Here is a 54,399-nt window from a genome sequence, read left to right as displayed (position 1 = left end):
TTTGGCGGACCCGCTCGCGGGACAGGCCGAACAGCTTGCCGATCTGGTCCAGCGTGCGCGGCTGGCCGTCGTCCAGGCCGAAGCGCAACCGGATCACCTGGTGCTCACGCTCGTCCAGGGTGGCCAGCACGCTGCGGATGTCGGTGTGCAGCAGCTCGGCGATCACCGCATTCTCGGCCGACATCGCTTCGGCATCCTCGATGAAATCGCCCAGCGGGGCTTCTTCCTCGGAGCCCACCGGCATGTCGAGGCTTACCGGGTCGCGGCTGTGCTCGAGCAGGTCGTTGATCTTTTCGACCGGGATGCCGGACTCGGCGGCCAGTTCTTCGTCGGTGGCCTCGCGTCCCAGGTTCTGGTGCATCTCGCGCTTGATCCGCGCCAGCTTGTTGACCTGCTCGACCAGGTGAACGGGCAGCCGGATGGTGCGGCTCTGGTCGGCCATGCCGCGGGTGATGGCCTGACGGATCCACCACGTCGCGTAGGTCGAGAACTTGAATCCCTTTGTGTAGTCGAACTTTTCCATCGCGCGGATCAGTCCCAGGTTGCCCTCCTGGATGAGGTCCAGCAGCGGCATACCGCGACCCGTGTATCGCTTGGCCAGTGACACCACCAGGCGCAGGTTCGCTTCCAGCAGATGACGGCGCGCCGCCTGACCATCGCGAACCACGGCCTGCAGATCGCGTTTGCGGTTCTCCCCGAGGCGCTTACGCGTTGCGAGCAGGTGTTCGGCATAAAGCCCGGCTTCGATGCGCTTGGCGAGTTCGACTTCGCCGGCCGCATTGAGAAGTGCCGTCTTACCGATTCCGTTCAGATAAACGCGCACTAGGTCCGCTGCGGGGCTTTGAGCATCCAGATCGCCGTCAAACCTGCTCGTGCTGGCGTTCGCCATAGCGACCTCCCCTTCGGCTTTGTTCTGTCATGCAGTCAACGACAGATCAGCTCTGAGAGTTCCCAGCGATTCCGTATCTCACACGTCTTGACGTGCAGAAATGTGCCGCAGACCTGAGAATGTCCTGAGAAGTCCGTCGACGGCACCTACGGGAGAAACGACGGTCAGCCGTGATCCATTCCGTCGCCAAACCCCGTCGGCCACTCCTGCTGCGGGTGTCGCGGCGGCTCGAGCGCGCGATGTTCGGCCCGCGGGAACAGGGGAATGTGCTGCCGGGCGTCGTCGAACCGGCGCGGCTCCTCGGCGCTGCGCGGGGGGCGGTCATTGGCGATCAGCACGGCCATCCACGGCAAGGGAATTGACAGCGCCACGATCGCCAGCGAGATCAGCCCGTTGTGCCACGCGCCGTAGGCCAGCGCGGCCAGGATGAGCGCCGGAATCCGGAAAGCCATCAAGGTCAGGTATTTACGGACCCGCGCACGGTGCTGCTCCTCATAGGAGGTTGCGGCGGCGGTGATGAGCACAGGGCGGCCGTTGTTGCCGTCAAAGTCATCGAACCCCGAGTCGGAGCCGTGCTTCATTTCTCCACTGTCCCACAACTCACCGATTTCCGGCTCGGCCGGTTTCGGGGCCTGCCGGCGGTGCACAATGTCAGGTATGCAGACCCAAACGATCGAACGCACCGAGACCGACGAACGCGTCGACGACGGGACCGGCAGCGACACCCCGAAGTATTTCCACTACGTCAAGAAGAACAAGATCGCCGAGAGCGCGGTGATGGGCAACCACGTTGTGGCGCTGTGCGGCGAGGTGTTTCCCGTCACCAAGGCGGCCAAGCCGGGCTCACCGGTCTGCCCGGACTGCAAGCAGATCTACGACCGGATGAAGAAGGACTGATCAGCCCGGCGGCGGCTCCGCCGCCGCGACGTCGCGTTGCGCGGTGATGGGATTCCTGGTCACGGGGTTCGACAGCGTGTCCGCAGCCTTCGCCAGCGTGGGCGAGCGCGACAGCAGCCATCGGCGTAGCCGGTGCGCATGCGTGCGGGGCGCGGGAAATTCCTCCTGGATGGCAGCATTGAGTTCGGCGCCGATCATGATCGCAAAACCCCCGAAGAACGAGAACAGCAGGAATGCGATCGGCGTGGACAGCGCGCCGTAGGTGTAGCCCGTACTGGTGATCCACTGCAGGTAGAGCCGCAGGCCCAGGGTGGCGATCACGAAGACCGCGGTGGCCAGCGCCGCGCCGAAGATCAGCCGATGCGTCGGCAGCGGCTCCGGCAATGACACGCGGTACAAGATCACGACCCCGAACAATAAGACGAGGATCAAGGCCGGGTAGTAGCCGTAGCGCAGCACGTTGGCCAGGCTGACCGGAATGTGCTCACCCACTTTGCGCGGTCCCAGGACCACCAGCGGCGCCGTCGCCACCACGCACACCAGCCCCACCACGTAGAGGAACAGCGCGAACAGGCGCTGGCGCACCGGATGCCGCAGCGGCGTCTGGTCGTGCGCCTCGACCACGGAATCGACGAACGACGAGATGGCCGACGACCCCGCCCACAACGAGATGATGAACCCCAGCGACACCACCTCGCCGCGCGCGTGGTTGGCGATGTCACGCACGGTCGGCTCGATGATCTCGTTGACCACGCTGCGGGAGAACACGCTATGTGCCGTCGAGATCAGCTGGCGCAGGATGCTGGGCAGCATGTCCGGGCCGAACAGCGGAGCCACATAGGCCAGGGTGCCCAGCATTCCAAGCAGCAACGGCGGCAGTGATAACGCCGACCAGAAACCAGCCTGAGCCGACTCGGAGAAAATCGAGTCGTCCCAACTCTTAGAAAGCGTCCTCAGGGTGATTCGCCGAATGTGGTGGCGCGACGGTTTTGCGACCTGCTCGCTCATACCCGTCCAGCATTACCGAAGATCGCTCGCACCGCCCACATTGGCGATGGGCGAGTTCGGTGCGGGCTAGCTTTTGCTGATCTCCAGCACGGCGTCCAGCTCGGTCAGCTTCGCCTCGTGCTCGTTGGCGTGGTGCTGGCAGAAGAGAAGCTCCAGTCCTGAAGGCAGCTTGGCGCGCACCCGAGCCGCAGCACCGCAGCGGTCGCAGCGGTCGGCTCTGGTCAGTTCGGGACTCGTCAGAGTTGCATTCATGGCTTCTCCGTTCTCGTACATTCACTTTCTCAGACGTATGGCGTTTTCGCCTTGTTCCCCGATCGTTATGGGGTGTGTCGTTTCTCACGACCTGGTCAGGTTTGTTTGGGCGCTATCTAGGGTGTCGGGTTGTGACCTTCGTCCCTGATGTCCTGGTGCACCTGTGCGGAACCGAGCAATGGGCGCGGGGCCGCCAGGAAGGCGGCCTCCACCCGGACACCGCGAGCGGCGGCGACTTCATCCATCTGTCGACGCCCGAACAGGTGCACCTGCCGGCCAACCGCCTCTACCGGGGCCGCGACGACCTGGTTCTGTTGCACATCGACCCCGCCCGGCTCGACGCGCCGGTGCGGTGGGAGCCAGGAGTGCCAACAGACCCGGAGTCGATGTTGTTCCCGCATCTGTACGGCCCGTTGCCGGTGGCCGCTGTGGTCCGGGTCACCGCCTATCCGCCGACCGACGACGGCACCTTCGCGCCGCTCGCCGGCGACTCCGCCGGGCGGTCGACGTAGGCGTCGGCCTCGATCTCCACCAACAGCTCGGGCGCGATCAGCGCCGAGACTTCGACCATGGTGGCCGCGGGGCGTATCGCACCGAAGACCTGTTCGTGCACGGCTCCCACCTCGCGCCAGCGCGAGATGTCCGTGACGTAGATGCGGGTGCGCACCACGTCGGTGAGCGCGGCGCCCGCTTGATGCAATGCAATCTCGATGCGGCGCAAGGCATTTCGTGCCTGGGCGGCAATGTCACCGGCGGGCCCGATGCCGGTTGTTCCGGCCACCGCCACGTGCGGGCCCACGCGCACCGCGCGCGAATAACCCACCGCCGACTCGAAGGCGGAGTCGGACGAGATCACTTTGCGGTTGGTTGACATGCGCCTCACCGTACGACGGCGGAGCCGTCGGCGCAGCCGAATTCAACGGTGGCGGCGGTTGTTTGGCTACCGGCGCTCGTTGGGTGCCGAAACAGCTTGCACGCCAACGATTCTAGAGCGAACTGCTGGATGGTTTGGCCGCGGTGGGCGCGCGCGGCGCACCGGCATGTCAGTGCTCGAGGACCAGCTTGCCTACTTGCTCGCACTTGGCGAGCTTGGTCAGCGCATCGGGGTAGGCGTCGAAGGGGAACACTTCGTCCACGATCACCGGCAGACCCCTGGCGATGTGATCGGTCACCTGGACGAACTCGAGGTGGGATCCCGTCGTCACGCCGATCAGCTCCTGATGCTTGAAGAACAGCCGAGGCAGCAACAGCGGCACCTCGACCCCGCCGGTCGCGCCGCAGGTGACGAAGCGACCGCCACTGTCGAGTGCCCGGAGTGCCGGTTCCCAGGTCGCGGCGCCGACGCTGTCGATGACGACCTCCACCTTGACTGGATATGGCCCGGCGGAATCGAACGCCTCAACCGCGCCGAGCTCCTTAGCGCGATTCCGCTTCGCCTCGTCCCGCGACGTCGCGTACACCTCGGCGCCCAGGTAGTTAGCGATCAACAGCGATGCGACAGCCACGCCCCCGCCGCCACCGACGACGAGCACCTTCGTGCCGGCCTGCACGCGGCCCTTGCGCAACATCCGCCACGCTGTCACGTGACACACCGGATACGCCGCGCACTCGACCCAGGACAGGTGCTTCGGCTTGCGAACCGGATGCCACGCGGGCACAACGACACAGTCGGCATGACCCCCCCACCGGTGCTCGCCGAGCAGGTGCGTCCCAGGGTCGACGATGCTGTCGATGCCGCGGGTGAGGATCGCCTGGTGAGAGGTGATGCCCGCCTCCATCACGACTTCGTCGCCCGGCTGCCAGTCGCTCACGCCGGGACCGACCATGTCGATCACTCCGGCGACGTCGGAGCCCGATACATGCGGGAACGATCGCGGCTTGGGCATTCCCCGCGTCAGCCAGAGGTCAATGTGGTTGAGGGCGGATGCCCGGACCTCAATGCGGACCTCGCCGGGACCTGGCTCCGGAGTCGGGACCTCGCCCCAGCGGTACTCGCCCGGCGATTCGTCGAGGATCCATCCACGCATGGATCAGTACGGTACCGACGTTTGTCGCGCGGGGGAGCGGGTTGGGCCGCTGCCACCGCTAGCCGTTTTTGGAATCCCCTGCTGGATGCTCTGCGAAAAGACCGTCGCTCAGTCCAGGTAGTCGCGCAGCACCTGCGAGCGGCTGGGGTGGCGCAGCTTCGACATAGTCTTGGACTCGATCTGGCGAATGCGCTCGCGGGTCACGCCGTAAACCTGGCCGATTTCATCCAGGGTGCGGGGCTGGCCGTCGGTGAGACCGAAGCGCAGCCGTACTACGCCCGCCTCGCGCTCCGACAGCGTCTCCAGCACCGACTGCAACTGGTCTTGGAGCAGCGTGAACGAGACCGCGTCGACGGCCACCACGGCCTCGCTGTCCTCGATGAAATCGCCCAGCTGACTGTCGCCCTCGTCGCCGATGGTCTGGTCCAACGAGATCGGCTCGCGGGCGTATTGCTGGATCTCCAGCACTTTTTCTGGCGTGATGTCCATTTCTTTGGCGAGCTCTTCGGGCGTGGGCTCGCGGCCCAGGTCCTGCAGCAGCTCGCGCTGGATACGGCCCAGCTTGTTGATCACCTCGACCATGTGCACCGGGATGCGGATGGTGCGGGCCTGGTCGGCCATGGCGCGGGTGATGGCCTGACGGATCCACCAGGTCGCGTAGGTGGAGAACTTGTAACCCTTGGTGTAGTCGAACTTCTCGACGGCGCGGATCAGACCCAGGTTGCCCTCCTGGATGAGGTCCAAAAACGCCATGCCTCGGCCGGTGTAGCGCTTGGCCAGCGACACCACCAGCCGCAGGTTGGCTTCCAGCAGATGGTTCTTCGCGCGGTCGCCGTCGCGGCAGATCCACACCATGTCGCGACGCTGCGCGGCGGGCAGTTTGTCGCCGCGCTCGGTCATCTCGGTCATCAGCTGCGTCGCGTACAGCCCGGCCTCGATCCGCTTGGCCAGCTCAACCTCTTCCTCGGCGTTGAGCAGCGCGACCTTGCCGATCTGCTTGAGATAGGCGCGAACCGAGTCGGCCGAGGCCGTCAGCTCGGCGTCCTTGCGGGCCTGCCGCAACGCCTCGGACTCGTCCTCGTCCCAGACGAAATCGCCGGAGGCCTTGTCCTTTTCGCTGGGCTCGGCGATCTCCTCGTCATCCTCCGCGGCGGGCTCGCCGGCCTTGGCGGGCTTCGTGGCCGCCTCGCCCTCGCCCTCGGCGGCGTCGGTCTCGCTCACCTCGGCGTCTTGGCCGTCGGGCGCTACGTCGTCCTCGAGGTCCTCGAGGTTCAGGTCGGTGTCGATATCGAGGTCTTCGCCGGGCTCGACCTCCAGGTCGGGTTCGTTGTCGAGATCCTCGACGGCGCCGTCGGAATCGAGGGCGTCGGGATCCGCCGGCGCGGCCTTGGCCGCCTTGCTTCCGCGCGGCGACGGCGCCTTAGCGGCGGCACGGGTCTTCTTGGGGTCGTCGGCCGCATCGGTTTTGGACGTGGTGGACGGCGATGCTGCTTTGGCGGCCCGCTTGGCCGGCGCCGATCCGTTGGCAGCCTTGGCAGCCGGTCGCTTGGCGGGGGACGACGGAGACTTCGTGGCGGTGCGTTTCACCGGCCCGTCTGTCGCCGGGCTTGCTTTCGTCGCTGCCACTTACACCCCTTCGTTTGGGCTCACTTTCGGTGGGTATTGGGCATGGTTAACCGAAAGTGTCTGCTATGTCGATGTCGGCGTTGGTATCAGCGTGAGTAGTCGCACGCTATGGGTTGGGCGTTCGCCGAGCACCATTGTAACGACAGTGCGCGGCACTACGGCCCTGCCGGCCAAAATCAGTGAGTCACGTCCGAGGTGGCGGCCATGGCCGCGCCGACGATCCCGGCGGTGTTGAGCAGCGCCGCGGCAACCACCGGGGTGCGGTTGGTCAGCAGCGGCACCCATTTTTCAGCCTTGCGGCTGATGCCACCGCCCGCGATGAACAGGTCCGGCCACACCGCATTCTCGATGCTCACCAGCACTTTGGTGACCTGCTTGGCCCACTTCTCGTAAGACCAGCCGTTCTTTTCCTTCACCGAGGACGCTGCCCGCTGTTCGGCCTCCTTGCCGCCGACTTCGAGATGGCCGAACTCGGTGTTGGGGATCAGCGACCCGTTATGAATCACCGCGGAGCCGATCCCGGTGCCGAACGTCAACAACACCACGAGGCCGGACTGGCCTTTGCCCGCACCGTAATGCTCCTCGGCCAGCCCGGCCGCGTCGGCGTCGTTGAGGACGATGACGTCCTGACCGTTCAGCTCGGCGCTGATGATGTCGCGCGCGTTGCTGCCGATCCACGCCTTGTCCACGTTGGCCGCCGTCTGCACGATGCCGTGCGTGACGACGCCGGGATAGGTCACCCCCAGCGGGCCGGTCCACCCGAACGCGTTGACCACCTCGGCGATCGTCTTGGCCACCGCCGGGGGCGTCGCGGGCTGCGGGGTCAGCAGCTTGACCCGCTCGCCGATCAACTGCCCGGTGTCCATGTCGACGATGCCGCCTTTGATGCCGCTGCCGCCGACGTCGATGCCGAATCCGCGACGCTGTGGCCCGCCGTCGCCGGCAGCTGTGCCGGGCGTATCCGTGATCGAGTCGGTGCTGGTCATCGAATCTCCTCGGCGTGACTGGGCTGTCCGCTCACCTTAACGCCGCAACGGCGCGGCCCGCGGCGTCCGCGCGAGCAGGGCGACTGTGATCCGATAGACCGGTGACCCCTTCCGATGACGAGCTCGTGCAGCTGCGCTCCGTCGCCGAAACATTGGCCGCGGAGGCCGCCGCGTTCGTGAGGTGTCGGCGGGCAGAGGTTTTCGGCACCGACGCTGTCAGCGATGACAGCGGCGCCGTGCGATCGAAGAGCACCCCGACCGATCCGGTGACCGTCGTCGACACGGAAACGGAACGGCTGTTGCGCGATCGGCTGGCCGAAATACGGCCTGGGGAGCCCATTCTCGGCGAGGAGGGCGGCGGGCCTGCCGATCCGGCGGGCACGCCGGCCGGATCGGTCACCTGGGTGCTCGATCCCATCGACGGCACAGTGAATTTCGTCTACGGCATCCCCGCCTACGCCGTGTCGGTCGGCGCACAGGTCGACGGCGAGTCGGTGGCCGGGGCGGTCGCCGACGTCGTGGGGAACCGGGTGTACTCGGCGGCGGTGGGCCTGGGTGCGCACGTCACCGACGATGAGGGGACGCAGCCGCTGCAGTGCGCGGCCGTCGACGATCTGTCAATGGCGTTGCTGGGCACCGGGTTCGGCTATTCGCGGCAGCGCCGCGCGGCGCAGGCCGCGCTGCTGGCGCGCATGCTCCCGGTGGTCCGCGATGTTCGTCGCATCGGTTCGGCGGCGCTGGATCTGTGCATGGTCGCCTCGGGCCGGCTCGACGCCTACTACGAGCACGGCCTGCAGGTGTGGGATCGCGCCGCGGGTGCGCTGATCGCCGCGGAGGCGGGGGCTCGGGTGGTTCTGCCCGCGCCCGGCGTAGCCGGGGCCGGCCTGGCGCTGGCCGCCGCGCCCGGAATCGCCGACGAACTGCTGGCCGTCCTGGAGCGCTTGGACGGCATGGATCCGATTCTCGATTGACCGTCCGCGCGTCAGCAGCTGCTGGCGTGAATCTTGGCCAGCAGCGTGGGATCTGAGGGCTCGGTGGCGCCGGGGCGCAGGGTGGCGAGCACGGCGTCGATGTCGTCGTTGTGGGCCAATGCGGAGAAGTCGGTGCCCAGGGAGAGGTCGACCGAGTCGTCGGCGCGGTTGTCGTTGAACAGTTCGGTGCACGGCGCCACCAGCCACACGGCGGCCGCGGTGGCCTGTCCGGCGGTGCCGAAACGAATTTGGCCCTGGCAGGTCAGTCTGGTGCCCGCATAGAGCGGGTCGTTGGCGGCGGTCGGTTGGGCGAAGCCGAGGTCTTTCATGGCGCCCGCGACGTCGCCGGCCTGGCCGCCGCGGCCGCTGGCGTTGAGGACGCGAACTTTGGTGTCCGCGAGTTTGGCAGGCGTGACGTCCATCATCGCGCTGCGCGAAACCTGTTCACCGAGTTGCGCCGGTGCCGAGCCGGCCGACTGCGGTGGCGGGTTGCACACCGCGGCCTCGTGCACCTTGGCGGGTCGCGTCAGCGCGATCGTCCAGATCACGGCGGTGGCCACCGCGAGGACGATCGCCGCGACTACGGCGGGCCGGGGGTTGCGGCGCCGGAAGGGCCGGCCGTGCTTGTCAAACGCTGTACCCTCGGTGATTTGCGTGACCACAGCTGCACTCTAGCCGCACGCTAAACCCGCTGTTCAGGGACGAGCGCAAGGGTAAAAATAGGGGTGTGACGTAAATCACACCTTAATGGATCGCGATACGGGCACGAATCATTTGGTGGATGCGTTCGACGCTGGTACAAAGCGATGCTTGGATAACGAGGGCATGTGAGGGGATAGGGCAATGCCTACCGACTATGACGCTCCACGGCGCACCGAGACCGACGACGTTTCGGAGGACTCGCTGGAGGAGCTCAAAGCGCGACGGAACGAGGCGGCGTCGGCCGTCGTCGATGTCGACGAATCTGAATCCGCTGAGAACTTCGAACTTCCGGGCGCCGATCTGTCGGGGGAAGAGCTGTCGGTGCGCGTGATCCCGAAGCAGGCCGACGAGTTCACCTGCTCGAGCTGCTTCCTGGTGCAACACCGCAGCCGGCTGGCCAGCGAGAAGAACGGCGTGATGATCTGTACCGACTGCGCGGCCTGATCGCTGCACTCACCGTGTCAGGGCCGACAGCACCCGCTCGGGGCGACGGCAGCTCACCAACCAGTACGGCGTCGGATCGTCCGGATCGTCGAGTACCGCCAGGATCATCGGCCCCACCCATGCCCTGTGTAGGACGTACGCCGCCGGGTCCAGCTGGCGGCCCAACGCGGCGGACTTGGCCGAGGGCGCTATCTCGGCGGATCGGGAGATCACGGTGACGGGCAGATGCGCCGCGCCGGCCCACAGCTGCACTTCGCCCGGCGCCGCGGGGTCTTCGGTTACCCGGATCTCGACGCGGCCCAGCCACAGCAACGCCGCGGCCGCCACAGCGAATAGCGTCGCGTACGGCCACCAGACCGATTGGCGGGTGACGCCCATGTTGAATTCGAAAGCGACGATGCCCGCCAGCGCGAAGGCCGGTGGCCACCACCACCACGGAACCCACAATCGTTCGCGATACCGCACGTTGTGCGGCGCGACGCGCGTCTCTGACACGCAGTCAAGGGTAGTCTTTGGCCCCGTGTCGACCAGTCTGGCCATCGTCCGTCTTGACCGCGAGCTCCCGCTGCCCGTCCGCGCCCACGAGGGCGACGCGGGCATCGATCTCTACAGCGCCGAAGACGTCAAGCTGGAACCCGGGCGACGCGCCCTGGTGCGCACGGGGGTCGCGGTGGCCATCCCGTTCGGGATGGTCGGCTTGGTGCACCCGCGGTCGGGATTGGCTGCGCGAGTTGGGCTTTCGATCGTCAACAGCCCGGGCACCATCGACGCGGGCTATCGAGGCGAGATCAAGGTCGCGCTGATCAACTTGGACCCGACCGAGCCGATCGTGGTGCACCGCGGCGACCGCATCGCCCAGTTGTTGGTGCAGCGGGTCGAGTTGGTGGAGCTGGTCGAGGTGTCGTCGTTCAACGAGGCCGGGCTGGCCGAAACATCCCGTGGCGATGGTGGTCACGGTTCCTCCGGCGGACATGCGAGTTTGTGATGCGCCGGCGTCGATGCAGTGGGGCCCCTCCTGCTTGCGGGGGACAAGGCGATGAGAAGGAGCGGCGCTGATGGCTGCATTCGGTAAGCGCACACCCAAAGACGACGACGCCTCCGGCGCCGACACATCGGCGGCGGAGAAGGTCGTGGCCGGCGAGGCCGACGAACCGTCCCCCGAAGACCTCGAGGGCCCGTTCGACATCGAGGACTTCGACGATCCGGCGGTCGCCGAGCTGGCCCGGCTCGACCTGGGCTCGGTGCTGATCCCGATGCCGGAGGCCGGCCAGCTGCAGGTCGAGCTGACCGAAACCGGTGTGCCGAGTGCGGTCTGGGTCGTCACGCAGAACGGTCGTTTCACGATCGCCGCCTACGCCGCGCCCAAGACTGGTGGCCTGTGGCGTGAAGTGGCCGGCGAGCTGGCCGAATCGCTGCGCAACGACTCGGCCCAAGTCAGCATCAAGGACGGGCCGTGGGGCCGCGAAGTGGTGGGCACCGCCGCCGGCGTGGTGCGCTTTATCGGCGTGGACGGCTACCGCTGGATGATCCGCTGCGTCATCAACGGCTCCCAGGAGACGATGGAAGCCCTGGAGCAGGAGGCGCGAGCGGCCTTGGCGGACACCGTGGTTCGGCGCGGTGATACGCCGCTGCCGGTGCGGACACCTTTGGCGGTGCAGCTGCCCGAGCCGATGGCGCAGCAGCTGCGCGAAGCTGCCGCTGCGCAACAGGCCGCACGGCAGGACGACGCCCAACCGGTGCAAGGGCAGCAGGCACCATCCAACGAGCCGGCCGCGCGCCGCAGCGTCGACGGGTCGGCTATGCAGCAGCTGCGCACCACCACCGGCGGCTGACCGGCTACAGGTCGGCCAGCGCGCCCAGACAGGCCGCGCCCAGGGCGGTGGGATCCAGCCCGATCTGGTCCAGCGTCACCGTCCGCAGCGCCGCGCGCGGCGCCGCGGCGGCCCAGTCGAGGCCGGCCTGCAACGGGTGGATCGGATCGTCGACCGCGGCGGCCACCCCCAGCGGCACGGCCAGCCCCGCCAGCTCGTCGCAGCTCGGCGCGACATAGGCGGCCGCCTCTTCCATGACGTCGGGCAGATGGGGCCACTGCGCGCCCCACGACCGGCTCAGCTCGTCGGCCAGCCACGGTGGGCTGGACGCCCGCATCTGGGTCGTGGTCGCCGCCAACCCGTCGGCCCGCAACTGCGACGCCGAATACCGCGCCGCAAGGGCCGCGGGCGCCGTTCCGGGCGCGCCGGCCCAGGCCGGCAGCGCGGCCAGCACCGCGACCGACCGGTCGGGATGGGCCAGCGCCCAGGCAGCCGCCACCGCGGCGCCGATCGAGACCCCGCCCACAGCGATCGGCTCCGCGCGCGCGGCGTCATCCAGCGCCGCCAGGTAGCCCTCGATCAACCGGTCGGGCCGCGGCGGAGGGGTTACCAACAGCGCGCCGATCCCGGATAAGGGACCGGAAAAGGCCCGGTGAACGTAGTCGTCGTCGGAACCGGTGCCGGGCAGCAACACCGTCGTGACACCGCGCAGATCGACCACCACCTTTTGATAGTGCCCCGCCGTTGACCCGCCCTCCAACACGACGTTTGAGTCAGTTGGCGCTGGGGAACCAAGAGGTCTACGGTGTCCGTTGGCATAGATGGAAGCATCGAGGCTTAGCAGCATTTGTCAGGAGTGGCCATGGGGGCCCAGGGGTATCTGCGCCGGCTCACCCGTCGGTTGACGGAGGATCCGGAACGACTCGACTCGGAGGAACTCTCCGACGAGGTCACCAGCACGGGCGCGCAACGCGCGATCGACTGTGAGCGTGGCCAGGAGGTCACGATGGTGGGGACGCTGCGTAGCGTCGAGTGCAACGGCAGGGCCTGCGCCGGCGGAATACGCGCCGAATTGTTCGACGGCAGCGACACCGTCACGCTGGTATGGCTGGGGCAGCGCCGCATACCGGGCATCGACTCGGGCCGCACCCTGCGAGTGCGTGGGCGCCTCGGCAAGCTGGAGAATGGAACGAAGGCGATCTACAACCCCCACTACGAAATTCAGCGGTGACCGACCCCGACGATCTGGGGGCAACCCCGCGCGAGTCGCCCGCGCTGGACCAAATGACCGCTAACCGCATCAACCCGGAACGTCTGCTGGCTCAGGCCGGCGGGATCAGCGGTGTCATCTATTCGTCGCTGCCGGTGGTGGTGTTCGTCATCGCCTCGAGCGTGTCGGGCTTGGTTCCCGCGGTTGTGGCCGCGCTGGGGGCGGCCGCGTTGATCTTGATGTGGCGGCTCATTCGCCGTGAATCCGCACAGCCGGCCTTGTCCGGCTTCTTCGGCGTGGCGCTGTGCGCGCTGATCGCCTACGTGCTGGGGGAGTCCAAGGGCTACTTCCTGCTGGGCATCTGGATGTCGTTGGTGTGGGCGGTGGTCACCGCGGCGTCGGTGCTGATCCGCCGCCCAATGGTCGGCTACGCGTGGAGCTGGGCGACGGGGCGGGGCGATCGCTGGCGCGCCGTGCCACGGGCCGTCTATGCGTTCGACATCGCATCGGTGGGCTGGGCGCTGGTGTTCGCCGCCCGGTTCATCGTTCAGGGTCTGCTCTACGACGCCGATCGGACCGGCTGGCTGGCGGTGGCGCGGATCGCGATGGGCTGGCCGCTGACCGTGCTGGCGGCGTTGGCGACCTACGCCGCGATCAAGTCGGCGCAGCGGGCCCTCGCCGCTGCCGATGTTCCCGCGGTCGAAATCAAACCCGGCGCCTGACTACTCGCCGGCCGGGCTGTGGCTGCCCAGCAGCAGCTTCTGCAGGTCTTCCTCCGCCTCGGCGACGGCCACGAACAGCAGCTCGTCACCGCCCTCCAGCGGCTCGTCCTCCTCGGGAACGATCACCCGGGGGCCGCGCAGGATCGTCACCAGCGAGGTGTCGCGCGGCAGCTGCAGTTTGCGCACGGGCTTGCCGCCCCACGGGGTGTCGTCGGGCAGTGTGATCTCGACGAGGTTGGCCTGACCCCTGCGGAATTCCATCAGCCGCACCAGATCACCGACGGCGACGGCCTCTTCGATGAGCGAGGCCAGCATGCGCGGCGTCGACACCGCCACGTCGACCCCCCAGGCGTCGGTGAACAACCATTCGTTGCGGGGATCGTTGACGCGGGCCACCACCCGCGGTACGGCGAACTCGGTTTTGGCCAGCAGGCTCAGCACCACGTTGGCCTTGTCATCTCCGGTCGCGGCGACCACCACGTCGAACTCCTGCAGGTGCACCGACTCCAGCAGGCTCAGTTCGCACGCGTCGCCCAGCCGCCAGTGCGCGGCAGGGATGGCGTCGACGTCGACGTGATCGGGATTACGTTCGATCAGCGTCACATCGTGGCCGTTGCCGATGAGTTCGCGGGTGACCGAGCGACCGACCGCGCCGGCGCCGGCAACAGCTACCTTCATGTGCGCCGCTCCTCAAGCCGCTTGTTCGGAATCATCACAAGTCTTCGCTGGGTGGCAGCGCGGCGATGGCCACCGCCTCGGCGGCGCGGCCTGAGATCGCGGCGACATACACCTGGTCGCCGGACTGAATAACCGATTTGGGTTCCGGCAACACGCCGGCCCCGAAACGGATCAGGAATGCGACCCGGGCGCCGGTGGCCTGCTCGAGATCGGTGACGCGATGCCCGATCCAGTCCTCGTGCAAGACGACCTCGGACACGGCGACGGTGCCGGTCGGATCGCGCCACTTGGCCGTCTCTGACTCGCGCAGCAACGCGTTGAGCAGGCGGTCGGTGGTCCACGGCACGGTCGCGATGGTGGGAATGCCCAGACGTTCGTAGACCTCGGCGCGCTTGGCGTCATAGATGCGCGCCACGACCCGCTTGACGCCGAACGTCTCCCGGGCCAGCCGCGCCGAGATGATGTTGGAGTTGTCGCCGGATGACACCGCGGCGAACGCGTCCGCTTCCTCGATGCGTGCCCTCAGCAGTACATCGCGGTCGAATCCCTGCCCCAGTACCCGCTCGCCGGCGTATTCCGGGCTGAGCCGGTTGAAGGCGGTGCTGTCACGGTCGATGACGGCGACGTCGTGACCGATGCGCGACAGTCCGTCGGCGACCGAGGAACCGACCCGCCCGCAGCCCATCACCACTACTCGCAACTTGAGGTCCTCTCGACCGCGTCCTGCGCCCTTCACCGGCGACCCATGCCGGCCAGCCGTTTCGGTCGGCAAACATTCTCCTACGAACGCTACCGCCAAACCCGTCTGGGCTTACTCTTGGCTCTCGTGTCCAAACTTTCAACCGCCACCCGTCGGTTGCTTATCGGTCGGCCGTTTCGCAGCGACCGGCTGAGTCACACGCTGCTGCCCAAGCGGATCGCCTTGCCGGTGTTCGCCTCCGACGCGCTGTCCTCGGTTGCGTATGCGCCCGAGGAGGTCTTCTTGATGCTCTCGGTGGCCGGGGTGACGGCCTACGCGCTGACGCCGTGGATCGGGCTGGCGGTGGCCGCAGTGATGCTGGTGGTGGTGGCCAGCTACCGGCAGAACGTTCATGCCTACCCGTCCGGCGGCGGCGACTACGAGGTGGTCACCACCAACCTCGGCGACACCGCCGGGCTGGTGGTCGCCAGCGCGCTGATGGTGGATTACGTTCTGACCGTTGCGGTCTCGACGGCGTCCGCGATGGCGAACATCGGCTCGGCGATTCCGATCGTGGCTCAGCACAAGGTGTTCTTCTGCGTGGTGTCCATCCTGCTGGTGATGGCGCTGAACCTGCGTGGCGTGCGCGAGTCCGGGTTGGCGTTCGCCATCCCGACGTACGCGTTCATCATCGGTGTACTGGTGATGATCGGCTGGGGGCTTTTCCGGATCTTCGTGCTGGGCAATCCGCTACGCGCCGAGTCCGCCGGGTTCCAGATGCACTCCGCCCACGGCCAGATCGTCGGTTTCGCACTGGCGTTCCTGGTGGCGCGGTCGTTCTCCTCGGGATGTGCGGCACTGACCGGTGTCGAGGCGATCAGCAACGGGGTGCCGGCATTTCAGAAACCCAAGTCGCGCAACGCCGCCACCACCCTGCTGATGCTGGGCGGTATCGCGGTGACGCTGCTGATGGGCATCATCGTGCTGGCCCAGCAGATCGGCGTCCAGCTCGTCGAGGATCCCGCTACGCAATTGGGTGGCGCGCCCAAGGATTACTACCAGAAGACGCTGGTAACCCAGCTGGCGCAAGCGGTGTTCGGCAGCTTCCACATCGGGTTCCTGTTGATCGCCACGGTGACCGCTCTCATCCTGGTGCTAGCGGCCAACACCGCGTTCAACGGGTTCCCGGTGCTCGGCTCGATCCTGGCGCAGCACAGCTACCTGCCGCGCCAATTGCACACCCGCGGAGACCGATTGGCGTTCTCCAACGGAATCCTGTTCCTGTCCGGGGCGGCGCTGCTGGCGATCATCGCGTTTCGCGGTGAGGTCACCGCGTTGATTCAGTTGTACATCGTCGGTGTTTTCATCTCGTTCACGCTGAGCCAGATCGGCATGGTGCGGCACTGGACCCGGTTGTTGCGCACCGAAACCGAGCCGCGGGCGCGGCGCAAGATGATGCGCTCGCGGGTGGTCAACACGGTCGGCTTGCTGTCCACCGGCACGGTGTTGCTGGTGGTCCTGGTGACCAAGTTCGCGGCCGGAGCGTGGATCGCCCTGTTCGCGATGAGCCTGCTGTTCGGGATCATGAAGATGATTCACCGGCACTACAACACGGTGAACCGGGAATTGGCGGAGCAGGCCGCCGCCCAGGACGACGTGGTGCTGCCCAGCCGTAATCACGCGGTGGTGCTGGTATCGAAGCTGCACCTGCCGACGCTGCGTGCGCTGGCCTACGCGAGGGCCACCCGGCCCGATGTGCTCGAGGCCGTGACGGTCAGCGTCGACGACGCGGAAACCCGCGAGCTGGTGCACAAGTGGGAAGAAAGCGATATCAGCGTCCCGCTCAAGGTCATCGCCTCGCCGTATCGAGAAGTCACCCGTCCCGTATTGGAATACGTCAAGCGGGCCAGGGAAGAGTCGTCGCGCACCGTGGTGACGGTGTTCATTCCGGAGTATGTGGTGGGCCACTGGTGGGAGCAGGTCTTGCACAACCAGAGCGCCCTTCGGCTCAAGGGCCGCCTGCTGTTCATGCCGGGCGTCATGGTGACTTCGGTTCCGTGGCAGTTGAGTTCGTCGGAGCGGCGTAGAACCCTGCAGCCGCACGTGGCGCCCGGTGACGCTCGTCGGGGAATCTTCGATTGACCCGCGAATCCACACGCGCGCCGCGCGCGGCGCCGCCCCCGATGGGGGACCTCACTTTGACCACCGATGCCCCGGCCAACGGCGGCAGTTGCGTCGCGCACCACGAAGGCCGGGTGGTGTTTGTCCGCTATGCCCTGCCCGGTGAGCGGGTTCGCGTCCGGGTGACCGCGGATCGCGGATCTTATTGGCACGCAGAGGTTGTCGAGGTGATCGACCCGGCGGCCGGCCGCGTCACCTCGCTGTGCCCCATCGCCGGCGTCGACGGCGCCGGCTGTTGCGACCTGGCGTTCGCCGCCCCCGAGGTGGCCCGCCGGCTCAAAGCCGAAGTCGTGGCCAATCAGCTCGAGCGCCTCGGCGGGCATGCGTGGAGCGGAGAGGCCGAGCCGCTCGCGGATTCCGCGCCGACGGGGTGGCGCACCCGCGTCCGGCTCGGCGTGGGCCCCGACCGCCGCGCGGGCTTCCACCGGTACCACAGCGAGGAATTGGTGACCGACTTGCGCTGTGCCCAGCTGCCGGCGGGCATGCTCGGCGGCATCGCCGACATCGGGTGGCCGCCGGGTGCCCAGCTGCACGTGGCCGTCGACGACGACGGCGTACGCCACGTGGTGCGCACCCTGCGGCAGGGCAGGCAGACCGCGACCAAGGTGGTGGAGGGTCGCTACGAGGCGGTGCAGCGTGTGGCCGGGCGAAGCTGGCAGGTGCCGGTGACCGCCTTTTGGCAGGCGCACCGCGACGCGGCAGACGTGTACAGCCAGCTGGTCGCCGACTGGGCGCAGCTCGGCACCGGGATGCGCGCGTGGGATCTGTACGGCGGCGCAGGCGTTTTCGCGGCGGTACTCGGCGATGCCGTCGGGCACTCCGGACGCGTGCTCAGTGTCGACACCTCGCGCGCGTCGACCCGGGCCGCCCGGGCCACCCTGACCAATCTGACTCAGGTGCACATCGTCACCGACTCGGTGCGCCGCGCGCTGATGGCGCAGCGGGGGCGCGCCGACGTGGCGGTGCTGGATCCGCCGCGGGCGGGCGCCGGGCGCGAGGTCATCGATCTGCTGGCCGCCGCCGAGGTCCCGCGGGTGGTGCACATCGGTTGTGAGGCCGCATCTTTCGCGCGTGACATCGGGATCTACCGCGGCCATGGCTACGCCGTCAAGAAGATCAGGGTGTTCGACGCGTTCCCGCTGACCCATCACACCGAATGCGTCGCGCTGCTGACGCGTTAGTTACGTTGTGGCGACGGTCCTCCCGGTTGCTCCGCCGCAATGCCGCCCGGGTGTGTCCTACGACCGGCTAGACTGCGTCGCGGTGTGCCGGGAAGTCTGGTCGGCGGTGTCGTTGTCGACCGATCGAAAGGCGCGCGTGCTTACCCTCCGAGAACGGGCCGTGATGGTCGAGTCGCGTCGATTGTGTGCGCGGTATGTGCTCACCGGTACCGGATTGCTGCCATCGTGAACGAGACGTTTCGTTACGCGCTGCTCGTATTGTTCTCTAGCGCAGTCGGTTTGGCTGCGGTGCTGGCGAATCGGCTAACCGAGCGGGTCAAGGTCCCCGTGCCGCTGCTGGTGCTGGTCGGAGCCGCCGTCGCGGTGCACGCCGTGCCCGCGGTGCAGCCGCCTTCCGAGCGGATCGTCGAACGGGTGATCACCATCGCGTTGGTCCTGGTGCTGTTCGACGGCGGCATGCACATCGGGCCGTCGCGCTTTCGCGCCGCAGCCGTCCCGATCCTGTCGGTGGGTGTCGTGGGCACCGCCCTCACCGCGGCGGGGGCGGCACTGGTGCTGCACTACGTGTGCGGAATCGGCTGGTTTCCCGCGGTGCTGGTGGCCACGGCCGTGGCTCCGACCGACCCGGCCGTAGTCTTCTCTGTTCTGGGCAAACGCGAAATCAGGGGGCGAAGCGGCACCATCCTGGAGGGCGAGTCCGGTGCCAATGATCCGGTCGGCATCGCCTTGATGTCCAGCCTGATTGCCGCCGGTGGTCTCAGTGCGGCCGGATTCGCCAGCGTGGGAACACAATTCGTTCTTCAGATGGCGGTCGGCTTGGCCGTCGGGGTGCTCGGCGGACGTGTCCTGCTCGTCTTCATGCGCCGTGTCGCGTTGCCCAGCGAAGGTCTCTACTCGCTACGAACGCTGGCGTCCTGTCTGATGTTGTACGGCATCGCCACGCTCGCGCACGGCTCCGGATTCCTGGCCGTGTTCGTAGCCGGCATCGTGATCGGTGACGCTCGCGCGCCGTACAAGCCGGAGATCAAGCGATTCCACGCCGCCGTGGCCGGTCTGGCGGAAATCGTCGCGTTTGCGGTTCTGGGTTTGACCGTCGACCTCAATGTCCTTGGCCATCCCGATGTATGGGTCACCGGGCTCGTCCTCGCCGTGGCCCTGACGGTGCTGATTCGGCCGTTGGCGGTGGGCTCCTGCCTGGTTGGAGTCCGATTGCGGCGAAACGAACGCAGCTTCGTTCTTTTCGCCGGGCTCAAGGGTGCAGTGCCGATTCTGCTGGGCGAGTTCCTGCGCGCCGCTCACCTCGCCGACGCCGAACGCCTGTACGGCATCGTGATCATCGTCGTCGTCTTCTCAGTGCTGGTGCAGGGCAGCTCGGTGCCCGGTGTGGCCAGGCTGTTGCACCTGCCCATGCGCACTGTGGAGACTCGGCCATGGCAGATAGGTGTGCGACTCGCCGACGAACCGCAAGGTGTCCATCGCTTCAGCGTCGCGGCCGGTTCTGTCGCCGAGGGTTGCACGGTCGAGGGTCTCAGCGACCGCGTCGGTGACATCTGGGTGAGCATCGTGGTCCGCACCACGGGCCTCGTGCCGGTGCGGGGCGGCACCGAACTCGAGGCCGGCGACGAGGTCGTCATCCTGGCAGATCCCGAACTGCACGACACCCTGGCCGAACTGTTCGGCCCCGCGCAGCGGCGGTGAACGCCCGCGACTTCGTCAGTAGTGTTCTCGCAGGCGCTGCGTAGACTGACTGGATGCTGGAACAGATCCGCGGGCCCGCTGATCTGCAGCACCTTTCCCACCATGAACTTCGCGAACTGGCCGCCGAGATTCGCGAGTTTTTGATTCACAAGGTTGCTGCGACTGGGGGGCACCTGGGCCCCAATCTGGGCGTGGTGGAGCTGACGCTCGCCCTGCACCGGGTGTTCGATTCACCCCACGATCCGATCATCTTCGACACCGGCCATCAGGCCTACGTCCACAAGATGCTGACGGGCCGTTCGCTTGAGTTCGAGAGCCTGCGCAAGAAGGGTGGGCTGTCCGGATATCCGTCGCGCGCCGAGAGCGAGCACGACTGGGTCGAGTCCAGCCACGCCAGCGCGTCGCTGTCCTATGCCGACGGGCTGGCCAAGGCTTTCGAACTGAGTGGGCACCGCAATCGCCACGTGGTCGCGGTGGTCGGCGACGGCGCGCTCACCGGCGGCATGTGCTGGGAGGCGCTGAACAACATCGCCGCCTCGGTCCGCCCGGTCATCATCGTGGTCAACGACAACGGCCGCAGTTATGCCCCGACGATCGGCGGTGTCGCCGACCATCTCGCCTCGCTGCGGCTGCAGCCGGCCTACGAGCAGGCCATGGAGAAGGGCCGCGACGCGCTGCGCGCGCTTCCGCTCGTCGGCAAGATCGCCTACCGCTTCATGCACAGCGTCAAGGCCGGCATCAAGGATTCGTTGTCGCCGCAGCTGATGTTCACTGATCTGGGTCTGAAGTACGTGGGGCCGGTCGACGGGCACGACGAACGCGCGGTGGAGGCCGCGCTGCGGCACGCCCGGGGCTTCGGCCGCCCGGTGATCGTGCACGTGGTGACCCGCAAGGGGATGGGCTTCGCCCCGGCCGAGGACGACGAAGCCGAACAGATGCATTCCTGCGGCGTCATCGACCCGGTGACCGGGCAGGCGACCAAGGTCGCCGGGCCCGGCTGGACGGCGACGTTCTCCGACGCCCTCATCGGCTACGCCAGGAGGCGCCGCGACATCGTGGCCATCACCGCCGCCATGCCCGGCCCGACCGGGCTGACACCGTTCGGGCAGCAGTTCCCGGACCGCTTGTTCGACGTCGGCATCGCCGAGCAACACGCGATGACGTCGGCCGCCGGACTTGCCATGGGCGGCATGCATCCGGTGGTGGCCATCTATTCGACATTCCTCAACCGGGCCTTCGACCAGATCATGATGGACGTGGCGCTGCACAAGCTGCCGGTCACCATGGTGCTCGACCGGGCCGGCATCACCGGTTCGGACGGCGCCAGCCACAACGGCATGTGGGACATGTCGATCCTGGGCATCGTGCCCGGCATGCGGGTGGCCGCGCCCCGGGACGCCACCCGATTGCGCGAGGAACTCGGTGAGGCGCTCGACGTCGACGACGGCCCCACGGCGCTGCGCTTCCCCAAAGGCGATGTGGGCGAGGACATCCCGGCGATCGAGCGCCGCGGATCGGGCATCGCGGGTGTCGACGTGCTCGCGGTCCCGGCCGGCGGGTGCAACCACGACGTGCTGCTGATCGGTGTCGGCGCCTTCACGCCGATGGCGCTGGCGGTGGCCAAACGGCTACAGGACCAGGGGATCGGCGTCACGGTCATCGACCCGCGTTGGGTGCTGCCGGTCTCGGAGAGCGTCCTGGAATTGGCGGCCCAGCACAAGCTCGTCGTCACGTGCGAGGACAACGGGGTCAACGGCGGGGTGGGCTCGGCGGTGTCGGCCGCTCTGCGCCGGGCCGACATCGACGTCCCATGCCGCGACGTCGGACTGCCGCAGCGGTTCTACGAGCACGCCTCCCGCGGGGAGCTGCTGTCGGAGCTGGCGCTGACCGACCAGGACGTGGCCCGTCGCATCACCGGCTGGGTAGCAGCGCTGGGCAGCGGCGTCACCGAAGCGGAGATCCGCGAGCACCTCGACTAGCCAGCGGGGTCGGCGTCCGGCGCCTGAAGCGCCCGGGCCAATGCGGGGTCCACCAACTCCCGCTGCCACGGTCGGGCCTGCCCGGCGCGCAGGAACGTCTCGACGGCGTCGAACGGGTCGGGGGCGGCCGACCAGTCCCAGCACAGCCGTCGCACCAGGTCCGGCGAGACCAAATTCTCGGTGGGAACATTGACCCGCTCGGAGACCTCAGACAGCGCCGAGCGGGCGGCCTCCAGCCGGGCGGCGGCCTCCGGTTTGCGCCTGCTCCACCGCGCCGGTGGCGGTGGGCCGTTCGGCGGCTCGCTTTCGGCGGGTGGGTTCTTGGTTCGCCGGGCCTCGTCCAGCGCCGCCAACCAAACTGCGGCGCTGCGCCGCTGGTTGCGCCCACCGAACACGGGCAAAGCGACCAGCTCCTCGACGGTTGTCGGGTTGGTCAGCGCGGCATCGATGATGGCCGAGTCGGGCAGGATGCGGCGCGGCGCGATGTCGCGGCGCTGCGCGATCCGGTCGCGCGTCAACCACAGTTCGCGGACCGCGGCCAGGCCACGCTGATCGCGCACGCGATGGATGCCCGACGTTCGCCGCCACCGGTCCCGTCGCACCGCGGCGCCGGGATCATTGAGACCCGCGTCGCGCAGATAGTCGAATTCTTGTGCGGCCCAACCGGTTTTGCCCTGCTCGGCCAAGACCTCCGCCATCGCCGCGCGCAGTTCGATCAGCAGCTCGACATCCAGGGCGGCGTAGTTGAGCCATTCGGCGGGCAGGGGACGCTTGGACCAGTCGGCTGCGCCGTGGCCCTTGGCCAGCCCAAAGCCCAGCAGCCGCTCGACCATGGTGGCCAGGTTCACCCGTTCGAACCCGGCCAGCCGACCGGCCAATTCGGTGTCATACAGCGCCGGCGGCCGCATTCCCACCTCCGCCAAACACGGCAGGTCCTGATCGGCGGAGTGCAGGATCCATTCGTCGCTGCTCAGCACCTCGGCAACCGGCCGCAGGGCCTGCAACGGGTCGGCGCCGTGGCTCACCGGATCGATCAGCACCGTCCCGGAACCGGCCCGCCGGATCTGGATCAGGTAGGCACGGTTGGAGTAGCGAAAACCCGAGGCCCGCTCGGCGTCCACCGCGAAGGGGCCGTGCCCGCGGTCCAGTCGTTGCGCGGCGGCCTCGATCTCGCGGACGCTCACCGAGATGGGCGGGACGCCTTCGGCCGGATGTGACAGGGGGGTGGGGACGGCGTCGGCGTCCACGTCGCCGGGCGCGCTGCTGCCCGGCCCGTCGGCCGACGGTTCGGCCATGCTAGGCGCGTGACCGCGAGCTCAGGTCGGTTACTCCTGCGGGTGGCAGGCCCGCCGCGTGTTCCAATACCTCGCAGAACGCCTCGACATGCCCACCGACCACGGGCGACGTCGCGGTCCATGACGCGCGCAGCTCGAGCTGGTGGGCGCGCGGCGGCCCGGAGATGTCTCCGTAGCGCACCGATGTAGTGGCGGTGACGGTGCCGCCCAGGGCGACGACTTGTTCCATACGTGACTCCAGTGCCTCGACTAGCCAGCTCCACGCTACTTCGGGCAGCAGCGGGTCGACCGCCTCACTGGGGTCAAGGTCGGCCTGGATGTAGGCGACCATGCGGATGGTGCCGTCCCACGCGTCGGCCCCTTCGGGGTCGTACAGCAGGATCAACCGTCCGAAGGCATCGCCGTCGGACCGTTCGGGAATGATGTCGCGATCGGGATGTTTGACCTCGGCGCCCAGGGCGTAGCTGTGGGGAGCCAAGCGTTGCGGCGGCCGGATGGGACCCAACTCGATCTCCGACCGCACGACGACGGCGTTCATCGCCTCCACCGCCTCGCGGAATGGGGCCGGTTCGGATGAGGTCACTTGGCGCCGCTCCTGTTCATCCCGACCGTTCTGCGTCGTCACGGCACGGGTCACAGGGATCGACGGTAGACCTACTGCCCGACACGCCGCGACAGGCGCGCCGGGTTTCAAACCCGCCGCGACCAACCCGTTACCAGCCCTCCACCAAAGCTATATGTGCAGCTCAGGCGGCGGTCAGCGGGTGAAACGGGCTGGACGTTTCTCGCGGTGCGCGGCCAGGCCTTCCTGCACGTCGGGGCCGCTGAAGCTGAGGAATTCCAGTCCCACCGAGGTCTCGAAGGTGGGGCCCATCATGCGATACCAGTGGTTGAGGCTGCGCTTGGTCCACTGGATCGCGTTCTGCGCGCCCTGCGCCAGGTTCTCGGCGATGCGGGTGGCGGTGGACAGCACATCGTCATCGTCGACGCAGACCGACACCAGCCCGATCCGCTCGGCTTCCTCGCCCAGCAGCGTCTCGCAGGTCAGCAGGTAGTACTTGGCCTTGGCCATGCCGACCAGCAGCGGCCAGCAGATCGCCGCGTGGTCGCCGGCCGCCACGCCGAGCTTGGTGTGCCCATCGATGAGCTTCGCGGTCCGGCCCGCCACCGAGATGTCCGCGAGCAGGGCCACCACCAGGCCGGCGCCCACCGCCGGCCCGCGGATCGCCGACACGACGGGCGTGTCGCTGTTGATCATGTTGTGCACCAGGTCGCGGGCTTCGCGCATGATGCGGAGCCGGCCCTCGTAGTCGTTGATGGTCTCGTCGATCAGGTCGAAGCTGCCGCCGGAGGAAAAGGCCTTGCCTTCACCGCGCACCAGGACGGCGCGCACGGCGGGATCGCGGTCGATCACCGGCCAGATGTCGGCGAGGTCGCGGTGCAGCTGCGGCCCCACCGAATTCAGCCCGGGGGAGTCGAGGACCAGCGTCAGCACGCCGTTCTCGCCGAGCTCGCAGCGCAGGCTGGGAAATCCGTCGTAACTCGCTGGGGGCTGACTCACTGGCATCACCGAGCTCCTGACGTTCAAACGGTTGCGGTCGTTGATAGTACGCAGCGACTTCCGGTGTTCTGCGGTCATGGCAGCATTGAGGCTGATGAGTACTCGCCGCGACCTTCCCGAGTCGCCGTACCTCGCGGCCGTGACCGGCCGCAAACCCAACCGGGTGCCGGTGTGGTTCATGCGGCAGGCCGGCCGTTCGCTGCCGGAATACCGGGCGCTGCGGGCTCAGACCGACATGCTGTCGGCCTGCTTCGATGCCGAGTTGGTCTGCGAGATCACCCTGCAGCCGGTGCGCCGCCACGACGTGGACGCGGCGATCTTGTTCTCCGACATCGTGGTGCCGCTGCTCGGTGCGGGCATCGACCTGGACATCGTCGCCGGGGTGGGGCCGGTGATCGAGTCGCCGGTGCGGACCGCCGCCGATGTGGCCGCGATCAAACCCCTTGAGCCGCAACGTGTTCAGCCGATTTCCGATGCGGTGTCGCTGCTGGTGTCAGCGCTCCGCGGCGTTTCGCTGATCGGTTTCGCGGGCGCGCCGTTCACCCTGGCGTCTTACCTCATCGAGGGCGGACCCAGCCGCCACCACGCGCGCACGAAGGCGATGATGCTGGCCGAGCCCGACAGCTGGCATTCGTTGATGGAGAAGCTCACCGACGTCACCGTCGGTTTCTTGCGGGTGCAGCTGGATGCCGGGGTGGACGCCATCCAGGTGTTCGACTCGTGGGCCGGGGCGTTGTCCCTGGCGAATTACCGCACCTACGTGCAGCCGCACAGCGCCCGGGTGTTCGCCGCGCTGGCCGACTACGGCGTGCCGATGACCCACTTCGGGGTCGGCACGGCCGAGCTGCTGGGCGCCATGTCGTCGGTCGGTGCGAACGTGGTGGGCGTGGATTGGCGAACGTCGCTGGCCGACGCGGCCACCCGCGTGCAACCTGGCACGGCGTTGCAAGGCAACCTCGATCCGGTGGTGGTGTTGGCGGGCTGGCCGGTGGTGGAACGCGCGGCGCGCGCGGTCGTGGACGACGGCCGGCGCGCCATCGACGCCGGCGCCGCGGGTCACGTTTTCAACCTGGGCCACGGCGTGTTGCCCGAAACCGATCCCGGTGTGCTGACCGACCTGGTGTCGCTGGTCCACTCCCTATGACTTCTCCCTCGTATTGTGTTGTGGGGGGCGGTGTTTCGGGCCTGACGGCGGCCTATCGACTGCGCGCGGCCGCCGGCGACGGCGTGGCGATCACGCTGTTCGACCCGGGTGACCGGCTCGGCGGCGTGCTGCGCACTGAGCCGGTCGGCGGACAGCCGATGGATCTGGGTGCCGAGGCTTTCGTGCTGCGCCGCCCCGAAATGCCGGCGCTGCTGGCGGAGCTGAATCTGACTGAGCGCCAGCGGGTTTCGACCGGCGCACGCCCACTGATCTACAGCCGCCAGGAGTTACGTCCGCTGCCGACGGGCACCGTCGTCGGGATCCCGTCGTCGGCGGCGTCGGTGGCGGGACTGGTCGACGAGGCCACGGTGGCCCGCATCGAGGCCGAACCCCGCCGCCCGCTGGCGTGGCGGGCGGGCAGCGACCCCTTGGTGGCCGACCTGGTGGGCGAGCGGTTCGGCGACCAGGTGGTGTCGCGGTCGGTGGATCCGCTGCTCAGCGGGGTCTATGCGGGTTCGGCGGCCACTATCGGGCTGCGCGCGGCCGCCCCGACCGTGGCGGCGGCGCTGGATCGCGGCGCCACCAGCCTGACGGACGCCGTGGGTCAGGCGCTGCCGCCGGCCATCGGCGCGCCGGTGTTCGGGTCGCTCGAGGGCGGCTACCGGGTGCTGATCGATGAGCTGGTCGCACGCGGGCGCCCGCGCTGGGTGCGCGCCGCGGTGTCGCGGCTCGAGCGCGCCGACGCCGGCTGGTCGGTGATCGACGACACCGGCGCTCGGTGGCCCGTCGATGCGGTGATCCTGGCGGTGCCTGCGGGGGAGTGTCGCCGGCTGCTGGCCGAGGTCGCCCTGCCCAGCGCCGCCGCCGCCGAGCGCATCAGCAGCGCATCGTCGGTCGTGATGGCGCTGGCCGTGCCGGGCGATACCGCGTTCCCGGAGTGTTCGGGTGTGCTGGTGGCCACCGGTGAGCGGTTACGGGCCAAGGCCATCACGCTGTCGTCGCGCAAGTGGGGTGCCGCCGGCGACGCGCAGCTGCTGCGGCTGTCGTTCGGTCGGTTCGGCGATCGCGTGGCGGCCGACACGTCCGACGACGAGCTGCTGACCTGGGCGTTGGGCGACCTGACCACAGTGTTCGGGTTGACCATCGACCCCGTCGACGTCCGCATCCAGCGCTGGATCGACGCGATGCCGCAGTATGGCCCGGGCCATGCCGACCTGGTCGCCGAGGTGCGCGCGGGCCTGCCCCCGACGCTCGCGGTGGCCGGCAGCTACCTCGACGGCATCGGCGTGCCGGCCTGCGTGGGTGCGGCCGGGCGCGCGGTCGAGCGTGTGATCAGGGCCATCGGAGACTTGGACGCGCGGGTGGCACGATAGGTTCCATGGCCAAGCTCGACTACGACTCGCTCAACTCGCAGATCCGCTACCTGATGTTCTCGGTGTTCTCCGTTGAGCCGGGTGAGCTCGGTGACCAGCGGGACGACGTCATCGATGAAGCGTCGACGTTCTTCAAGCAGCAGGAGGAGCGCGGCGTCGTGGTGCGCGGGCTGTACGACGTCGCGGGCCTGCGCGCCGACGCCGACTTCATGATCTGGACCCACGCCGAACGCGTCGAGGCGCTGCAGGCCACGTACGCCGATTTCCGGCGCACCACGGCGCTGGGGCGGGTCAGTTCGCCGGTGTGGAGCAGTGTGGCGTTGCATCGGCCGGCCGAGTTCAACAAGAGCCACATCCCGGCATTCCTGGCCGGCGAGGAGCCCGGCGCCTACATCTGCGTGTATCCCTTTGTGCGGTCCTACGAGTGGTACCTATTGCCCGACGAGGAACGCCGCCGCATGCTCGCCGAACACGGCATGGCCGCCCGCGAGTACAAGGACGTCCGCGCCAACACGGTCCCGGCGTTCGCGCTCGGCGACTACGAATGGTTGCTGGCCTTTGAGGCCCCCGAACTGCACCGCATCGTCGACCTGATGCGCGAACTGCGTGCCACCGATGCCCGCCGGCACACCCGCGAGGAGACGCCGTTCTTCACCGGCCCCCGGGTTGCCGTCGAGCAGCTGGTGAATGCCCTGCCATGACAACGCCTTTCGATCCGACCGATTCCACCCGATTCGAGGAGATGTACCGCGACCCGCGGACGTCGCACGGTCTGCCGGCCGCCACTCCGTGGGACATCGGCGGGCCGCAGCCGGTGGTCCAGCAGCTCGTCGCGGTGGGCGCGATCAAGGGTGAGGTGCTCGACCCGGGCACCGGTCCGGGCCATCACGCGATCTATTACGCGTCCAAGGGATATTCGGCGACCGGCATCGACGGCTCGGCGGGAGCCATCGAGCGGGCCCGGCAGAACGCCCAAAAGGCCGGGGTGTCAGTCAATTTCGAGCTGGCCGACGCGACGAAGCTGGACGGATTCGACGGCCGGTTCGACACGGTGGTCGACTGCGCCTTCTACCACACCTTCAGCACCGAGGCCGAGCTGCGCCGGTCCTATGTGCAGGCGTTGCACCGCGCCACCAAGCCGGGCGCGCGGCTGTACATGTTCGAGTTCGGCGAACACAACGTCAACGGCTTCAAGATGTTGAGGTCGTTGTCGGAGAACGACTTTCGCGACGTGCTTCCCGACGGCGGCTGGGAGATCACCTATCTGGGCACGACCACCTACCGGGTCAACGTCAGCGTCGAGTCCATCGAGGCGATGGCCAAGCGCAACCCGGACATGGCCGATCAGGCGGAGAAATTGCTGGAGCGCTTCCGGGTGATCGAGCCGTGGCTCGAGGGGGCCCGGGCACACGCCCCGTTCTGGGAAGTGCACGCCACCCGGGTGGACTGACTCGTGGGCTGACCGCGGCCGACGACCCAGTTGTCCGCCGCTTTGCACGTCACGACACGTAAACGTCCGCGACGACACGCCGACACCCGTCGCGGTGGCTTATGTCTGGCGGATCCTCGCGGCGGGCAGGGGCGTCTTTAGTGCGTGGAAGACGTGTTCAGAGGCAGCGAGGCTGTGCGCCGGGGAAGCCTGAGCCCATATCAATTGCGAACGCAGTTCCGTGCGATCTATCCCGACATCTATCTGTCGGGCGACGCCGCACCGCCGTTGCGAACGCGATGTGGTGCGGCATGGCTGTGGTCGGGCCGGCGCGCCGTGATCGCTGGACTGGCAGCCGCGAAGCTGCACGGCTCGAATTGGATCGACGACGACGAACCCATCGAGGTGATCTGGCGTAACCCGCATGCTCCGGCGGGCGTAATCACCCGCAATCAACGAATTGAGCCGGACGAAATCACCCGTATCGCGGGACTGCCGGTGACCACGTTGGCGAGAACGGCCTACGACCTGGCCAGGCAGCTCCCCAGGGGAGAGGCGGTCGCGCGGCTCGACGCGTTGATGCGCGCGACACCGTTTGACGTCGAGCAGGTGTCGCTGCTGGCGGAGCGGTATCCGCGGGTGCGGGGGCTGCGACGCCTACGCACGGCACTCCCGCTCGTCGATCCCGGTGCCGCGTCACCCAAGGAGACCTGGCTGCGTCTGCTACTGGTCGACGCCGGGCTGCCCGCACCGGAGACGCAGGTACCCGTGAATGAGAACTGGCGAACGGTTGGCGTGCTCGATATGGCTTGGGAGAAATACAAAGTGGCCGCCGAGTATGACGGTGATCATCACCGCGCCGACCGTCGCCAGTACGCCCGCGACCAGTGGCGGGTGCGCAAGCTTGAAGAACTCGGCTGGATCGTGGTCCGGGTGATCGCCGAGGACAAACCCGAAGGGGTCGTGCGCCGCGTGCGCGACGCGCTTATCCGTCGAGGTTGCCGCGACGCGCTTATCCGTCGAGGTTGCCGCGAGATATAAAGCGTTGCGACCCAGCTCGGCGTGTCGTCGCAACTGGTTATGTGTCGCGGAACAAAGCCCCGCTAGCCGCCCGCCGGCACCAGCCGCAGCGAGACCGAATTGATGCAGTAGCGCTGATCCGTCGGCGTCGGGTAGCCCTCGCCGGCGAACACGTGGCCCAGGTGACTGTGGCAGTTCGCGCACAGCACCTCCGTGCGCGTCGTGCCCATCGAATGGTCGGGCCGCAGGATCACCGCGTCGGACTTCGCCGGGTCGAAGAACGACGGCCAGCCGCAGTGCGACTCGAACTTCTCTGTGCTGCGGAACAATTCGGCACCACAGGCCCGGCACTGGTACACGCCTTCGGTTTTGCTGTCGGTGTATTCACCGGTGAAGGGCCGCTCGGTGCCGGCCTGGCGCAGCACGTGGAACTCTTCCGGGCTGAGTTTCTTGCGCCACTCGTCGTCGCTCAGTTGCACCTTGGGTTGCGACACATCGGGGGAGGTCATGCATCCACGCTAGCTCGATTGCGCTCGGCCGTCAGCCACGTGGGATCGATGCCGTCGTCCAGCCGGTTCTCGGCCTTGGCATCCAAATAGCGGAACAGCAGCACGGTGAACGCGACGATCAGCAGCAGTGACCAGCCGTAGGTGATCTTGAGGTAATGCAACGCGCGGCCGTATCGCATGTACTTGTAAATCAGCCAGTCGTCCAGCGCCATGAAGCCATAGATCCCTAGCCACGCCGGCCAGTTGCGGATCAGCGAGTTACGCAGCACCACCGTCATCAAGAACGGGAACAGCATCATCGAGTAATAGCCCTGCGCCAGTGACGACACCAGGAACGACCACAGCAGCAGCACACCCGACGAGCTGGTGAACCAGAACAACGGGTCTCGGGTGCGGTAGTAGCGGTACAACAGCCACATCGCACCGATCATCAGCAGGGTGAACAGGATTCGCATGAACACGATCAGCCAGGTGGGCAGGCCGAAGTACACGCCGTTGCCCTCGATGGAGCTGTTGAAGTAGTCCCGGGTGCCCAGGAAGTAGGGCACCGTTTTCGTGACGAAGTCCATGGGATCGCTCACCAAAGGCCATGCGGCCACGTTGACGACGACGGGGACCGCGATGGCCGGCACCAGCGTCCGCCACTGGCGATTGAGCAGCGGCAGCAACAGCAGCGGGCCCAGCACGGGTTTGAGCGTGAGCGTCAGGCCGATCACCAAGCCGGCCCACCACTGACGCCCGAGCCTCCCGTCCAGCAGCCACCGGAAGAACAGCACCTCCGCCAGCAGCACACACCCGTTGATGTTGGTGAACACCAGCGTGCTGGTCACGCTCTCCGTGCAGAACATGGCCAGCAGCAGCGCGGGTGCGGCCACCGAAGCCAGCGTGAATTTGAACAGCCGCAACAGCAGGTACCAGGCGATCAAGATGGCCACGGCGTTGATCAGGATGAACAGGTAGCGCGACGGCGTGAAAGGCAGGTATCCGAACGGCGCCATCAGCAGCGTGCCGCCCGGCGGATACAGGTAGTGGGGGTCGACGTAGTCGAAGTGCTCGTTGTAGATGTCCCAGCCGTGCCGGAAGTTGAGCACCGCGCGGTACACCGGTTTGAAATCGTCGGTGATGTTGCCGTTGAGGGTGAGGATGATGCTGCGGTGCAACACCGACATGATGGCCACCGGCCACAGCGCCATCCGCAGCACGTTCGATGTGCCCAGCGGGCCGGTGCCGGGACTGAAGGCGGTCAAGGTCCAACCACGCAAGCCGGTTCGGGTCGATTCAGCTGCCGTCACCAGCGCACCGTACACCGGCGCCCACGGGCGCCGGAAAGCAGCGTCAGGCCGGGCAGTACGTGTCGGTGTTGGGCAATTTGCCGCTGTTGAGATAGCCGATTACCGGCGGAACGGCGCAGCCGGAGAAGATGCTGGCGCCGTGGCCGATGCCCTGCCACATGACCCGCTTGCTGGCTGCGCTGGCGTTGATGATGCTGGCCGCGGTCGCGGCGACGCCGTCGGTACCGACGATCGGGTCGCTCTGCACACCGAGCAGCAGCACGTCGACCTTGAGTGTCTTCGGTGTGGGCGGCGGCGAGCCGGTGGGCCAGTGCACGCACTTGACCATGTTGAGCGCCGCGACGGTGCCGAAGTCGGGATAGAGCTTGCCCCAGGCGACGACGAGTTCGCGCACACGGTCCGGCGTCGGACGATTGACCGCATCGCTGCACACGTTGACGAACTGGCCATCCGAGTCCTGGATGGCATTGGCGTGGTTGATCAGGTTGTTCAGCGCGTTGGTGTCGCCGGAACGGGCGCCCGCGAGGGCGTTGGCCAGGTTGGTGGTGGCGTTGACCCGGCCGCCGGTGGGATAACCGAGCGCAATGGTGATGGCGTTGGCCACCTGCGCAACCGACGCGCCACCGGGACCCTTGCCCGCGCGGGCGTCGGCCAGCAGGGCGCTTACGGCGCCCTTCGGGTCCGCACCCAGCGCGCAGCTCACGGCGATGCACTGCGCGGCGAAGGCGTCGAGGGCGGCCTGCTGGCCCTTGACCCGTTGCTCGGCGGCGGCCTCGGCGTTGGTGCCCAACGCAACCGGTGAGTCGAGGATCAAGCGGGCCACCTTGTCCGGCCGCGATCCGGCGTAGGCCAGCGCCACCTGCGCGCCGTTGCCGATGCCGATCAGCGCGAGAGCGGGCACGTCCCACAGGCTGCGCAACCGCTCGATGTCGGAGGCGGCGTGGGCGTCGTCGTAGGAGGACGCGTTCGGCCCGATCCCGACGGCATCGCCACAGTTGGTGGTGGCTGTGTTGGAGACCTCGGAAAGGTTGGCCACCGGGTCGTCGCCGGTCTGAAACTGCGACTGGTCGCGCATCTGCTGCCGGTCGAATTTGTCGCGGCAGTCGATGGCACTCGACATGCCGATGCCCCGGCGGTCGATGGACACGATGGGGTGGGTGGCGAGCACGTCGGCGCCCGCCCGCGACAGCCAGACCGGCAGTTGCGCCGAGGACGGCAGATCGGAGCCGGTGGTGAAGACCAGCGGCCCGGCGTCCTGGGGTGTCTGGTTCGAGCGGGCGCGCACCACGCCGATGCTGAGGCTGCCGCCCCCGCCGTTGACCGGATCCAGGTCGGCGTCGTAGTTCGCGCAATCCAACCGCACGCCGGCGGCCGCGGGAACCGCTGCGTCGGCGAACACCCGTGAGGTGCAGTCGTGCCACGCCAAGTCGTTCTTGGGCGCGGCGATCGCCGGCGGCCCGCTGGGCGCCGGCTTCGAGGTCGCTGCCCCTTGCGGTCGCGCACCGGAATTGGTGGCGAACCGTGGATCCGCGGCCAGGCCCGGGACGCAGCCGGCCAGCAACGCGGTCACCGCAACCAGGATCGTGGCGCACGTGTACGGCCGACTCATGCCGACCACAGTAGCTAGGCCTTGACGTAGCGGGTGTAAAGGTAGCCGGCGTCGTCGGTCAGGACGTGGGCACACCGCATCCGGGTGAGCAGCTGGCCCGGGCCGGTCGCGATGCGTCGTGCCTGGCCGCCGACGAGGCAGGGCGCGATCGTCAGGCATAGCTCGTCGAGCTTGTCGCGCTGCATCAGCGAGTCCAGCAGCGTCGGCCCGCCCTCGGTGAGGATGCGGCGCATGCCCCGCGCGCCGAGTGCCGCCAGCAGGGCGGCCTGATCGACCTTTTCGGGATCTCGGCCGGAGCAGTCGAGCACCTCGCACAGCCCGCTGAGCGCGCGGCGCGTCTGTTCGACTGCGGCCGTGCAGGTGAGCACCAGGGGCTGCACCTCGGTGCGGGTGAACACCGTCATGTCCCGGTTGAGGTGGCCCGATCCGGTCACGATTGCCAGCTGCGGCACCTCGCTTTGACCGCGGGCCTGCCGCCGCTGGCGCCGGGCGACGCCGAGCTGCGCACCGGAGTAACCCTCGATCCGCACGGTGCCCGCGCCGACCAAGATGACGTCTGCGAGTTCACGCAGCAGGTTGAAGACGAACCGGTCGCCCGGGCCACCCATCGCGCCGCTGCTGCCGCCCGAGGTCGCCCCGCCGTCGACGCTGGTGATGAAGTTCGCCCGCACCCACGTCCCGTCGCGTTCGGGATAGCCGTAGAGCCCGGCGAGGTCGTCATCGCAGAGGCCGCGTACGGACCCGAGCAGCGACAGCGGTGTCTCCGACGTCCCGGAGGTCGCGAAACCCTCGGGGCCGCCAGAGTCGGACATGAGTCTGATTGCAGCACGCCGTTACAGTTCCTGCATGCACGGGTCCACCTCCGCGGGCGCTTTGGTCGGCCCGGTTCACCTGGTGGATCGGCATCCGACGGTGTCGCCGGAACGGCTGATCGCACAATTGCGACCGCCGCCGATCTTCGCCGAGGTGAGTTTCGCGACATACCGGCCCGATCCGGCCGAACCCACGCAGGCCGCCGCGGTGGTGGCGTGCCAGGACTTCTGCCGCCAGGCCGTCGAGCGGCGCGCCGGCCGGCGAAAGCTGTTGGGCCGGCGCGAGATTCTGCCGGGCGTGGGCTTGTACCTGGACGGCGGGTTCGGCGTGGGCAAGACGCACCTGCTGGCGTCGGCCTACTACCAGCTGCCGGGCCAAGGGCCGGGTGGGTCACCGGATGGCCCGGCTCCCAAGGCGTTTGCGACCTTCGGTGAGCTGACCCAGCTGGCCGGGGTCTTCGGCTTTGTCGAGTGCATCGACCTGCTGGCCAACTACACGGCGGTCTGCATCGATGAATTCGAACTCGACGACCCGGGCAACACCACGCTGATCTCGCGGCTGCTCTCGTCGCTGGTCGAGCGCGGCGTGTCGGTGGCCGCCACCTCCAACACGCTGCCCGAGCAGCTCGGCGAGGGCCGCTTCGCGGCACAGGATTTTCTGCGCGAAATCAGCACGCTGGCAAGCATTTTCACGACCGTGCGGATCGAGGGGCCCGACTATCGGCACCGCGGGCTGCCGCCGGCGCCGCAGCCGCTGTCCGTCGACGAGGTGGTTGCGCGCGCCGCGCGTGTCGACGGCGCGACGCTCGACGATTTCGATGCGCTGTGTGCGCACCTGGCCACCATGCACCCGTCGCGGTATCTGACGCTGATCGAGGGGGTCAGCGCTGTGTTCCTGACCGGAGTGCACGGCATCGACGATCAGAACGTCGCGCTGCGACTGGTGTCGCTGACCGATCGGCTTTATGACGCGGGCATCCCGGTCGTGGCCTCGGGCACCAAGCTGGACACCATCTTCAGCGAGGAGATGCTGGCCGGGGGATACCGAAAGAAGTACCTGCGGGCCACTTCCCGGCTCCTGGCGCTCACCGCCGCGGCTGACCCACCTCGCGGATCATGACATGGTCGCTCTCGACGCCGGTGCCCAGCCGAAACGTCCTGGCGCCGGCGATGGTGAATCCGCTCTTGAGGTAAAAGCGTTGTGCCCGTTGATTTGCCCGGTTCACGCCCAGCCACACACAGCGAACGCCCCAGCCGGTCGCGACGGCCAGCATGCGTTCCATCAGCGCCGCGGCGGCCCCGCTGGAGTGGCGGTCGGGCAGGACGTACATCTTCGACAGCTCGGCCGCCGGGCGGATCCGCACCGCTCGCTGTACGCCGGCGTGATCGGAGACGCCGCGAACCAGCATGGCGTAACCGACAATTCGGTTGCCTTGGCGCGCGGTGACGATGGCGCGATCCGGATCCTTCAGGTACTCGTCGAATCGGTTGGCCGACAGGTTGGCGTCGATGAACGACGCGATGTTGTCCGCGCTCGCCGCGGGCGGACATGCCAACGGAAAGGTTTGTGCCGCAACGGCAGTCAGCTCCAGGACATCACCGGGGCCCGCCGGCGCGATCTGAAAGGTTCCTGTCAGAGGTTCCACTGCGCGAGGTGGTAGCCCGTCTTCTTGTCCAGCAGGACGACGGCGGAGACGGGATCGCGGTAGGCGTCCCAGTACACGCCGCCGCGCACGACCGCCCCGTTCGGGGCGTTGACGAGCACGTTGTCCAATGCGTCGGGTGCATCGGAGGCCCGCGGCTTGTAGGCGTCGGCGGTCGGGGTCACCCCGTTGAAACTCAGGACGGTCGCCATGACGTACGGATTGGGCACGCGGATCGCCCGGATGGTCACGTCGGCGCGGTCTACGGTGCTGCCGGGGAATCCTCTGAAGGTGCCTTCGCGCGTGTAGCCGAATCCCGGCGGCGGGTCGCAGGGCGCCACGCCGCTGACGGTGACGTCGGCGATGAACGTGCCGTTGTCCACCCGCAGCGTGTCACCGATGTGGCCGATCGGCGCGTCACCGGCCCATGCGCGCGGCATGGGAGTCGTGGCGACGCCGGCAACGGTGAGGCCGGCAACGGCGACCAGAAAGGCGGACGCCACCAGCAGCCAGCGGTGCATCTTCGCCATGTCGTGCCTCCTTGGCGCCGTCGCGGGGACCCTCGCATGATTGCACACGCACGGACGCCCAAGGGAGTGGTCGGCCACACTGGTCAGCCGTCTCCGGCTGCGCCTTTGCCCCCCGCGAGGGATTGCAGCGCCGTGAGCAGATCCGCCTCGAGCCGGTCTTTGTCGACGCCGCCTCGGTGCAGCGGTCCGTCCCCGCCCTCGAGCTCCAGCAGCGCCAGCAACTGGTGCTCGGTGCCGACGTAGTTGTGGCCCAGCCGAAGCGCCTCGCGCACGGCGAGTTCCAGCGCCTTACGCGCCGGCCCGCTGAATGGAATGAGCTGTGGCGATTCGGCATTCACGCGCACCGCGGCGATCGCATCGGTCGCGGCGGCACGCAGCGCCTCGGTGTCGACGTCCTGCAGGCCCAGCAGCACCGTCGCCAGGGCGGCCTCATCGCTGAGCACGCCGACCAGCAGATGGACGGGGGTGATCTCGCTGTTGCCCGCTTCGTGCGCGGCATTCTGGGCCGCCAGGACCGCCCCGCGTGCCCGCGGGGTGAAGCGCGCGAACCCGTGTTCGAGGTCGAGGGCGGCGGCCTCGGCGCGCGGCACAAATCGTTTTTGGGCGGCCTGCTTGGTGACGCCCATGCTCTTGCCGATGTCGGTCCAGGACGCTCCGGAGCGGCGGGCCTGGTCCACGAAGTGGCCGATCAAATGGTCGGCGATCTCGCCCAGATGCTCGGCGGCCAGGACGGCGTCGGCGAGCTGATCCAGCACATCCGGGCGGGTCGCCTTGATGGCGTTGATCAACTCGTCCAGACGGATCGGGTAGGCGACGCGGACAGGATCGGACATGTCGTCAACCATAAGTTGACGCACGGCATAAAGTCAACCGCAGGTTGACTCCGCCTCGCTGCCAAAAGGGCGCGGGGTATTGACCGCTCTGGGAGAATTTGTCAGTCATGAAGTCACTGCTCGCGCTGTGCGGCCTGGCCGTTGCGATCGGCCTGGCCGGACCCGTGCGCGCCGACAGCACCGACGACTCGTTCATCGCGTCGCTGCAGGCCGCTGGCATCACGTTCTCCGATCCGGGCAAGGCCGTGGGCGCGGGCAAATGGGTGTGCGACACGGTCAGTCAAGGCACGCAGATGCCCGACGTGGTCAAGACCCTGCTGTCCAAGAACTCCGCGCTGAGCCAGGACAAGGCCAACCAGTTCGCGGCCATCGCCGCCACCACGTACTGTCCGGGCGCCATCACAACGAGCACGCCGAACCCCTCGTAGGGCTCGCGATGCCAACCACCGGCAGGTTTGCGACAATCACTGCGTTATGCGAATTCTCCTGGGGCTGACCAGCCTCGCAGCCATGATCGTCCTCGCCGCGCCTGTGCACGCCGACGTCGACAACGATCAGGACTTCCTCAAAGACCTCCGCGACGCCGGCATCACCTATCAGGACGGCGGCAACGCGATCACCATCGGCAAGTCGGTCTGCGATTTGCTCGACGACGGCCAGTCCGACGCGAAGATCGTGACGGACCTGCGCAACCAGAATCCGGCCTTCCAAGGGGCCAGCGCGGCCAAGTTCACCTACCTTTCGGCCGCGCATTACTGCCCGAAGTACATCACCGGCGAGGACCGCGGTCCGAAGCCGGACGGTCCCGCCGGTAACTGAGCCGATCCGGGCCGCAATAGGCTGGTGGCCGTGCGCGTCGCTCCCGGACCGCTGACATGGGACGCGGCCGCTCAGACTTGGCAATTCGACCTCGTCTCCGCGGCCGTCGTCGCGGTGCTCGCCACGGGATACGCCTGGTGCTATCGACGCGGTCGCGACGCCGAAAGTCCGGTCCGCGCCGCGAACGCCGCGTGCTTCGGCGTCGGCATGCTGGTGTGGGCGCTGGCCACGATCAGCGCCCTCGGTGCCTATGCCTACGTCCTGTTCTGGGTGCGTGCGCTGCAGGTGTTGTTGCTGCTCTACGTCGTTCCGTTCTTCATCGCACAGGCCAAGCCGGTCACCGTATTTCGCGACGCCTTTGGGCCGGCGGGCCGCGACCGCATCGATCGGCTGTTGGCGAGCCGGTTCGCCCGGGTACTCGTCCATCCGGCGACCACGTCGGTGGCGATGCTCGCCACGCCATGGTTGCTGTACCTGACGCCGTGGTACACCGCGGCCCTGCGGGACGAATGGATCGGTGCGCCCACGCGAATCCTGTTGGTGGTCTTGGGCTTCGGCTACTTCTATGCCCGGCTGCAGGAAGATCCCGTGCCCCGCAGGTACCCGCAGTCGGTCTCGCTGCTGATCACCGTCGCCGAGGCGCTCGGTGACGGTGTCCTGGGATTGGTCATCTGGCAGGGCTCGTTGATCGGCGCATCGTATTATGCTGGGCTGCAACGGTCTTGGGGTCCAGGCCCGCGGCTCGATCAAACGATCGGCGCCGGCGTCTTGTGGATCCTCGGGGATTTGGTGGGGTGGCCGTTCGTGCTGCTGCTGATGCGCGCAATGTCGCGCGACGAGAAGGCGCACGCGGTCGCCGTCGACGCCGAGTTGGACGCGGCCGAGACGAGGGCGCTAGGCGCCGATAGTGACGGCGGCGCGCCCTCGGCGCTGTGGTGGGAAAACGACCCGCAGCTGCGGGAGCGGTTCCGTCGCGGCTGACGTCTGGTCGCTAGGCGGCGCGGGCCGTCCACGTGAAGCTCTGCATCTCCGGGATCCGAGGCGTCAGCGCCGCGGCGACGCTGCGGCCGATCTGGTCGGCGGCCGCCAGCGGGGTATCGGCGTTCAAAAAGCCTTCCACCTCAACGCGCAGGGTCCGCCCGGTCCACCTGGCCCGGGCGTGCGCGTGCGTCACACCGGGCACCGAGGCGGCGACGGCCTCGGCGGTGGTGATGATGTCGGGATCGACGCCGTCGAGCAGGCGATGCGCGATATCGGCGGTCACCTCCCAGCCGACGTGGCAGATGAAGCCGGTGACGACGATCCCCGCGACCGCGTCGGCCCAGCCCCACCCCAGGGCGACGCCGACCAGCCCGAGCACCGCACCGCCCGACGACAACGCGTCCAGCCAGGAATGCTTGGCGTCGGCCACCATGGTCGCCGACCGAATCCGCCTGCCCACCACCAGTTTGTAGCGCGCCACCAGCTGGTTGCCGACCACGCCCACGGCCGCCGCACCGATGCCCCAGCCCACGTAGCCGGTGCCGCCGTGTCGAAGCAGCTTGGTGATGCTCTCGAAGCCGGCGACAACGGCGCTGCCCCAGATCACCAGCGCCACACCGATGCCGGCGAGGTCTTCGGCGCGTTCGTAGCCGTAGGGGTACCGCTCGGTGGGCAGCTTGCGCGACGCGCGGAAGCCGATGAACACCAGGGCGCTGGTGGAGACGTCCGACAGGTTGTGCAGCGCATCGCCCAGCAGCGCCACCGAGCCGGACAACAGCGCGATGACCAACTCAACCAGCCCGGTCAGCGCCAGCCCGACGGCGCTGACGGCGACGGCGCGGTTGGCCTGCCGGCGTTCGCCGGCGTCGTCGGCCGCGGTGTCCAGGGGAAAGCTTGCCGCCGGGTCGCGGACTCCATTGATCACATGCATACCGTCAGCATGCCCGACTCACCGGCGGCTCCCAAGTCTCGCGCGTTCGTACACCCTCACCCGATCGCGTTGGCCCCACCACAAAACCGGCTGGCGGGAATCGACTTCCGTCCATTGTGTCTCCAGGATCTGGTGCATCTGGTCATCACCCGTGCCGCCCCCGCGCGCGTCGCCGATGTAGATGAGACGATTCCCCTTGTAGGCCAGCAGTACTCGCGTGCCGACGTCCTGGTCATGGGGAGGCCAGGAAAGGAACAGCGTTCGTTCGGGGTGTAGCGCCGCCGCGTCGGCGCAATCCTTCGCGACGATCTGTGCGTACAGGTCGTCGCCGTGCCAGCCGTTGGTGAGCAGGTCGGTGCCCGGGTTCAGGTCGTAACAGACGACATCGACGCCCAGCTGCGTCAGCAGGTAGGCCCAATAACCCGTGCCCGCTATGGGATCGACCAGCCCGCCCTTGACGTGGCCTGCCACGAACGCCACGGTCTCGGGGTCGGGAACGGTCCAGCAGTACCGGCGTACGAGCCATTGCCGGTTCGGCGAGCGGGCCATGTTCTCTTCGACCGTGCGGTCCAGGCTGAAATACCCGATCACCGGGTTGCCGCCGACGTCGTCGGTTTCCACGCAGTCCTTGACCGCGTCCCAATAGGGGTTGTCGATGGTCATTCGTCGAGTTCCGTTGCGAATGTTGTTCCCCTGCGGGGATGCTCAGCCGACCGGCGTGTGATCGGCCTGGTTCTCGGCCGCCACCCGTTGTTTCTGTTCTGCGATCACCTGGTTGAGGTAGTCGGCCTTGGCGCAACCGTAGTACGCCGCGAATTGCAGCGCGAGCTCGTCCATCTCCTCGAACGAGACGTCGCCACTTTTGAGTGCCGCGTAGACGTGGGACATGATCGGGATTTCGGCATCCTGGAAGGCGACGCAGGCGACGGTGATGAGGCGGCGTTCCTTCATGCCCAAGCCGGGTCGCAGCCACATCTCGCCGAAGACGAAGTTCAGAATGCCCGCCCCCGAGTACGGGTTGTCGCGCATCGGCGCGAACGGCAGGCAGTTGATCTCCTTGAATGACTCCTCACCGCCTTGCAGCCGCTGCTCGGGATCGCTTGCGCTGACCAGCGGCAGTAAGGGTTCCGGGGGAGGGGGTGGCTCGCCGCGCGCCTCGGCGATCTTGGCCCATTGCAGATCCACGGCAATATTGAACCGGGACGCCTTCGGCCATCCCGCGTAGACGGCGAAATGCAGGACGGTTTCCCGCATTTCGGTGATGGTGAGGTCACCGCTGTTGAGTGCCGCGTAGACGTGCTGCTCAAGGGGGGCCTGCGTGTCGGCGGCCGCGACGCAGGCCAGGGTCACGAACCGTCGATCGCGGCGGGACAGCCCCGGCCGCGACCACACCTCGCCGAAGACGAAGTCGATCAGCCCGCCCGCAAACGGGGTGTCGCCATCCGGCGGCTCGATCGTCATCACCTCGGCGAAGGTGCGCAGCCCGCGTTCACGTCGCGCGCTGTCGTGCGTCGGAGCCTTAGCGGATTGTGACACCGGCGTCGACCTTCAGTTCGAGACCTGTGACGTAACGGGATTCATCGGATATCAGGTACAGCACCGCATTGCTGACGTCGGACGCTTCGATCAACGGTGCGGGCAGGGCGTTGAGGAAGATGGGCACCAGGTCGGGCCGCTGTTCGGCGATCAGCGTGTGCATGCTCGGCGGTGCCATTCCGGTCGCCACCCCGGTGGGGTGCACGGTGTTGACTCGAATGCTCTGTGCGGCAAGCTCGTTGGCCAGGGCCAGGGTCATCCCGACGATACCGTGCTTGGACGCCGTATAGGGCACATGCAGCGGGGTTCCCTTGATGCCGGCCGATGAGCTGATGTTGACCAGGCTCCCGCCGCCCTGCGCGATGAGGTGGGGAAGTGCGGCCGCGCAGGTGTTCCAAGCGCCGATGAGGTTGATGTCGACGACCAGCCGCCACTGCTCGGCGGTGGTGGTGTCCCATGTGCCGACGGTGAGTACGCCGGCGTTGGCGACCGCTCCGTCGAGTCCGCCGAGCTCGGCGGCAGCCGCGTCGACAGCCGTTTTCATGGCGCCCTCGTCACGCACGTCGACGATCTGGGCGATGGCACGACGGCCGTGTTTCTCGACCAGTTGCGCGGTCTCGTTCAGGTCGTCTTCGGTGGCCAGTGGATATTCCAAACCCTTCGGCGTGGAGCAGATATCGACCAGGACGCAGTCGGCGCCCTCCTCGGCGAGGCGCACCGCGTGCGAGCGTCCCATGCCGCGCGCGGCGCCGGTGATCAAGACACGTTTGCCCGCGACCCGGCCCGTTGCGTTGTTCGTTGTCATTCGGTATCAAACCTTGTTGCAGAAGCCCGCGTCGACGGGGAACGTCACGCCGGTGACGTACTTCGCCTCGCCGGAGACCAGGTAGGCAATGGCGGCGCTGACGTCTTCGGGCTCCATCATTCCGACGGGCATCGGGTTTTGCAGGTGGGGACCCGCGCCGGGATTCTTTTCCAGGAACTCGGTCATGTCAGGGTTGGTCGCCATCATCGTGTTGACGGCGGTAGGGTGCACCGTGTTCACCCGAATGCTCAGCGGTGCAAGGGCATTGGCTAGGGTACGCATCAGCCCGACGATGCCGTGTTTCGACGCCGCGTAACCCAGGCCGCCGCCCTGCAGGCCGCCGAAACCCTTGATGCCGGCGGTGGAGCTGGTGAAGATGATGACCCCGCCGCGGTTACCGGACAGCAGATGCGGAACCGCCGCCCAAGCCGTGTGATACGCCCCGTCGAGGTTGACGCTGGTGACGGCCCGCCACTGCGCCAGCTCTTCCTCGATGCTCAACTGCCGAAATGCCAGAGGGGCGATTCCCGCGTTGGCCAACACGATGTCCAGGCGCCCGAAGTGCCCCACGCCGGCATCCATTGCGGCCTTGACTTGCTCGAAGTCTCGGACGTCGGCGACCGTTCCCAGCATCTTGCCGCCGGCCTCTTCGACCAGCGCGACGGTCTCGTCCAGCTCCTCGGGGGAGGCCATGGGATAGCCGTTGGCGGGTATGTCCGCGCAGATGTCGATGCCGATGATGCTGGCGCCGTCGCGCGCGAGTCGTACCGCATGGCTACGGCCCTGGCCGCGCGCCACCCCGGTAATGAAGGCGACTTTGCCGTCTAATGAACCCACCGCGCCCGTCCTCTCGTTCATCGGCCCAGATCGCGGGCGAGTAACGCCGTTACTCAGGCCATCACAGTAACATGGTTACCGTGATGGCAACAGGGGCCGACATGGATGCGGTGAACAGCGCTTCAAGGCGGGGCGACCCGATCCTGGACATCGTGGTCGAGATGCTCGACAGCGAAGGCTATGAGGCAGTGCAGCTGCGCGAGGTTGCCCGACGGGCCCGAGTATCGCTGGCGACCATCTATAAGCGATATCCCACCCGCGACGAGCTCATTGTCGCCGCCCTTGACGGGTGGATGGATGCCAATCGCTATGCGCCCCTGCCCGCGCTGATCCAGGATTTGCCCGGCGAGTCCATCTATGTGGACCTGATGCACGTGATGCGGACCATCTTTGGGCCGTGGGAGCAACATCCGTTGATGCTGCGCTCCTATTTCCAGGCGCGATCGGGCCCCGGCGGAAAGCGCCTCATTCAGCGCGGTGTCGACGCGGTCGTTCCCCTCGCCAAAGCGATTCTGGCCCAAGCGGAGCCAGGCTTCGCCAAGGACCTCGAGCTCATCCTCACCGGAGTGGTCTACGGGTTCCTTACCCGATTTGCGCAGGGAGAGATCGACGTCACCGAAATCGTGCCGGGTATCGAACGAGCGGTGTTCTGGTTGACCCACGCGTATGAAAAGGGCTCGGCGGGCGTAGCGCAGCGCTGAACACTGCGAAACCCACTGTGCTGCAGCAGATCCTGGCGCATGAGCGACGGTTCAGCTTACCGAAGCGCTGACCGTGTCTTTGTATTGCGGGCAGTAGGTGGCTACCGAAAGTCCGACGAAGTAGCCGGCTTGTCTCGGCGACAGGTCGGTGTCCCTCGCCAACACAAATGCCATCATCGGGGCGGCTGGGTTGGTGTCAAGGCCGCTGCACACCGAATGTGCCGTCGCAATCGCGTCGTCGTTGTTGGGCACGGTGATCCCGCCCTTGGCGAGGTTCGCAATGAAGGCATCGTCGATGTCATCCGCGAAGGCCGGGGCCGCCGAGGCCAGCGCGGCAACGGACAGGACGATTGCGCACACGGTCGGCCACTTCCCAGAACCAACCTTCATCGGACTCAGGGCCTCCTCCTGTGCGCGGACCATCGGCGTGCAGTCAAGGACGACGTGCATCAACGATAGTCGCAATCGCGTGGTCCCTTTGTCAGACACAAGGGCCCTACGGCCTAGGAATTATTTTCGGGGTCCTCGGCCAGGTAGGTGACTTCATACCAGCGCCGGCTTCGTTCGGCATCGAAAGCTTCCGTCGCGGTTGCCTGCTCGAGCCGGACATCCGTCAGATGCGGATTGCCCACGCGGATGCCGTCTTCGAGCTCGGCGTGCAGCGCGTCGCCGTCCAGGGTGATATCTGCGAGTGCTCTGCCTGTATACCTCGTCCAACTCACCTCTCACATCTTGCTCCGGCTGCCGTGCCACGAGACACGGCCGGTCCACGCACCTGCGCGCGGCGGCCCTTCGCGCTGTTCGGGATCCATTGATAACCTTCCTCGGGCGCGGCTACAGCTGATTGCGTTCTCGGCGTTCTTACCCCGGAGAGGGTCGCGGTGAAAGATACTGACGTGGCGATGAAGAGAATCATCTGCGAACATCCCGGCAATCGCGTCCACCTCAGCCCAGTGCACCTGCGCCGCTGACCACTTACCTCGAGCAACCCGACCTTGTTCAACAAACCGTCGCATACCAGCAACGACACCGCGCAAGGTGCCGTGAGAGTCACTGCTCTCCAACGGATTTCCGGGCGACCTCATCGCCGCGGGACGCTGATGGGTTGGGCGTGACCCTCAAACGTATCGACGAGTTGAAGCCCGGAGACAGGATCCGCATGAAGGTCGGGCACGCTACCGTCATAGCGACTGAACCCCTTGACGACGATCGCACCCTGCTTACCTTCACGTACGGGACGAAGGGTCCTGCCGACAACGCTCTGACCGTGGATGTCCTCGACGACGACGAGTGGGGCTGGTAAGGCGCTTCCGGGTATTTCGACCGTGCGAATGAACGCGAACCGCCCCGGCTGCTGCAAGAACCTTGTCCGGCGGCCCTCCGGCATACGACGATTGAATCGGTTCGGCCTCGGAGGAGGAATCATGGCTTCACACCAACTGAAGAGCTTCGCCGGTGTATCCGCCGCGTCGCTTGCGATTGCCCTGACGCTTTCCCCGGCTGCCTGCGCAGACAATCCGTCCTGGAACGGCCAGTACGCAATCACGTTCATGGTCGGACCAAAGGCCGGGACCAGCATGGCGGTCGGCGACCCGGAAACGCAGCACACCGAAACGTACGGTTTCCGCTCGAGCTGCAGCAATGGGAAGTGCGTCGCCACCATCGTCAGTGGCCCTCCGCCCACTAACCCGACGGTTCCCCAGCCGGTTCAGTTCACCTGGGATGGAAAGTCTTGGTCGCAGGTCAACGATTTTCAGTGGGACTGCATGATGCCGGACACGACGATCCAATGGAATCCGGCCCGGGCCGAGGTGCGCTACACACCCCAGCCTGACGGGTCGCTAGCCGGCACTATGCACACCGACATCCTGAGCGGCGCGTGCCAAGGGACGATCGACATGGATATGAGGGCCGAGCGCGTGTGAATCAGCCAGCAGTTCAGAAGTAGGCCACTCACCGGGGCGTTGCTCGTTGAACATGTAGTGCGCGAGAGTCGTATTAGCTTGCAGCGCAACGGATTTTCACGAACGTGGTTGCACTCAGGTGTGGACTTTCCAGCCCGCTAAAGGCGTGGGTGCCGCCGGTGCATCGGGATCGTTGAATTCGACGTAAACGTCGCCCTGATTGATGTTGCCGGCGTAGGCGATGAACCCGTGGGCGGTTTGGCCGTTGGTGACGCTGCCCGCGCGCAGCGGCGGCACCTTATTGATCTTCTGGTAATCGGTCAGGGACGAGCCGACCACGGTATCCCGGTTCGGGTCCTGCCTCCATGGAGAGGAGGCAGCGGTCACGGAGGTCTGGCCGTAGTTGAACGGTGTGTCGGACTTGCCGGCGATGGTGAGTTCGATGACGTTGCAGCCCCCGTCGCCGTAACAACCGGACGAGACCCACGTTGCGTTGTTGAGTGTGACGTCGGCGGTCGCGGCGCTGTACTCCGTGACATGGATGGTGGTGCCGGCTTTTCCGGTCGGGAAAGGCGACGGTTGAGTCGTCGGGTCGGCGGTTGCGTGGGGCGCAACTAAACAAGCTGTCAGCCCGAGCGTTGCCGCAAGAGCGCTCATGTGCGCAGGTCTGGTCACTGCGCGAAGATAGCGCATCGAGGAAGCTTGGCGGTTGGGCGCGAATAGTTTGGGTTGAACAGACCGGCCGCGAACAATTCGGTTTTCCCTCAAATGCGCCGCCGTCGGCTTTACACTGGGCGGGAAATGAGCGCCTATCAGACCGTGGTGGTCGGCACCGATGGTTCGGACTCGTCGCTGCGCGCGGTGGACCGTGCAGGCGCCATCGCTGCGGATCACGGCGCAAAATTGATCGTTGTGACGGCGCATCTCCCCGTTTCCGAGGAAAAGGGCCGCTACGCCATCCCGCCGGGAAGCGACCACGGTCAGGACTACCGGACGGTGGGCGAGGCGCCCTTCTACGCGATCCTGCAGAACGCCAGGGAGCGGGCGCATCAAGCCGGCGCCAAGGACGTGGAGGAGAAGTCGGTCGTCGGTGCCCCTGTCCACGCGCTGGTCGAGCTGGTCAAAGAGGTCGATGCGGACTTGCTGGTTATCGGCAATGTCGGACTCAGCAGCGTCGCCGGGCGCCTGCTGGGATCAGTCCCTTCCGAAGTCTCCCGCAAGGTCAAGACCGACGTGTTGATTGTTCACACCACCGATTGAGGCCGCGTTCCGGCTCATTCGCCGTCGGACGACGACCTTTATTCAAGAGTCGACTGGTAAACCTCCCGTTCCGTAGCTGTAGTGCCGACACCTGCAAATGAAGGGCATGGCCGATGGATGCGACTGGCGCCCGGCGGCGGGCTTTAGGCGCGGGGAATTACTTGAATGCCGACGTTAATCTGTCTTGGCATTTAGTGTGGCTGTTCGCAATTTTAGAGGGAATCACGGTTCCTCTCTTGTCTTTGTTCTCACAGGATGGACCTAGGGTAGGCCGAGCTGCTCGGACCGCAACCGGTGCCGAGCAGCTCGTAGCCTTCGCAAACAAAATGTTCATCATTGGTATCTATGGACTGGTTATAGGTTTCGTCGGGGCCTCGGTAGTCTGTTTGTTGTTGAACTGGATCGTCTTTCCTAGAGTAACGGTTAGGCTCAATGACGCGGCCATAGTGCGCGTGCTTCACCCCTTCATTGTGGGAATGTGGGGCGGCGTACTACTGGCAGTAATCTTCTGGATACAGCTGTGTATCGCTGGCTTTCTGACCTTTCCAATGGTAGTGAATCTGATGCTTTTTGGATTCGTCTCGGCAGCAGGCAGCATTATGCTGACGGGTTCTGCCTACTGTTTTTCGATAAAAGCTCGGGCGAGCTTAGGGGTCCAACTGATTACCGCGCGGCAGCGGTTACTGTTGTGCAACATGCCAGTTGTTTCGTTTGCGGTATTAGTCGGGATTTATGAAGGATTGGCAGCGCCGATTCTGCAACGATGGGAACTAGCTCCTCATCATAAAGTGTTGGCGGCACTGCTGATGGGGGTCTTGGGTGGCGCATTCAGTAGTGCGATCGTTGTGGCGCTAGCTCACATAGACGCGATCAAAAAGCACATGTGGCTGAGATTTGCCGTCATGGACCAACGGGGCAATTTACGTCAGACGCCTGGGGCATAGCCCCCGTTGAGTGATCCAGCCGCCGTCTCATTCGGCAGCGCATCTGCTGTGTCTGGAGGTAGCGGCCGGCTTGCTCAGGGCTTTCGGCCTCGCCCACGTTGACTAGCGGAGTGGTTCAGGACGAAAGCGGGTAGCCGCTTCTTAGCGCATTATCCCTAACCGGAAGATAAGGAAACGCTGGTGAGCGGTGCGAATAAGGCTCGTAACAAGGTGAACCAGGTCACGGGAAAGCTCAAGGCGGCGTTCGGCCGCGCGATCAACGACCCAACGCTGGAGGCTGAGGGGAGAGCCGATCAGCGGGCCGCTCACCTGAGAGACGCGGGTGAAAAGGTCAAGGACGCATTCCGCCCGCGACCGCGCCGACAAATGCCTCGACGGCGTCGACGGATATAGCCCGGATCTGCCGGCCGGCAGTGGGCGGATTACTTGGTCGAGATTGAGGCTGGTGCCCCGAGGTCGATCGTTATGCAGCCCGTCGACCCCAGCATTACACCGGTCAGCATCGCGACCACTGCGGCAGCTTTAAGCATTCTTTTCTTGCTTGCGCTCATCGTTATGCCTTTCTGCGGGTAGGAACAACCGTTGCAAAACTAACGCCGGCCAGCTGATGTTATCGCGTTCTTTTGACACATGTGCAATATTGGGCAATACCGCGGAAAGGCCTTTCTTGGCGACTCGACAGACGTGACCTCGCACGCCGCCAAACATTTGTGGCCTCACGATGGGTTGAGGCGCACCCGAGCTGATTCAGGGCGTGGGCGAGACCGACAAAACGTTCGCGTAGCAGAACCAGCAGGCCGCAGCTACGGCACGGCCAACGTCTCCTATTCTCCAGTGAGACAAAGGCTTTGACTCGCCTGCGCGAAGCCAGGTGTCGTCAACCTGGCCTGATCGTCATCGAGGAGCTCCGACCAGGGGAGCGACGCGGTTGCGTCGAAGCGTCACCGAAAGCGCTGAGCAAGGAGTCTGGGCCTCGGGGTGCAGTTCTGCCGACCCGGTGGCACCATAAGCGGGTGAACGGGCAAATCTGCACGGGTTGCGGCCTGAAGACTCATCGCTCGTACGGTAGGTGGTCGGATCAGCATGCATGGGCCGCTGCGACGTTCGCGGCCCTCGTTCGGATCGCTAGGAGCGTCGACCGACGCGAACAGGGTTCGACGGCCGTGATGTTGTTGGTGGTGCCGGCCACCCTCGTCGGCTTGGCTGCGGTCTCGGCGTATCCACTGGTGTTCGTGCCTCTGCTGGTTCTCTTCGGCGTGGCTCTGGTGGTGCTGGTCCGCAATGAGCAAATCCGACGCAACCCAGCCTGTTGGCGCGGAGACTGCCCCGCCATTCGCACTGGCCGATGAGGTGCCCGCCCTCGAAGTGCTCGCTCGGCCGGGAAGGGCGAATTCAGTCGTCGACCATTCCGGACGAGCCATATGGCGCGCAGAGTCTCACTCGCGAGATGCAATCTCAAAAGTGGCGGGGTATTTGGGTAAGCAATCCAGTGGTTCGCGGCGTCGCGGTGCCGTCGAATTGAGCTGGCCAGTTTTGACTCAGTCTTTTCTGGATTCAGCTCGTTGAACCGCGGCGAGCATGCGGTCACTGAGGTCCAGGCATTCCCTCTCGCCCACGCCGCCGTTGACGGAGAATCCGATCTGCCGTACCTGAACAGCGAATCGGCGTATTTCATCACAGAGCTGTTCCATCGGTCCCCCCTCCTCTACTGCCGCTTCCACGCTACGTAGTGAACGACTGTTTTCCCGACCGGTTTCAGCAATTTAAACGTGACGTTGGTCACTTTTCCGGGCGCCTGGCCCCCGTTAATCCGGCGGCGCATTCGCGATGTGTATCGGCCCGGCGCGCCGCAATGATCACACGCCGTACTGCAAACCGCTGCGACCAGCCATAGCTGCGGAGTAGCGTCTTGCGCGCACGGCGATGAAGGAGCGCAGATGGAGCTGCATCTGTCGGGCAAAATTGCCGTCGTCACTGGGGCGAGCAAGGGAATCGGTTTCGCGGTCACCAAGGCCCTCGTCGACGCTGGCGCGCATGTGGTGGCAGGCTCAAGGACCCCTGGAAAGCAGCTGCCCCTGCTCGAGGAGAGCGGGCTGGTGTCGTATGTGTCCGTGGACCTTACCCATCCCGGCGCTGCCGAAGAACTGATCGCTGCGGCGGCCTACCGCGGCGGGATCGACGTTTTGATCAATAACGTCGGCGGCGCCACGGTCCGCCCGGGTGGACTCGCCAGCATTTCCGACGACGAGTGGCGGAAGTCGTGGGAGCTGAACCTGATGGGCGTCGTACGACCGACCCGCGCGGCACTGCCAGAGATCGAGCGGCGCGGCGGGGGTTCCATCGTCATCGTCAGCTCGATCAGCGCCTATGCTCCCGGCCCGAATACCTACGACTACTGCGCCGCCAAGGCTGCCGTCGCCAACTTTGCTAAGGCATTGTCAAAAGACCTGGCGCCGAAGAACATTCGCGTCAATTCGGTCAGTCCGGGCGCGGTGTCGACCGACAAGTGGATGCAGCGGGGCGGGATGGCCGACGGGTTCGCCGCGATCAAAGGTCAGACGGCCGACGAGGTCAGGGCGGAACTCGCAACCTCCGCGCTGACGGGGCGGTTCACCACTGCCGAAGAAGTAGCTGACCTCGTGGTGTTCCTGGCCAGCGCGCGCGCCGGCAATATCACCGGATCCGACTACCGGATCGACGGCGGATACGTCACCACAATCTGATTGCGTCGACACACGACGCGGGAGCCATCATCGGACGTCGCATCCGCTATGACTGCAGCGCGCGCCGATGATTCGAATCCGTCGATCGCTCAATTCCACAAAACGCGAGACACCCTCTGGCCCCCCGCATAGCCTCGACCTAGGTTTGGGCCCGCCCCACTGCCTGCACGGAACTCCGGCTCCGCCTTTCAGGCGGCCCACCAGGACTGCGAACACAAAGAGGAACATCATGAGTCCGACCGAGCACCTCGACCGCACCACCGAGGCCAAATTGACGCAACTGGCCGCCAGAACCGTTCTCGCCACCGGGTTGGGGATGGCTGTCATGGGGCTGACCGCGGCCGTGGCCAACGCAGATCCCGCCACGCCAAACCCACCGCGGCCAAACCCGACCGCACCGCAAAATTCGCACTCAGAATCAGGCCTCTGTAATCAAGACAGCGCACCGCGTGGCGCCCCGGCTCCGCCTCCTGGGTACTGCGGGTAAGGGTCGTCAAGTGAACTGGACGACGTTGGTGGCCAACGCGCTCGTACCGCTCGCGTCCGTGATTTCGAGCGCCGCCGTCGCGATCTGGACGAAGCGCATCGATGCCAGGAACAAGGCGGAAGACCGCCGCCACGAACGAGTCCTCGATTTCGAGAAGCGGGCGGCCGATGACAAGAAGGCCGCGTTGAAATCGCTGATCTCGGCGACCATCTATATCAAACGCGCGGCCCAATACGAGGGCACGGGCACCGCTGAGGAGATCGCTACCCAGCGGCGCGCCGAGGCCATCCGAGAACTCTATGACTTCCGCATGCGGCTGGGCCTTGACGATGGCGTAGCCGAGCTGATGGTCTACGCCGCGCCACCGGTGCGCGACATGGTAAGTCTCCTGCTCGACGAGTGGGATCGGCAGTTCCGTGAGCACGGCTACTCGCTGACCCAATTGGATTCGTGCAAGCGACAATTGGCACAGACCACTTCGTGCCCTGCCCCTCAGGAGGACGTCACCGTGTACTACGAGGGCGAACTGAAGTGGTCCGAGCTGAGGAAGGTGGAGACGGTGTGGCTCGACAGGCTGGGCAGAGAATCGGATCTGGACATCGACGCACTCGTGGACTTGTGCGACCGCACCCTAAAGGCCGCGCACAGTGACTTGCGCGGTGGATACGGGCTCGAATACTGACTTACGAGTGCCATCGGGTTGCACTGCAGGACAACCGCCTGACCGGCCTGAAGCAGAAGCGCTCTCGGCGGCCGCTTTATTGACCACCGAGAGCTAGCATCGCCAGCGGTGCTAGCCCCGCCGCGTTGCCTGAACATTGCCTACCCATCCCGCAGCTTTGGAGAAACATCCCTAGCGGAATCTCCCTACTTCGGAATCTTCGTGGCGCCGAGACATGGTCAATCTCAACGGTTTTGACGTGCGCACGGACTGGTCACCATCGATCACGAAGTTGCGACGCGGCGTCAATCGCCGGTGACCGCATTGCCTCGGTGTAGTTGGGTAAGCACCTTCGACACGCACCGTCAGTCATGACGGGTATTGCGGGCAGTAGTACTCGATTGCCAGGTCCACGAATGCGGCGGGATTGGAGAATTGCGCGACGCGGTGTGTCCGGGCAATCGCTTCGGTTGGCTGTCCATTCTTTCGCCCCGCGCAGACGCCCTGCGCAGTCTGAATCGGGTCTACAGAGAGAGGCACCACGACGTTATTGTCACGCAGGGCGACGAGGAAGCTGTCATCGTTCGGTGACGCGCTTGCGTGGCCAGGTATGCCGACGGCGACCGCACAGCAGGCGATGGGGGCGAATGCGTACTTCCTCATGGGCGGTTCCCTTCGTCTCTGCACTCAATGGTCACCGTTGACGGCCGTGTCGTGCAACCGGTTCGGAGTTACGCTTCCGCTGGCCGGCCGCCCGGGCGGTGGTACGTGTCTACGCCCCGCACACGCCCGAGGAAGATGCGCTGGAGCTTCGCCATCTCCGCGTTTGAAGTACCTCGCAATCGCGAACCAGATAACTGGTGCCGGCGCAAGTTGATTCGGCTGCGACACCCGCGGCCGCGGGCAGTTTTGTTCCGGCGACATGACGGTCAGTCCTGTTCGGGGCAAATATGGCGACCGATGTCGAGTAGCCCGCATTTTGGGCATCGCTCGGGGCTGGTCTGCTGCTCGTGGTAGAGGGTGTGGAGGCCTTCGTTCTTGACAATGGCGCCGCACGTCAGGCATTCACGGAAGTACATGCCCCCGATAGAACACGGCTTGTAGTAGATGAGCGGGCCGGTCATAAGCCGCACAGTACGCACCTGCGCGCCGACGCCGGAGGGTTCTCGGCAGCTTCTTTGAGTCCTGGATGTTCAACCTCCCGAGAGTTGTTAGGCGAGGCATCCCGGGAAGTGGGGGAGCTCTGGTACATCTGTGGGTCGCCTGGCGCAGCGCGAACCTCGCTTATCGGGGAGGGTTGTGTATTCGGACGTTGTAGTCTTGAAATCCCACTCGGTCATGCAACAACTCATGGATGCGGTTGGTCGACGGCCGAGTTCCGAGCAGCATCGATGTCGGCGCCGCATGATATTTACAAATCGAGTAGTGGGCAATCCGTCTCGGCGATAACGTAATTCGCCGTGACCAGGGGGACTGGGAATCCACTCGGATTGGGACTGGTAATCGTCGCTGCCTTCGCGATGGCGCTGTCGACGTTCTTACCGCTCGACCCAGCCCACCGGCGTATTCGGCATGGTCGAGGACAACACATTAATTCAGCATCGCGCCTGGATGTCTATCGGGCTGGCATCGGGGGCTGCAAGATGCGTGGAATACCCGCAGCGGATTGAGGAGCGGTTATGTTGGAAGTGATTGACAAAGGGGCTCCCAGCGAAGCGCATCCCGTTCCGCTGCTCTTTATCCACGGCGCATGGCATGCGGCTTGGTGTTGGGACGAAAATTTCCTGAGCTTCTTCGCAGACAGAGGCTATCGCGCAGTGGCTCTGAGCCTTCGCAACCATGGCAACAGCAATACGGAAAATCCCAGGAGGTGTTCCGTCGCCGACTGGGTGAGCGACATCGAATCTGTTGTCAACAGCCTCCCCACCGAGCCAATTGTCGTTGGGCACTCGATGGGGGGCTTCTTGGTGCAAAAGTACTTGGAGGTGCATACCGCCCCGGCTGGAGTACTGCTCGCCTCAATGCCTGTGAGTGGCGCCGGCCGCGCCTTGGTTCGAATCATGCGGCGTCATCCTTTGCGTGCCGCAAGAGCCTCGCTCAGGGGTAAGTCATTGCGCGCATTGAATACACCACAGGCGGCGCGCGAAAATTTCTATTCAACAGCCACTCCCGAAGCAGATGTTGCACGCTACGCCGCGCTACTGGAGGAGGAGCATGCCGGAAGGCAAACGTTCGAATTGACGATGTTCAACCTCCCCAAGCCGGGGCGAGTGACCACGCCGCTGCTCGTCCTGGGGGCCGAATGTGATGGCTGTTTCAGCCCAGGCGAAATACGAGAAACAGCACGCGCGTACGGCACCGAAGCAGAGTTTTTTCCCAACATGGGCCACAACATGATGCTGGAGCCAGGATGGCAGACCGTCGCCGAAAGAATCGACGATTGGCTTACAACGCGAGGGCTATGAGAGCAACCGGGACTGCTAGATGGGGAGAAGGGGCGATCCGACCAAACTAGTCAGCGCGGCATAAGGGCCGATTGGTTCCACTGATCCCGACGATTGTCGTCGGTGCGTTTTCGGGCGGTCAGTTCACTCGTGGAAAATTTGGGGCTTGGAAACATGATGTGACATGCAAGAACTCTGGTGCGCGATACTGGGATTGAACCAGTGACCTCTTCCGTGTCAGGGAAGCGCTCTCCCGCTGAGCTAATCGCGCCGGGAAACCAAAAGCTTGGAGGTGGAGACGGGAATCGAACCCGTGTGCACGGCTTTGCAGGCCGTTGCCTCACCACTCGGCCACTCCACCGTTGGGGTCCACGC

General features: G+C 66.3%; 62 protein-coding genes, 2 tRNA genes and 1 pseudogene (1 of these 65 cut by a window edge). 30 read left to right on the top strand and 35 right to left on the bottom strand.

The features are described from left to right. Both sigB and A5753_RS10950 read right to left on the bottom strand, forming a co-directional pair. Positions 1 to 889: the 5' portion of a sigma-70 family RNA polymerase sigma factor SigB gene (gene sigB / locus A5753_RS10955; protein ID WP_067127016.1), read on the bottom strand. The gene continues 71 nt to the left of window position 1, outside the view; 889 of the gene's 960 nt are visible here — the first part of the coding sequence; it begins with the start codon at positions 887 to 889; its stop codon lies off the left edge, out of view. A gap of 164 nt (positions 890 to 1,053) precedes the next feature. Further along, the gene (locus tag A5753_RS10950) at positions 1,054 to 1,488 is read right to left on the bottom strand and encodes a DUF3099 domain-containing protein (RefSeq protein WP_156656061.1); all 435 of its coding nucleotides are present in this window, start codon (positions 1,486 to 1,488) and stop codon (positions 1,054 to 1,056) included. A gap of 58 nt (positions 1,489 to 1,546) precedes the next feature. Here A5753_RS10950 and A5753_RS10945 point away from each other — a divergent pair, with 58 nt between their 5' ends. Continuing rightward, on the top strand, positions 1,547 to 1,786 hold the full coding sequence (locus A5753_RS10945) for a DUF3039 domain-containing protein (protein WP_067127000.1): 240 nt from the start codon (positions 1,547 to 1,549) through the stop codon (positions 1,784 to 1,786). On the opposite strand, the gene A5753_RS10940 is transcribed toward A5753_RS10945, so the two are convergent. After that, entirely contained in the window at positions 1,787 to 2,794 is a 1,008-nt protein-coding gene (locus tag A5753_RS10940) for a YihY/virulence factor BrkB family protein (RefSeq protein ID WP_067126997.1), read from the bottom strand. 66 nt (positions 2,795 to 2,860) lie between these two features. Then, entirely contained in the window at positions 2,861 to 3,046 is a 186-nt protein-coding gene (locus A5753_RS10935) for a hypothetical protein (RefSeq protein WP_067127301.1), read from the bottom strand. A gap of 131 nt (positions 3,047 to 3,177) precedes the next feature. Between A5753_RS10935 and A5753_RS10930 the strand changes: the two genes are divergently transcribed. Then, positions 3,178 to 3,558, top strand: a complete 381-nt coding sequence (locus tag A5753_RS10930) for a DUF952 domain-containing protein (RefSeq protein WP_067126993.1) — start codon at positions 3,178 to 3,180, stop codon at positions 3,556 to 3,558. Here the strand turns inward: A5753_RS10930 and A5753_RS10925 are convergent. The 4 genes from A5753_RS10925 to ppgK form a co-directional block, all read right to left on the bottom strand. After that, entirely contained in the window at positions 3,492 to 3,920 is a 429-nt protein-coding gene (locus A5753_RS10925) for a RidA family protein (protein ID WP_067126990.1), read from the bottom strand. The genes A5753_RS10930 and A5753_RS10925 overlap by 67 nt on opposite strands. A 169-nt stretch (positions 3,921 to 4,089) precedes the next feature. Beyond that, complete coding sequence (locus A5753_RS10920; protein WP_067126987.1) at positions 4,090 to 5,073, bottom strand: zinc-binding dehydrogenase; 984 nt, start codon at positions 5,071 to 5,073, stop codon at positions 4,090 to 4,092. A gap of 108 nt (positions 5,074 to 5,181) precedes the next feature. Continuing rightward, positions 5,182 to 6,699 (bottom strand): RNA polymerase sigma factor, encoded by a 1,518-nt coding sequence (locus A5753_RS10915; protein WP_156656055.1) that lies wholly within the window; start codon positions 6,697 to 6,699, stop codon positions 5,182 to 5,184. 176 nt (positions 6,700 to 6,875) lie between these two features. Next, complete coding sequence (gene ppgK / locus A5753_RS10910) at positions 6,876 to 7,685, bottom strand: polyphosphate--glucose phosphotransferase (protein ID WP_067126980.1); 810 nt, start codon at positions 7,683 to 7,685, stop codon at positions 6,876 to 6,878. 101 nt (positions 7,686 to 7,786) lie between these two features. Between ppgK and A5753_RS10905 the strand changes: the two genes are divergently transcribed. Then, a complete protein-coding gene (locus A5753_RS10905; protein ID WP_067126978.1) occupies positions 7,787 to 8,656 on the top strand; it encodes an inositol monophosphatase family protein in 870 nt (289 codons plus the stop codon). 11 nt (positions 8,657 to 8,667) lie between these two features. Here the strand turns inward: A5753_RS10905 and cei are convergent, their stop codons facing one another. Beyond that, entirely contained in the window at positions 8,668 to 9,318 is a 651-nt protein-coding gene (gene cei / locus A5753_RS10900) for an envelope integrity protein Cei (protein ID WP_067126975.1), read from the bottom strand. A 181-nt stretch (positions 9,319 to 9,499) separates the two neighbouring features. Here cei and A5753_RS10895 point away from each other — a divergent pair, with 181 nt between their 5' ends. Beyond that, positions 9,500 to 9,802, top strand: coding sequence for a DUF4193 domain-containing protein (locus A5753_RS10895; protein WP_036468275.1), 303 nt, complete (start codon positions 9,500 to 9,502; stop codon positions 9,800 to 9,802). 9 nt (positions 9,803 to 9,811) lie between these two features. On the opposite strand, the gene A5753_RS10890 is transcribed toward A5753_RS10895, so the two are convergent. Next, the gene (locus A5753_RS10890; protein ID WP_067126973.1) at positions 9,812 to 10,297 is read right to left on the bottom strand and encodes a DUF3093 domain-containing protein; all 486 of its coding nucleotides are present in this window, start codon (positions 10,295 to 10,297) and stop codon (positions 9,812 to 9,814) included. A 25-nt stretch (positions 10,298 to 10,322) separates the two neighbouring features. On the opposite strand from A5753_RS10890, the gene dut reads away from it, so the two are divergent. Continuing rightward, positions 10,323 to 10,787, top strand: a complete 465-nt coding sequence (dut, locus tag A5753_RS10885) for a dUTP diphosphatase (RefSeq protein WP_067126970.1) — start codon at positions 10,323 to 10,325, stop codon at positions 10,785 to 10,787. A gap of 70 nt (positions 10,788 to 10,857) precedes the next feature. Beyond that, positions 10,858 to 11,634 (top strand): DUF3710 domain-containing protein, encoded by a 777-nt coding sequence (locus tag A5753_RS10880; protein WP_067126967.1) that lies wholly within the window; start codon positions 10,858 to 10,860, stop codon positions 11,632 to 11,634. Between the two features lie 4 nt (positions 11,635 to 11,638). On the opposite strand, the gene A5753_RS10875 is transcribed toward A5753_RS10880, so the two are convergent. Continuing rightward, on the bottom strand, positions 11,639 to 12,337 hold the full coding sequence (locus A5753_RS10875) for a hypothetical protein (RefSeq protein ID WP_067127298.1): 699 nt from the start codon (positions 12,335 to 12,337) through the stop codon (positions 11,639 to 11,641). 138 nt (positions 12,338 to 12,475) lie between these two features. Here A5753_RS10875 and A5753_RS10870 point away from each other — a divergent pair, with 138 nt between their 5' ends. Together A5753_RS10870 and A5753_RS10865 are read left to right on the top strand one after the other, a co-directional pair. Then, the gene (locus A5753_RS10870; RefSeq protein ID WP_067126963.1) at positions 12,476 to 12,844 is read left to right on the top strand and encodes an OB-fold nucleic acid binding domain-containing protein; all 369 of its coding nucleotides are present in this window, start codon (positions 12,476 to 12,478) and stop codon (positions 12,842 to 12,844) included. 53 nt (positions 12,845 to 12,897) lie between these two features. Next, the gene (locus tag A5753_RS10865) at positions 12,898 to 13,545 is read left to right on the top strand and encodes a DUF3159 domain-containing protein (RefSeq protein WP_067127294.1); all 648 of its coding nucleotides are present in this window, start codon (positions 12,898 to 12,900) and stop codon (positions 13,543 to 13,545) included. Here A5753_RS10865 and A5753_RS10860 read toward each other — a convergent pair whose 3' ends face one another. Together A5753_RS10860 and A5753_RS10855 are read right to left on the bottom strand one after the other, a co-directional pair. Further along, entirely contained in the window at positions 13,546 to 14,223 is a 678-nt protein-coding gene (locus tag A5753_RS10860) for a TrkA family potassium uptake protein (protein ID WP_067126959.1), read from the bottom strand. Positions 14,224 to 14,257: 34 nt separating this feature from the next. Beyond that, the gene (locus tag A5753_RS10855; protein WP_156656060.1) at positions 14,258 to 14,923 is read right to left on the bottom strand and encodes a TrkA family potassium uptake protein; all 666 of its coding nucleotides are present in this window, start codon (positions 14,921 to 14,923) and stop codon (positions 14,258 to 14,260) included. A gap of 126 nt (positions 14,924 to 15,049) precedes the next feature. Here A5753_RS10855 and A5753_RS10850 point away from each other — a divergent pair, with 126 nt between their 5' ends. The 4 genes from A5753_RS10850 (at position 15,050) to dxs (ending at position 21,941) form a co-directional block, all read left to right on the top strand. Continuing rightward, positions 15,050 to 17,044, top strand: a complete 1,995-nt coding sequence (locus A5753_RS10850; RefSeq protein WP_067127287.1) for an APC family permease — start codon at positions 15,050 to 15,052, stop codon at positions 17,042 to 17,044. Between the two features lie 41 nt (positions 17,045 to 17,085). Further along, positions 17,086 to 18,264 (top strand): class I SAM-dependent RNA methyltransferase, encoded by a 1,179-nt coding sequence (locus A5753_RS10845; protein WP_067126956.1) that lies wholly within the window; start codon positions 17,086 to 17,088, stop codon positions 18,262 to 18,264. Between the two features lie 225 nt (positions 18,265 to 18,489). Next, positions 18,490 to 19,962 (top strand): cation:proton antiporter, encoded by a 1,473-nt coding sequence (locus A5753_RS10840; RefSeq protein WP_067126953.1) that lies wholly within the window; start codon positions 18,490 to 18,492, stop codon positions 19,960 to 19,962. 53 nt (positions 19,963 to 20,015) lie between these two features. Next, a complete protein-coding gene (dxs, locus tag A5753_RS10835) occupies positions 20,016 to 21,941 on the top strand; it encodes a 1-deoxy-D-xylulose-5-phosphate synthase (protein ID WP_067126950.1) in 1,926 nt (641 codons plus the stop codon). Here the strand turns inward: dxs and A5753_RS10830 are convergent. The 3 genes and pseudogenes from A5753_RS10830 to A5753_RS10820 form a co-directional block, all read right to left on the bottom strand. Beyond that, entirely contained in the window at positions 21,938 to 23,236 is a 1,299-nt protein-coding gene (locus tag A5753_RS10830) for a ribonuclease D (protein WP_067126947.1), read from the bottom strand. The two genes, dxs and A5753_RS10830, sit on opposite strands and share 4 nt — an antisense overlap. Position 23,237: 1 nt before the next feature. Further along, positions 23,238 to 23,904, bottom strand: a pseudogene (locus A5753_RS10825) (DUF3000 domain-containing protein). Positions 23,905 to 23,993: 89 nt separating this feature from the next. Beyond that, positions 23,994 to 24,803: an enoyl-CoA hydratase/isomerase family protein gene (locus A5753_RS10820; protein ID WP_067127284.1), complete on the bottom strand. Its 810-nt coding sequence runs from the start codon at positions 24,801 to 24,803 to the stop codon at positions 23,994 to 23,996. A gap of 88 nt (positions 24,804 to 24,891) precedes the next feature. On the opposite strand from A5753_RS10820, the gene hemE reads away from it, so the two are divergent. From hemE to A5753_RS10795, 5 genes are all read left to right on the top strand, one after another. Next, positions 24,892 to 25,941, top strand: a complete 1,050-nt coding sequence (gene hemE, locus A5753_RS10815; protein WP_067126944.1) for a uroporphyrinogen decarboxylase — start codon at positions 24,892 to 24,894, stop codon at positions 25,939 to 25,941. Beyond that, a complete protein-coding gene (locus A5753_RS10810) occupies positions 25,938 to 27,314 on the top strand; it encodes a protoporphyrinogen oxidase (protein ID WP_067126941.1) in 1,377 nt (458 codons plus the stop codon). Before hemE ends, A5753_RS10810 begins: the two co-directional genes overlap by 4 nt. 5 nt (positions 27,315 to 27,319) lie before the next feature. Continuing rightward, positions 27,320 to 28,015: a hydrogen peroxide-dependent heme synthase gene (gene hemQ, locus A5753_RS10805; RefSeq protein ID WP_067126938.1), complete on the top strand. Its 696-nt coding sequence runs from the start codon at positions 27,320 to 27,322 to the stop codon at positions 28,013 to 28,015. Continuing rightward, positions 28,012 to 28,764: a class I SAM-dependent methyltransferase gene (locus A5753_RS10800; protein ID WP_067126935.1), complete on the top strand. Its 753-nt coding sequence runs from the start codon at positions 28,012 to 28,014 to the stop codon at positions 28,762 to 28,764. The genes hemQ and A5753_RS10800 overlap by 4 nt, the downstream gene beginning before the upstream one ends. A gap of 144 nt (positions 28,765 to 28,908) precedes the next feature. After that, positions 28,909 to 29,784 carry a hypothetical protein gene (locus A5753_RS10795; RefSeq protein ID WP_067126932.1) on the top strand — a complete coding sequence of 292 codons (876 nt, stop codon included), beginning with the start codon at positions 28,909 to 28,911 and terminating at the stop codon, positions 29,782 to 29,784. 62 nt (positions 29,785 to 29,846) lie between these two features. On the opposite strand, the gene msrB is transcribed toward A5753_RS10795, so the two are convergent. From msrB to A5753_RS10775, 4 genes are read right to left on the bottom strand one after another with little or no spacing between them, the layout of a single operon-like run. Further along, on the bottom strand, positions 29,847 to 30,272 hold the full coding sequence (msrB, locus tag A5753_RS10790; protein WP_067126929.1) for a peptide-methionine (R)-S-oxide reductase MsrB: 426 nt from the start codon (positions 30,270 to 30,272) through the stop codon (positions 29,847 to 29,849). Continuing rightward, complete coding sequence (gene aftC, locus A5753_RS10785) at positions 30,269 to 31,579, bottom strand: arabinofuranan 3-O-arabinosyltransferase (RefSeq protein ID WP_067126926.1); 1,311 nt, start codon at positions 31,577 to 31,579, stop codon at positions 30,269 to 30,271. The genes msrB and aftC overlap by 4 nt, the downstream gene beginning before the upstream one ends. A gap of 28 nt (positions 31,580 to 31,607) precedes the next feature. Further along, on the bottom strand, positions 31,608 to 33,173 hold the full coding sequence (locus tag A5753_RS10780) for an alpha/beta fold hydrolase (protein WP_067126924.1): 1,566 nt from the start codon (positions 33,171 to 33,173) through the stop codon (positions 31,608 to 31,610). A gap of 14 nt (positions 33,174 to 33,187) precedes the next feature. Next, positions 33,188 to 33,985, bottom strand: a complete 798-nt coding sequence (locus A5753_RS10775; protein WP_067126921.1) for a pyrimidine reductase family protein — start codon at positions 33,983 to 33,985, stop codon at positions 33,188 to 33,190. On the opposite strand from A5753_RS10775, the gene zapE reads away from it, so the two are divergent. Next, the gene (gene zapE / locus A5753_RS10770) at positions 33,984 to 35,105 is read left to right on the top strand and encodes a cell division protein ZapE (protein WP_156656053.1); all 1,122 of its coding nucleotides are present in this window, start codon (positions 33,984 to 33,986) and stop codon (positions 35,103 to 35,105) included. The two genes, A5753_RS10775 and zapE, sit on opposite strands and share 2 nt — an antisense overlap. On the opposite strand, the gene A5753_RS10765 is transcribed toward zapE, so the two are convergent. From A5753_RS10765 to A5753_RS10755, 3 genes are all read right to left on the bottom strand, one after another. Further along, positions 35,071 to 35,631, bottom strand: coding sequence for a GNAT family N-acetyltransferase (locus tag A5753_RS10765; protein WP_067126913.1), 561 nt, complete (start codon positions 35,629 to 35,631; stop codon positions 35,071 to 35,073). The genes zapE and A5753_RS10765 overlap by 35 nt on opposite strands. Then, positions 35,619 to 36,149, bottom strand: coding sequence for a hypothetical protein (locus A5753_RS10760; RefSeq protein ID WP_197694661.1), 531 nt, complete (start codon positions 36,147 to 36,149; stop codon positions 35,619 to 35,621). The genes A5753_RS10765 and A5753_RS10760 overlap by 13 nt, the downstream gene beginning before the upstream one ends. A 92-nt stretch (positions 36,150 to 36,241) precedes the next feature. Beyond that, a complete protein-coding gene (locus A5753_RS10755) occupies positions 36,242 to 36,991 on the bottom strand; it encodes a Clp protease N-terminal domain-containing protein (protein ID WP_067127277.1) in 750 nt (249 codons plus the stop codon). 107 nt (positions 36,992 to 37,098) lie between these two features. Here A5753_RS10755 and A5753_RS10750 point away from each other — a divergent pair, with 107 nt between their 5' ends. Genes A5753_RS10750 through A5753_RS10740 form a run of 3 tightly spaced genes read left to right on the top strand, consistent with a single transcriptional unit; the run spans position 37,099 to position 38,791 of the window. Further along, positions 37,099 to 37,419, top strand: a complete 321-nt coding sequence (locus A5753_RS10750; protein ID WP_067126906.1) for a DUF732 domain-containing protein — start codon at positions 37,099 to 37,101, stop codon at positions 37,417 to 37,419. Positions 37,420 to 37,465: 46 nt separating this feature from the next. Beyond that, positions 37,466 to 37,810 (top strand): DUF732 domain-containing protein, encoded by a 345-nt coding sequence (locus tag A5753_RS10745; RefSeq protein WP_067126904.1) that lies wholly within the window; start codon positions 37,466 to 37,468, stop codon positions 37,808 to 37,810. 30 nt (positions 37,811 to 37,840) lie between these two features. After that, positions 37,841 to 38,791, top strand: a complete 951-nt coding sequence (locus A5753_RS10740; protein ID WP_067127274.1) for a cytochrome c oxidase assembly protein — start codon at positions 37,841 to 37,843, stop codon at positions 38,789 to 38,791. Positions 38,792 to 38,801: 10 nt separating this feature from the next. Here the strand turns inward: A5753_RS10740 and A5753_RS10735 are convergent, their stop codons facing one another. From A5753_RS10735 to A5753_RS10715, 5 genes are read right to left on the bottom strand one after another with little or no spacing between them, the layout of a single operon-like run. Next, the gene (locus A5753_RS10735; RefSeq protein ID WP_067126901.1) at positions 38,802 to 39,722 is read right to left on the bottom strand and encodes a cation diffusion facilitator family transporter; all 921 of its coding nucleotides are present in this window, start codon (positions 39,720 to 39,722) and stop codon (positions 38,802 to 38,804) included. A gap of 18 nt (positions 39,723 to 39,740) precedes the next feature. Next, positions 39,741 to 40,385, bottom strand: coding sequence for a hypothetical protein (locus A5753_RS10730; protein WP_067126898.1), 645 nt, complete (start codon positions 40,383 to 40,385; stop codon positions 39,741 to 39,743). A 42-nt stretch (positions 40,386 to 40,427) separates the two neighbouring features. Next, positions 40,428 to 41,183: a carboxymuconolactone decarboxylase family protein gene (locus A5753_RS10725; protein ID WP_067127271.1), complete on the bottom strand. Its 756-nt coding sequence runs from the start codon at positions 41,181 to 41,183 to the stop codon at positions 40,428 to 40,430. Between the two features lie 58 nt (positions 41,184 to 41,241). After that, complete coding sequence (locus tag A5753_RS10720) at positions 41,242 to 42,063, bottom strand: mycofactocin-coupled SDR family oxidoreductase (protein ID WP_067126895.1); 822 nt, start codon at positions 42,061 to 42,063, stop codon at positions 41,242 to 41,244. Positions 42,064 to 42,069: 6 nt separating this feature from the next. Next, positions 42,070 to 42,900 (bottom strand): mycofactocin-coupled SDR family oxidoreductase, encoded by an 831-nt coding sequence (locus A5753_RS10715; RefSeq protein WP_067126892.1) that lies wholly within the window; start codon positions 42,898 to 42,900, stop codon positions 42,070 to 42,072. 71 nt (positions 42,901 to 42,971) lie between these two features. Here A5753_RS10715 and A5753_RS10710 point away from each other — a divergent pair, with 71 nt between their 5' ends. Continuing rightward, positions 42,972 to 43,601, top strand: a complete 630-nt coding sequence (locus A5753_RS10710; RefSeq protein WP_067126889.1) for a TetR family transcriptional regulator — start codon at positions 42,972 to 42,974, stop codon at positions 43,599 to 43,601. Between the two features lie 51 nt (positions 43,602 to 43,652). Here A5753_RS10710 and A5753_RS10705 read toward each other — a convergent pair whose 3' ends face one another. After that, on the bottom strand, positions 43,653 to 43,991 hold the full coding sequence (locus A5753_RS10705; RefSeq protein WP_197694655.1) for a DUF732 domain-containing protein: 339 nt from the start codon (positions 43,989 to 43,991) through the stop codon (positions 43,653 to 43,655). Between the two features lie 113 nt (positions 43,992 to 44,104). Next, complete coding sequence (locus tag A5753_RS10700; RefSeq protein ID WP_067126886.1) at positions 44,105 to 44,323, bottom strand: hypothetical protein; 219 nt, start codon at positions 44,321 to 44,323, stop codon at positions 44,105 to 44,107. Positions 44,324 to 44,712: 389 nt separating this feature from the next. Here A5753_RS10700 and A5753_RS10695 point away from each other — a divergent pair, with 389 nt between their 5' ends. Both A5753_RS10695 and A5753_RS10690 read left to right on the top strand, forming a co-directional pair. After that, positions 44,713 to 44,904, top strand: a complete 192-nt coding sequence (locus A5753_RS10695; RefSeq protein ID WP_067126883.1) for a hypothetical protein — start codon at positions 44,713 to 44,715, stop codon at positions 44,902 to 44,904. 121 nt (positions 44,905 to 45,025) lie between these two features. Then, complete coding sequence (locus A5753_RS10690; RefSeq protein WP_067126880.1) at positions 45,026 to 45,526, top strand: hypothetical protein; 501 nt, start codon at positions 45,026 to 45,028, stop codon at positions 45,524 to 45,526. A 114-nt stretch (positions 45,527 to 45,640) separates the two neighbouring features. Here A5753_RS10690 and A5753_RS10685 read toward each other — a convergent pair whose 3' ends face one another. Then, positions 45,641 to 46,162, bottom strand: coding sequence for a hypothetical protein (locus A5753_RS10685; RefSeq protein ID WP_067126877.1), 522 nt, complete (start codon positions 46,160 to 46,162; stop codon positions 45,641 to 45,643). A 144-nt stretch (positions 46,163 to 46,306) separates the two neighbouring features. Here A5753_RS10685 and A5753_RS10680 point away from each other — a divergent pair, with 144 nt between their 5' ends. From A5753_RS10680 to A5753_RS10655, 5 genes are all read left to right on the top strand, one after another. After that, positions 46,307 to 46,765, top strand: coding sequence for a universal stress protein (locus tag A5753_RS10680; protein ID WP_067126874.1), 459 nt, complete (start codon positions 46,307 to 46,309; stop codon positions 46,763 to 46,765). Between the two features lie 113 nt (positions 46,766 to 46,878). Further along, the gene (locus tag A5753_RS10675) at positions 46,879 to 47,709 is read left to right on the top strand and encodes a hypothetical protein (protein WP_156656051.1); all 831 of its coding nucleotides are present in this window, start codon (positions 46,879 to 46,881) and stop codon (positions 47,707 to 47,709) included. A 180-nt stretch (positions 47,710 to 47,889) separates the two neighbouring features. Next, positions 47,890 to 48,102, top strand: a complete 213-nt coding sequence (locus A5753_RS23805; protein WP_082971268.1) for a CsbD family protein — start codon at positions 47,890 to 47,892, stop codon at positions 48,100 to 48,102. A gap of 1,544 nt (positions 48,103 to 49,646) precedes the next feature. Continuing rightward, the gene (locus A5753_RS10660; protein ID WP_067126866.1) at positions 49,647 to 50,432 is read left to right on the top strand and encodes an SDR family NAD(P)-dependent oxidoreductase; all 786 of its coding nucleotides are present in this window, start codon (positions 49,647 to 49,649) and stop codon (positions 50,430 to 50,432) included. A gap of 497 nt (positions 50,433 to 50,929) precedes the next feature. Further along, the gene (locus tag A5753_RS10655) at positions 50,930 to 51,601 is read left to right on the top strand and encodes a hypothetical protein (protein ID WP_067126863.1); all 672 of its coding nucleotides are present in this window, start codon (positions 50,930 to 50,932) and stop codon (positions 51,599 to 51,601) included. Between the two features lie 348 nt (positions 51,602 to 51,949). Here the strand turns inward: A5753_RS10655 and A5753_RS23800 are convergent, their stop codons facing one another. Beyond that, on the bottom strand, positions 51,950 to 52,243 hold the full coding sequence (locus A5753_RS23800) for a DUF732 domain-containing protein (protein ID WP_082971267.1): 294 nt from the start codon (positions 52,241 to 52,243) through the stop codon (positions 51,950 to 51,952). 266 nt (positions 52,244 to 52,509) lie between these two features. Then, positions 52,510 to 52,704, bottom strand: coding sequence for a hypothetical protein (locus tag A5753_RS10650; protein ID WP_067126860.1), 195 nt, complete (start codon positions 52,702 to 52,704; stop codon positions 52,510 to 52,512). Positions 52,705 to 53,259: 555 nt separating this feature from the next. Here A5753_RS10650 and A5753_RS23795 point away from each other — a divergent pair. Next, positions 53,260 to 54,045, top strand: coding sequence for an alpha/beta hydrolase (locus A5753_RS23795; protein WP_082971266.1), 786 nt, complete (start codon positions 53,260 to 53,262; stop codon positions 54,043 to 54,045). Positions 54,046 to 54,220: 175 nt separating this feature from the next. On the opposite strand, the gene A5753_RS10645 is transcribed toward A5753_RS23795, so the two are convergent. Continuing rightward, positions 54,221 to 54,295: transfer RNA gene (locus tag A5753_RS10645), tRNA-Val, on the bottom strand. Between the two features lie 16 nt (positions 54,296 to 54,311). After that, positions 54,312 to 54,385: transfer RNA gene (locus A5753_RS10640), tRNA-Cys, on the bottom strand. Positions 54,386 to 54,399: the final 14 nt, after the last annotated feature.

It is taken from the genome of Mycobacterium sp. 852002-51971_SCH5477799-a (genome assembly GCF_001667145.1).
GTDB lineage: Bacteria > Actinomycetota > Actinomycetes > Mycobacteriales > Mycobacteriaceae > Mycobacterium.
This window is presented reverse-complemented; position numbering and strand designations above follow the sequence as displayed.

Excerpts from the sequence above, each read along its gene's own strand:
- A5753_RS10945 (WP_067127000.1), top strand. The coding sequence starts at position 1,547 with ATGCAGACCCAAACGATCGAACGCACCGAGACCGACGAACGCGTCGAC.
- A5753_RS10940 (WP_067126997.1), bottom strand. The coding sequence starts at position 2,794 with ATGAGCGAGCAGGTCGCAAAACCGTCGCGCCACCACATTCGGCGAATC.
- A5753_RS10935 (WP_067127301.1), bottom strand. The coding sequence starts at position 3,046 with ATGAATGCAACTCTGACGAGTCCCGAACTGACCAGAGCCGACCGCTGC.
- A5753_RS10925 (WP_067126990.1), bottom strand. The coding sequence starts at position 3,920 with ATGTCAACCAACCGCAAAGTGATCTCGTCCGACTCCGCCTTCGAGTCG.
- A5753_RS10920 (WP_067126987.1), bottom strand. The coding sequence starts at position 5,073 with ATGCGTGGATGGATCCTCGACGAATCGCCGGGCGAGTACCGCTGGGGC.
- ppgK (WP_067126980.1), bottom strand. The coding sequence starts at position 7,685 with ATGACCAGCACCGACTCGATCACGGATACGCCCGGCACAGCTGCCGGC.
- A5753_RS10895 (WP_036468275.1), top strand. The coding sequence starts at position 9,500 with ATGCCTACCGACTATGACGCTCCACGGCGCACCGAGACCGACGACGTT.
- A5753_RS10880 (WP_067126967.1), top strand. The coding sequence starts at position 10,858 with ATGGCTGCATTCGGTAAGCGCACACCCAAAGACGACGACGCCTCCGGC.
- A5753_RS10870 (WP_067126963.1), top strand. The coding sequence starts at position 12,476 with ATGGGGGCCCAGGGGTATCTGCGCCGGCTCACCCGTCGGTTGACGGAG.
- A5753_RS10865 (WP_067127294.1), top strand. The coding sequence starts at position 12,898 with ATGACCGCTAACCGCATCAACCCGGAACGTCTGCTGGCTCAGGCCGGC.
- A5753_RS10860 (WP_067126959.1), bottom strand. The coding sequence starts at position 14,223 with ATGAAGGTAGCTGTTGCCGGCGCCGGCGCGGTCGGTCGCTCGGTCACC.
- A5753_RS10845 (WP_067126956.1), top strand. The coding sequence starts at position 17,086 with ATGGGGGACCTCACTTTGACCACCGATGCCCCGGCCAACGGCGGCAGT.
- dxs (WP_067126950.1), top strand. The coding sequence starts at position 20,016 with ATGCTGGAACAGATCCGCGGGCCCGCTGATCTGCAGCACCTTTCCCAC.
- A5753_RS10830 (WP_067126947.1), bottom strand. The coding sequence starts at position 23,236 with ATGGCCGAACCGTCGGCCGACGGGCCGGGCAGCAGCGCGCCCGGCGAC.
- A5753_RS10820 (WP_067127284.1), bottom strand. The coding sequence starts at position 24,803 with ATGCCAGTGAGTCAGCCCCCAGCGAGTTACGACGGATTTCCCAGCCTG.
- hemE (WP_067126944.1), top strand. The coding sequence starts at position 24,892 with ATGAGTACTCGCCGCGACCTTCCCGAGTCGCCGTACCTCGCGGCCGTG.
- A5753_RS10810 (WP_067126941.1), top strand. The coding sequence starts at position 25,938 with ATGACTTCTCCCTCGTATTGTGTTGTGGGGGGCGGTGTTTCGGGCCTG.
- hemQ (WP_067126938.1), top strand. The coding sequence starts at position 27,320 with ATGGCCAAGCTCGACTACGACTCGCTCAACTCGCAGATCCGCTACCTG.
- A5753_RS10800 (WP_067126935.1), top strand. The coding sequence starts at position 28,012 with ATGACAACGCCTTTCGATCCGACCGATTCCACCCGATTCGAGGAGATG.
- msrB (WP_067126929.1), bottom strand. The coding sequence starts at position 30,272 with ATGACCTCCCCCGATGTGTCGCAACCCAAGGTGCAACTGAGCGACGAC.
- A5753_RS10780 (WP_067126924.1), bottom strand. The coding sequence starts at position 33,173 with ATGAGTCGGCCGTACACGTGCGCCACGATCCTGGTTGCGGTGACCGCG.
- zapE (WP_156656053.1), top strand. The coding sequence starts at position 33,984 with ATGAGTCTGATTGCAGCACGCCGTTACAGTTCCTGCATGCACGGGTCC.
- A5753_RS10775 (WP_067126921.1), bottom strand. The coding sequence starts at position 33,985 with ATGTCCGACTCTGGCGGCCCCGAGGGTTTCGCGACCTCCGGGACGTCG.
- A5753_RS10760 (WP_197694661.1), bottom strand. The coding sequence starts at position 36,149 with ATGCACCGCTGGCTGCTGGTGGCGTCCGCCTTTCTGGTCGCCGTTGCC.
- A5753_RS10755 (WP_067127277.1), bottom strand. The coding sequence starts at position 36,991 with ATGTCCGATCCTGTCCGCGTCGCCTACCCGATCCGTCTGGACGAGTTG.
- A5753_RS10750 (WP_067126906.1), top strand. The coding sequence starts at position 37,099 with ATGAAGTCACTGCTCGCGCTGTGCGGCCTGGCCGTTGCGATCGGCCTG.
- A5753_RS10745 (WP_067126904.1), top strand. The coding sequence starts at position 37,466 with ATGCGAATTCTCCTGGGGCTGACCAGCCTCGCAGCCATGATCGTCCTC.
- A5753_RS10735 (WP_067126901.1), bottom strand. The coding sequence starts at position 39,722 with ATGCATGTGATCAATGGAGTCCGCGACCCGGCGGCAAGCTTTCCCCTG.
- A5753_RS10730 (WP_067126898.1), bottom strand. The coding sequence starts at position 40,385 with ATGACCATCGACAACCCCTATTGGGACGCGGTCAAGGACTGCGTGGAA.
- A5753_RS10725 (WP_067127271.1), bottom strand. The coding sequence starts at position 41,183 with ATGACGATCGAGCCGCCGGATGGCGACACCCCGTTTGCGGGCGGGCTG.
- A5753_RS10720 (WP_067126895.1), bottom strand. The coding sequence starts at position 42,063 with ATGACAACGAACAACGCAACGGGCCGGGTCGCGGGCAAACGTGTCTTG.
- A5753_RS10710 (WP_067126889.1), top strand. The coding sequence starts at position 42,972 with ATGGTTACCGTGATGGCAACAGGGGCCGACATGGATGCGGTGAACAGC.
- A5753_RS10705 (WP_197694655.1), bottom strand. The coding sequence starts at position 43,991 with ATGAAGGTTGGTTCTGGGAAGTGGCCGACCGTGTGCGCAATCGTCCTG.
- A5753_RS10690 (WP_067126880.1), top strand. The coding sequence starts at position 45,026 with ATGGCTTCACACCAACTGAAGAGCTTCGCCGGTGTATCCGCCGCGTCG.
- A5753_RS10685 (WP_067126877.1), bottom strand. The coding sequence starts at position 46,162 with ATGAGCGCTCTTGCGGCAACGCTCGGGCTGACAGCTTGTTTAGTTGCG.
- A5753_RS10680 (WP_067126874.1), top strand. The coding sequence starts at position 46,307 with ATGAGCGCCTATCAGACCGTGGTGGTCGGCACCGATGGTTCGGACTCG.
- A5753_RS10675 (WP_156656051.1), top strand. The coding sequence starts at position 46,879 with ATGGATGCGACTGGCGCCCGGCGGCGGGCTTTAGGCGCGGGGAATTAC.
- A5753_RS10660 (WP_067126866.1), top strand. The coding sequence starts at position 49,647 with ATGGAGCTGCATCTGTCGGGCAAAATTGCCGTCGTCACTGGGGCGAGC.
- A5753_RS23800 (WP_082971267.1), bottom strand. The coding sequence starts at position 52,243 with ATGAGGAAGTACGCATTCGCCCCCATCGCCTGCTGTGCGGTCGCCGTC.
- A5753_RS10650 (WP_067126860.1), bottom strand. The coding sequence starts at position 52,704 with ATGACCGGCCCGCTCATCTACTACAAGCCGTGTTCTATCGGGGGCATG.
- A5753_RS23795 (WP_082971266.1), top strand. The coding sequence starts at position 53,260 with ATGTTGGAAGTGATTGACAAAGGGGCTCCCAGCGAAGCGCATCCCGTT.